Origin of the sequence: Mesobacterium pallidum, assembly GCF_019966535.1 — a bacterium.
GTDB classification, from domain to species: domain Bacteria; phylum Pseudomonadota; class Alphaproteobacteria; order Rhodobacterales; family Rhodobacteraceae; genus Mesobacterium; species Mesobacterium pallidum.
The window spans coordinates 54,582-112,252 of the sequence record NZ_JAIMID010000006.1 but is presented as its reverse complement, the minus strand read 5'-3'; the positions used below and the strand labels follow the sequence as shown (position 1 = coordinate 112,252).

The window sequence follows — 57,671 nt, the reverse complement described above, 5'->3', positions numbered from 1 at the left end:
ATGAACTTCCGTGGCAACTGGAAATTCCAATGGGGCAATGACGGCAAGGAAGGGAGCTACGTGTCCGGCCCGGGCGACATCATGTCGGTGCCGACATGGATCTTCCGCGGCTTCCAGAATGTCGGTGCAGATGACGGCTGGCTGTTCACCTGCCTTGGCGGGGACAACACCGGCGGCGTGATCTGGCATCCCGACATCATCAACGAGGCCGCCGATTACGGACTTTACATCAATTCGCAGAACATGCTGGTCGATACCAGCAAGGGCGACCCGAAGCCCGCACCGGACGACCTGATCACGCCGCTGGCCAAGGAAGACATGGCGCAGCTGCGGCGTTACACGCCCGAGCAGATGATGCAGCGCATCGTCACGGCAGAAGAGCGTGACTGGAAACCGGCGTTCCTGGACCAAAAGCTGGACGGCTGCGGCGCGCAGGTGGCGCCGGTCATCGGGGCGGGCATGACGCAGAACCGCGACCATCAGGCCAAGATCACAAATCCGCACGGCTTCTCTCTGGAATGGCTGCGGCTTGCGCCCGGGCAGCGGCTGTCGCGGTTCCGGCTGGGCGAAAAGATGGTGCTGATCTCGCATGGGGGCGAGACGCGCCTGTCCCTGAACGACGACGCCTCGACCACGGTTGCGCTGAAGGCATGGGACACGTTCTCGCTGCCGGCGGGCACCTGGTGCGAGATGCAGAACATGGGGGACGAGACCGTCGAGATGGTCGTGATCATCGCCGGGGATCACCGCAAGCGGCCCGAGTTCGCGCCCGAGGTGGTGCAGGCGGCGCAGGAGGGCGGCTTGGGCATCGATCCCAACGGCTATGTCGTCGCGGCGCACCTGATGCCGAAATACTCCTTCGCGTCGGCCTGAGACTATGCGCGAGAACACGCTTCGCAAGCTTTTCGCTCAGGGTGTGCCGGCCCTGAACTCGTGGCATTCGATCCCTTCGGCCTACCTGGTCGAAGGGGCGGCCCAGCAGGGCTTTGACAGCATGACCATAGACCTGCAGCACGGCATGATCGGTTTCGAGAATGCCGTCGCGATGCTGCAGGCGATCTCGATCGGCTCCGCTGTGCCGCTGGTGCGGGTGCCGGCCAACCACCCCGACCAGATCATGCGCATGCTGGATGCCGGCGCCTACGGGATCGTCTGCCCGATGATCTCGACGCTGGCCGATGCCGAGGCCTTTGCCAGCGCGTGCCGCTACCCGCCGGTAGGCACGCGCTCCTTTGGCCCGGCGCGCGGGCTTCTCTACGGCGGCGCGGATTACGTCGCCCATGCCAACAGCGAGATCCTGACGATTCCGATGATCGAAACGGCGGAAGCGATCGAGAATGTCTCGGATATCGTGGCGCTCGAGCAGATCGACATGCTCTATGTCGGCCCTAACGACCTGGCGTTGGCGCTCGGCGAAAAGCCGGGGGCCGAACGGCTGGAGACCTCGCGGACGACCGAGGCGATCAGGCATATCCGCGAGGTCTGCGCGGCGGCCGGAAAGCCCGTCGGCATCTTCTGCGGCGACACCGAGCTGAGCCGTCAGCGGATCGCCGAGGGGTTCGACCTCGTCACGCCCGGAAACGACTTCGGCATCGCCACCAAGGCCATGGCCAGCGCCCTGGCCGAGCTGCGCCCGTCCCGCGTGGCCGTCGCCGGCGGCACCGGCTACTGATGGAGCCCTGGCTGCTGGTGCCGGGCACGCTGTGCCAGCCACGCGTCTTCGGGCCGCTGCTGGCGCTGGTGGCGCGCAGGGGCCGGGCCTTGCCGGTGCTGTCCGAGACGATCCAATGGAAGCCGACGGCGGCGGCCACCGCCGCCAGCCTGGCCTTGCCCGATGGCCCGGTGTCGATCCTGTCCTTTTCCCTCGGGAACTTCGTGGCCATGGAGCTTGCGCTCTCGCTCGGGCCGCGGTGCCGGAACCTCGTGATGTGCGGCGCGACGGGCCGCGCGGACCGGCCCGGACAGGCACCCCTGCGCCGCAGGCAGCTGCGTGCGGCCGGGCGAACGGGGCGCGGCACCATGGTGCGGGAAGAGCTTTTGCCGCATTATTTCGGCACGGATGCAAAAGGCACGGAAAGCCTTGCGGCAGAGGTCCTGGCCATGGCCGATGAAACCTCGGCCGAGGCCTTTCGCGCACAGACGGACATTGCGATCACGCGCCCGGATTACCTGCCGTCCCTGCACAAGATCGCCGCGCGCACCCTGGTGCTTGCCGGGCAGGACGACCGCGCGACGCCGCCCGACCGGGCGCATGAGCTCGCGGCCCACCTGGTCGCATGCGAGGTCGCGGAAATCCATGGGGCGGGTCATTTTGCCCTGATCGAAGCCCCGGAGGCTTGCGCCGAGGCCCTGCATCAGTGGCTTGACCTGGCCGAAGACTGATCCTTTTTCCTGTGCCTGTGCCTGTGCCTGTGCCTGTGCCTGTGCCTGTGCCTGTGCCTGTGCCTGTGGCACGTTCGCAGGAGCGGGGACAGTCGGGGCAGGGTGACAGCGCAAAGCGGGGGCACGGGGAGGGTCAACCCTTTCAGGCAGCGCGGGTCAGGCCGGTCCGCCTTCCCGCAGGGCCAGAGAATAGTCGGTGGGCGTAACGCCAAAGCGCTTCTTGAAGCTGATGGCGAACGCGCGCGAGGATTCAAAGCCGCATTCCGACGCCACCTCCTGGATCGACAGGTTCGTGGCGGTCAACCTCATCCGCGCATGGTCAAGACGGCGCAGCCTGGCGTAGCTTCGCGGCGAATGGCCCGTGTATTTCTTGAAGAGCCGCTCCATCTGCCGGCGCGACATCGCATGCCGTTCGCAGATCGAGGCGATCGGGTCGAGCCAGTTCGCGCTGTCCTCGATGTCCTCGACCAGCGCAAGGAACCTTTCGTTGCGGACGCCCATGGCGAATGCCAGCGACGCCTTCTGCGCCTCGCCCGGGGGCCGCATGGCCGGATGCAGGCACATTTCCATGACCACCCGCGCCGCGACCGGGCCGTAGCGGTCATTGATGACGGCCAGCATCATGTCCGTCGCGGCCGTGCCCCCGGCGCAGGTCATGATGGCCCTGTCGATGGCGAACAGCTGGCGGGTCGAGCGCAGGCCGGGATAGCGCAGCTCGAACGCCTCGGTGTTCTCCCAGTGCAGGGTGAAGGCGTGGCCCCTGAGCAATCCCGCCTGGGCCAGGGTATAGGCGCCGGTGCAGATTCCGCCGACCACGTGCCCGTGCCGCCAGGCCCGTCGCACCATCGCCGTCACCGGGTCGGACAGCGAGGCCTCGGGTTCGGCGCCCGAGCAGACGATCACCCGGCCGTGGCGCGGCAGATCGACCGGCAGGTCCTCGGCGGCCATGCTCAGCCCGCAGGAAAAGGTCAGCGGCGCGCCGCCCGGGGTGACAAGCCGCCACCGTGCAATGCGGCGGCCCGCCAGTTGGTTGAGCACGCGCAGCGGCTCGACCGCCGAGGTGAAGGCCAGCATCGACGCGGAGCCGAGGCCGACGAAGGTGAAATCGACCGGCTCCACGTCAGCGCCCAGGGCGATCGTTGCGATCCCCCTGGGGGCCTGGTCCCGCGGGCCGGAGACCGATGTCAGCCGGTCTGGAGAATGATCTGTTTCCATACCGCCGTTTCGTCGATCAGGGAGAACTCGTTGCGGATGGCCGGGCCGCCATCGTCACCGAACGGGCCGTATTCCGCGTGGCTGATGCCCATCACGTAGACTTCGGCGCCGGTCGGCGTGCCGAAGCGTCCCCAGCCGCTGTGCTTGCCGTGCAGCGACCAGCGCACCGCCGCGCGGGGCGGCAGCAGCGGGTCGTCGCGGCCGATCACGTGCTCGATCCGGAACGTCGCGTCGGGGAAGCACGACCGCAGCCCCATCCAGAACTGGTCGACGGCCTCGCGGCCGCAGGTGTCCAGCCCGCCGGGATAATGGACGTTGCAGGCGCGGTCGTAATCGGTGCCGATCACCTGGAAATCGGCCGCCATGATCCGGCTGATCGTCTCGGCATAGCGCTGGCCCCATTCGTCCTGGTTGCCGGTGCCGGTATAGGGGCCCGCGACGTCGTTGGCCGGGGTCATCGGCTTGACGCATTTGTCCGGGCCGCCTTCGCGTTCGATCGCGGCGCGCACCCAGTCCACGACGTCAAAGCCCATCTGCTTGACGATGGCGCTCTGGTCGCGGACCAGCCATTCGTCGTAGACCGCGTCGGACCGGATCGCGCAGTCCGCCAGGATGCGGTAGCACAGCTTCTTGCCGGTGGGGGCCCCGTAGGCGCCCGGATGCGTGTGGGTCGCCGTGCAGATGAGTCGGTGCGATGACAGGAACGCCTCGGTGTCGTCGTTGGTGCGCTCGGGATCGTCGCACCAGATCACGTCCTCGCCAAAGAGCTGCCGGTCCGGGAACTCGGACAGGGTGCTCATGGTGGCGCCGATCACCTGGGTGTTGTCGGTCAACACGCTGGCCGGAGAGCGCACGATAAGGCCCGGAGCATAGCGGTGACGCAGGCTGCCGATCTCGCGATCTTCCCAGATTTCCTTTGTGATTCCGATGATGAAATGCGGGACATCCCGCCATTTCTCGTCAAATCCTCTCATTCTTCGTACCTCTCGATGCTTGTATTTCAGGCTGGATTTCAGTGCCTTGAACTCACCTTGCGGTTCGTCGCCAAAATTGTCAACAAAACTGTTGCTTTTTCTGTCGATGTCCCTAACGTCTGGATGGAGCGATGATGAACAGGTGGAAAACATGGCTGAAATCCAGTTGCGCAAGCTAAGCAAGCGCTGGGGCACCTTCCAGGCGGTGCAGGAATTCGACCTGACGATCAAGGATCGCGAATTCCTGGTCCTGCTGGGGCCGTCGGGATGCGGCAAGACCACGACGATGCGCATGATCGCGGGCCTGGAAAGCGTCACGGATGGCGACATCCTGATCGACGGCAAGCGGGTCAACGACCTCGAGCCCAAGGACCGGGACGTGGCGATGGTCTTCCAGTCCTATGCCCTCTACCCACATCTCGATGTCTACGAGAACATCCGTTTTCCGCTCAAGGTGCGCGGGTCCGATCCGAAGACCCACGATGCGAAGGTGAGCCGCGCCTCGGCGATGGTTGAACTCGACCCGTTCCTGCATCGCAAGCCGGCCGAGCTCTCGGGCGGTCAGCGGCAACGGGTGGCCCTTGCGCGGGCCGTCGTGCGCGAACCCAACGTGTTCCTGATGGACGAGCCGCTGTCGAACCTCGACGCCAAGCTGCGTGTCTCGACGCGGGCGCAGATCAAGAACCTGACCCATGAACTGGCCGTCACCACCATCTACGTCACGCATGACCAGATCGAGGCGATGACCCTCGCGGATCGCGTCGTCGTCATGAAGAAGGGCGTGGTCCAGCAGGTCGGCAGCCCGACCGAGATCTACGACACGCCCGCCAACACCTTTGTCGCGGGGTTCATCGGCACGCCCGCCATGAACCTGATCGACGGCGAGGTGCGGGGCGGGGTCTTCCTGGCGCCGCACACGGAAATCCCCGGCATCGACCTGCCCGACCAGCCCGTCACGCTCGGCTTTCGCGCGGAAGATGCCGCGGTGGTGGCGCCGTCCGGCGCGATCACGGCGCCGATCTACACGCTCGAGCTGCTGGGGGACGCGACGATGGTCTCTGTCCGGCTCGGGGATGCGCTGGTCTCCGTCAAGGCGGACAAGTCCTGGCGCGCCAAGATCGGCGCGCCCGTGTCCTTCGGCGTGCCCGCCGACAAGTGCCACTTCTTCGACATCGAGACGGGCACCCGGATCGGGGCGTGACCCCTGAACATCAAGCACCCTCAAGCGGTGAACCCTACCAACAAGGAGCAATGATCATGAAAACCACACTTCTCGCCGGGGCCGCAGGGCTTGCGCTGCTGGCAACCTCCGCGCTGGCCGACTGCGCCTTTGAAAACGACATCCCGCTGACCTCGCTGTCGCCGGCATTCCAGGCCTGGAAGTCCGTGACGGACGCGATGGCGGAATGCGGGAACTTCCAGGCCGAGCTGGACCAGGATTTCCGCACCAAGCAGCCGGTGGCCTTTGCCGCGAACCCGTCGCTTTATGCCATCGGCGGCATCTCGAACGGCACCATCACGCCGCTGCTGGCCGAGGGCACGATCCGTCCGCTCGACGACCTTGTCGAGAAATACGGCCAGCACCTGAAGCCGAACCAGCTGATCCGCATCGACGGCCAGATCATGGCCATCGCCATGATGCTCAACACGCAGGAAATGACCTTCCGCAAGGATATCCTGGACGAGCTCGGGCTGGCCGTGCCGACCACCTGGGACGAGGTGATGGAAACGGCAGAGGCGATCCGGGCCGAGGGCAAGGCCGAGTATCCGCTGGGCCAGATGACCATGGCGGGCTGGAACCTCGCGCTCGAGTTCATCAACATGTACGCCAGCTCGGGTCTGCCGTTCTATGGCGATGACAGCTCTCCGGCGATCAACAACGAGGTCGGCCTTGCGACGCTCGAGGCGATCAAGGCCTACACGGCCTACATGGACCCCGAGTACCTCGTGTCGGATTCCACCTATGTCCAGAAGCAGTTCCAGCAGGGCACGGTGGCCCTGTCGAACCTCTGGGCCAGCCGGGCCGGGGCGCTGGACAACGAGGCCGAAAGCCAGGTCGTCGGCCTGGTCGACACCGCGGCCGCGCCCTTTGCGCCCTTCGGCGACCGTCCGGCGGCGACCCTGTGGTGGGACGGCATGGTGATCGCCAAGAACATCTCGGACGAGGCCGCCGAGGCCGCGTTCCGGCTGATGATGGAGGGCATGGACACCGAGATGGTCACGGCCAACAACGACGACGCGATCTGGCTGATCGACGGCTACCAGCCGGGGCGCCTGGCCAAGGGCGCCATCGCCACCGCCACGACCGACCCGGCGCCGCTGATGTACCCGACCTCGCCCGAGATGGCGATGATGCACTCGGCCATCGGCAACGTGATCGCCGATTTCCTGACCGGGGCCCGCGATGCCCAGTCGACGCTTGACGCGATCGAGGCGGATTACATGACGGCCGCCAAGGAAGCGGGCCTGCTCCAGTAAGCCCACCGGAGAGGCGCGCCCTGGCGCGCCTCTCCCGATCGTGTCACCCGGGGCCGAGGACAACCCATGAAGTTCAAGACATTCGCCTTCTTCGTCACGCCCTCGCTGCTGATGATGCTGGTGTTCATCGCCTTCCCGCTCATCAGCGTGTTCGTGCAGAGTTTCTACCTGACGCAGCCGGCCTTCGAGACGGTGGAGGTCGAGACCTGTTCGCCCGGGTTCCTGGAACAGACCTGCGTGACCGAGATGAAGTCGCGCCCTGTGCTGGACGCCGACGGCAAGGTCGTCACGACGACCCGGTTCGTGGGCCTGCAAAGCTATGAACGGGTGCTGAAGCTCGACGAGACCTGGGCGGCCGTCACCTCGGCAAGCTGGCAGGCCCTGATGGCCATCGACTTTTGGAAGGCCCTGCGGTTCACGCTGACCTTCACGCTCATCACCTTGCCTTTCGTCGTGGGGCTTGGCCTCGCGGTGGCGCTGCTGATCGACTTCGCCGCGAAATCCATCAAGGGGCCGGTCATCTTCATCTCGCTGCTGCCCTACATCATCACGCCGGTCATCGGCGCGCTGTCGGTCAACTGGCTGTTCCGCGGTGACGGCATCCTGACCGCGGCGATGGAATGGATGTCCGGCCGCGACATCGCCATGTTCGCGCAGGGCTGGACCATCGAGCTGATGATGATGCTGTACCGCGTCTGGCACATCGCGCCCTTCGCCGGGATCATCTTCTACGCCGGGCTACAAAGCCTGAACAGCGACAGCCTGGAAAGCGCGATGATCGACGGCGCGAACCGCTGGCAGCGGCTGATTTACGTGGTTCTGCCGCATCTCAAGCCGCTGGTCATCTTCGTGACGATGATCCACCTGATGGATGCCTACCGGGTCTTCGAAGAGGTCGTCGGCTTTTCCAGCCAGGGGCATGTGATCAGCCTGCAATGGCTGACCTACGATCTTCTCACGCCGGATGACGCGGGCAACCGCGCGGTCAGCCGGGCCTCGGCCTCGGCAATGCTCACCATGATCGGAATCGCGCTGCTGCTCGTTCCGCTCGTCCGCAACACGTGGCGCGACCACAAGCGAGGTGCCTGACATGAGTGAAACGACGATGAGACGGCCGCTCTCGCTTCAGCTGGCCATGAGCAGCATGTTGTTCCTGTGGTGCGTGGTCGCGGCCTTCCCGATCTTCTGGGTCGCCGTGATGAGCTTCAAGTCGCCCATCGACGCCTTCGACCGCAATGCGCTGGCCGTTCTTCTTGGCCCGCGGACCATCGGCGACGGGCACGGGATCTCTCTCACCGGGCTGGTCCTGGGCCTGGCCGTGATCTGGGGCGCGATCCGCCTGGGCGCCCGAACGCTGCCGCGGCTGATACGCACGCGGGTGCCGCAGGCCATCCGCCCGGTCGGCTGGGGGCTTGGTGGCCTGGTCCTGGGCTTGGGCACGCTTGTCGTTTTCTTCGGATTGCTGCCTTGGCTGCTGGGCCTGCTGGACCCCGTGGCCGGCCCCCTGGGCCAGCCGGTCATCGGCCTGACCGCCGAACATTACCGGTCCGTCTGGGTGGACAGGGGTTTTGCGCTCAACTTCCAGAACTCGCTGGTCGTGACGCTGGGTGTCGTCATCGTGTCGCTGACCGTCGGGACGCTGGCGGGCTACGGGCTGGCGCGGTCGCGCACTTCGCTGGCCTTCTGGATCCTGATCGTCGCGCTCATCTTCCGCGCGTTGCCGCATTCGGTCCTGGTGGCGGGCTACCTGCCGGTCTTCGTGAACTCGGCCGAATGGCTTGCCCCGATCCTGGGCGACAACGCCCCGACGCTTTATGGCAAGCCCTTCGCGGTGATCGCCGTCCTGGTGGCGATCAACCAGCCCTTCACCATCTGGATGCTGAACTCGTTCTTCCAGAGCATCCCCGCCGAGCTGGACGAGGCCGCCCGCGTGGATGGCTGCACGCATCTGCAGGCGTTTCGCAAGGTCATCATGCCGGTCATGTGGCCGGGCGTCATCACCACCGGGCTGTTTTCCTTCCTGCTGGGCTACAACGACTTTCTCGTGACCTCCCTGCTGCTGGACGCCCAGAACCAGACCATGGTGCCGGCCATCGCGGGGATGTTCAGCCGCGAGACGACCATGACCGACCAGGTCGAGGCCGTCGCGGCCGCCGTCTCGATCACCGCACCTCTCCTGGTGCTGGTCATGATCTTCCAGCGGCAGATCGTCAGCGGCCTGACAGCCGGTGCGGTCAAGGGCTGACATCGCGGGGCACCCTTGCGCACAAGCCGCAAGACATGGCCCGGCCAGGCGGATGCCCGCCCCCGTCCGGCGCCGCGGTCACGGGGCGTCCGTGCCGTGTCGCGGCGGTGACAGCCTGCCCTCCGCGGGGGGCAGGCGGCCGTCAAAGGCCGGGCCCTGAGGTGGGGCGGGATGACCTGCGGGCAGCGGGCGGGACCAGTCGGTTCGGCCCATCTCCTGCCCGCTTCCGGGGCAATGCGTGGGTCTTCCTGCATAAAATGGTCAGAACGACCCGTCCGAGCTTAACATATTCCGCCAGGCCGTGTAGGCTCTTGCCAGGCGCCAAGGGACGGGCGCCCTAGGCTGATTTCTGACGGGGATATTTTCATGACGACATTCGTGCTTGAGGGCGGCTCCTGGGCCGTCGATGAATTCGGCACTGCCATCGACTGGCAATCCAGCACTCTCACCTTCGTCGTCAGTGACGATTTCCTTCTCACCTACACGGTAGAGGCTGGAACCGCGACCGATGACTGGCCTGAGGCCATCGCGCTGGCGCCCTCGCCGGGCGATCTATACGGGCTGGCGCTGGACGGCAGCGACCTTGGGTCCGGCTGGAGCCTGCGCGCCGTGCGCATGACCTTCCGCGAGACCAGCTTTACCGATTTCCTCGTCCTGACCTCGGCAACGGACGACCGCAGCCACGTCTTCCGCATCGGCGGCGACCAGCGCGCGGCGCTGACCTCGACGGGTGACCTGTCCAAGCTGGCGAACGTGACGTCGATCACCTCGATCCCGGATGGCCCGGTGGCGCCGCTGGTCGATATCGACCTGTCCACGCTACCCGAAAAGACCAAAACCCAGGACGATGTCATCGCGGGCACGACCGGGGCCGAGACGCTGAAGGGCGGGGCGGGCGACGACAGCATCCTTGGCCTTGACGGCGATGACCGGCTGGTGGGCGGCAATGGCGACGACACGCTGGACGGCGGGGCCGGGCAGGACACGCTGCGCGGCGAAGGCGGCGCCGACGTGCTGACCGATTTCGACGGGCCCGGCCTGCTGGTCGGCGGCGGCGGCAATGACGCGCTGCGCAGCGGCGACGGGGCGGACACGCTGAACGCGGGCGGCGGGCACGACACGGCCAATGCCGGGCTCGGGGCCGATTCCATCGACATGGGCGGCGGCAACGACCTGGTCGAGGGTACGGGCGAAGACACGGTGTCACTGGGCGCCGGCGACGACACCTACCTGCTGTTGGGCGGCTTTTCGGCACTGGCGGGCGACACGGTCAACGGTGACAGCGGGGCGGATTCCCTCGACGCCGGGCTGGCGCTGACCGGCGTCGATCTGAGCGGCGACGGCGGCGTGGACACGCTGATCGGCGGCGCTGCGGGCGACCTGCTGTCGGGCGGAGACGGCGCGGACAGCATCATCGCCGGGGATGGCGACGACACGGTCGATGGCGGCACGGGCCGCGACGACGTGGACCTGGGCGAGGGCGACAACCGTTTCGCGGACGGGACGGACAAGGGCGTGGGCGCCAGCGACACGATCGTCGCGGGGGGCGGCCACGACACGATCCTGTCGCGCAACGGCGACGATTCCATCGACGCGGGGGACGGCGACAACTCGATCACCTCGGGCACGGGGGCGGACTGGATCCTGACCGGCGCAGGCAATGACACCGTGGGCGCGGGCGGCGGCCATGACACGATCAATACCGGGCTCGGGGCGGATCAGGTCAATGCCGGTGGCGGCAGTGACCTGGTCGAGGGCACGGGCGAGGATGACGTCATCCTTGGTGCCGGCAACGACAGCTACCTGCTGCTGGGTGCCTTCGCGGCGCTGGCCGGCGACACGGTCAGTGGCGGCAGCGGGGCGGATTCCATCGACGCCGGCGTGGCGCTGACCGCGGTGGACTTGTCGGGCGGCACCGGCGCGGACACCCTGGTCGGCGGCGCCGCGGATGACCGTCTTGCCGGCGATGACGGGGCGGACAGCATCCTGGCCGGGGGCGGCAACGACACCGTCGACGGCGGCAAGGGCCGCGACCACGTGGACCTGGGCGAGGGCGACAACCGCTTCAGCGACGGGACGGACAAGGGCGTCGGCGCCAGCGACACGATCATCGCAGGCGCCGGCAACGACACGATCATCGCGCGCGCGGGTGACGACTGGATCGACGCCGGGGATGGCGACAACTCGGTCAACGGCAGCGCGGGCAACGACACGATCATGGTCGGCCATGGCCGCGACACCGTGGTCGGCGGCAGCGGCCGCGACGAGATCACCATCCTTGGCGGCACGGGGAACGAGGTCAACGCCGGTGGCGGCGCGGACACCCTCGTGGTCGTGGGCGGGACCAGCACCATCGCGCTGGGCAGCGGCGGAGACGTGGTCCGGCTGGCCTTTGCCTCCACCGCGACGGTCGAGACGCAGGTGCTGACCGATTTCACCGTCGGCGCCGATGCCATCGACCTTTCGCCGCTGGCCGCGATCACCGGCCAGTGGGACGGCATCGTCAATCCCTTCGGCACCTTCCTGCGGCTGGTGCAGGACGGCGCGGACACGCTGCTGCTGGCCGATTTCGACGGCGATGCCAGCTTCGGGACCACGCTGCTGCGGATCGAGGACCGCGCCGCGCAGCGCTTCTCGGCCGACAACTTCGGCGGCTTCGCCGTGCTGTCGCCGCCCGAGGCGGAGGACGATTACCTCAACGGCACCTACTATGACTGGAGCACGCGCAGCGGCCCGACCGGCAGCGAATTGGTCGTCAAGTCCGCCGCGGAGAGCGCGCCCGAGGCGCCGCTGCTGACCACCTTGGGCGACGATGGCACCTACCTTGTGGCCTGGCTGAACTACTGGGATCATTCGGGCCTGCGGGCCACCATCTATGACCGGGATGGCAAGCAAACCGTGCCGGAATTCACCATAGGCCCGATCACGTGGGACGGCGCGGACGTGGCGTCGCTTGCGGACGGGACCTTTGCCGTGGTCACGACGCGGTCCGGCTTCGGGATGGATGGTCTCTATCTCGAGATCTACGACACCAGCGGCCAGATTGTCCGGTTCGCGCCCGATCCCGACGCGCCCGGGGTCGAAACGACGCTGCTGCGCGTGGCGGATATCCCCAGTGGCAATGTCCAAAGCCCCAGCGTCACCCTTTTGGACAACGGCTTTGTCGTCGCCTGGAAGGAATATGACGATACCGCCGGCCATCGGGTGGCCAAGGCGCAGCAATTCACCAAAGACGCGGTGCTCAAGGGCGATATCCGCACGCTGAGCGATACGCCGGTCGGGGGGGATCTGAGCATCTCGGCCCTCGATACGGGCGGGTTCGCCGCCTTCTGGGAGCGCTGGGACGGGGACGGGCGCCAGATCGTGGGCCGGTTCATCAAGGCGCATGGCAATCCCCTGACCGACGAGTTCATCGTCAGCGATGTCGCGGATGGCGCCGCCTCCGAACTGGCAGTGACCACGCTGGCGGGTGGCAATATCCTTGTCGCCTGGGAAAGCGAGGAAACCCACAGCTACGTCGCCAACGGCCTGACGTACGGGTGGCACGGCACCGTGATCCGCGGCCGCGCCTATGCGCCGGACGGCACCCCCACCACGGACGTGCTGGCCCTGAGCAGCCTCGATTTCGAAAATGGCGGGACAACGCGCTGGGATCCGGCGATCGCCGCGCTGGATACCGGGGGCTACGTCGTCGCCTGGATGGCCGATGACGGCAAGATCGTGATGCGCCTGTTCGAAGCGGTGGGCACCTATGCGACGCCGGAAATCGTGGTGAACGAGACCGGCAGCTGGTCAAGTTCCAACACTGTGCAGGATCTGCAGATCACCGCGCTGAACGGCGGCCGCTTTGTCGTGGCCTGGGAAAACTCCGGCGGCCCCAATGCGGGGCTCACCCAGCGCCTGTTCCATGCTAGCGACGCACTGGGCACTGCGGTGCCGCTCAACATGGCGCTGACCAACGACCAGACGGTGCAGGACATCTTCTACACCCAGCTGATCGGCAACGATGTCGATCCCGATGGCGGCGCCGTGGAGATCGTCGCCGTCTCGGCCACCAGCGCCCTTGGCGCGACGGTCACGCTGAGCGAGTTCGGCACCAACGTGTTCTATGATCCCACCTCCTCGGCCGTCCTGGCCGCGCTGGCCAATGGCGCGACGCTCGAGGACAGTTTCACCTACACGATCGAGGATGCGGATGGCGGCCAGTCCAGCGCCACCGTGACCTTCAAGGTGGTCGGCGAAGGCAACGCGGCCCCGCTGGCGCAAGACGACATGCTCGAGCACATCTTCGCCAATGAATTCGCGGTCAGCGACCCGGCGCTCGAGACCACGCGCAACATGCGCACGGTCGACACGGCCGAGCTGGCGGGCGGCAACATCGCGACGCTGGTCTACAGCACCAGCCTTACCGGCTATGCCTCGCAGGTGCAGCTGCGCATCCTCGACGCGGACGGCGCCGAGGTGCTGGCCCCGACGCTGGTGCATGACACGACCGATGCCTTCTACTGGAACCCGGCGCTGGCCGCGCTGCCCAATGGCAACATGGTCGTGGCCTGGGAAGGCGACGACGACACGACCTCGGTCAGCAGCCGCGGCATCTTCGTGCGCATATTCGGGCCGGATGGCACCGTCCTGGGCTCCGAGATCCTTGCCGCGACCCCGATCAGCGGCAGCCAGACCAATCCCGATGTCATCGCCCTGGCTGGCGGCAACTTTGTCGTCAGCTGGCTGTCTGCCGACGATGCGGGCAACAGCCAGCTGTCGGCCGCGATCTTCACCTCGGGTGGCAGCTTGGTGCGCAACCATTCCGCCATCAGCTTCAGCAGCACCGACACGGTCTGGCCGGCCGAGATCGCGGCGCTGACCGGCGGCGGCTATGTCGCCGCCTACGTGTCGCGGGACGACACGAGCACCGAGATCACGGCCCGGGTCTACGACGCCATGGGTAATTTCGCGGTCTCCGAGATCCCGATCGCCAGCGGGCCCAACGTCGGCACCACGCTGCAGCAGGCCGACGTGGCGGCGCTGGCCGGTGGCGGTTTCATCGTGACCTGGACCGAGGACGACACGGCCTTCGATCCGGACGGCCTGGGCATCAAGGCGCGCATCTTCGATGCCGCCGGGGTCGAGACGGTGCCTGCCTTTGCCATCAACCAGCTGACGGGCAGCGCGCAGACCAACGCCTCGGTCGTGGGCCTTGCGGGCGGCGGCTTTGCCGTGGCCTGGGTGACCTATGGCAACGAGGGCGACGTCAGCGCCTCGGCCATCGCGGCACGGGTTTTTGCGGCGGACGGGACGGCGCTGGGCGACGAGGTCCTCGTCAACCAGACCACGGCCGGCTACCAGAGCACGCCGACGATCTCGGCCCTGGCCGATGGCGGTTTCATGGTCGGCTGGATCGACCGCGAGGACAACGTCTACCAAAGCGATGGCGGCATCGCCATGGCGCGCCGGTACCAGGCCGATGGCACGCCCTTCGAGGCGGGCTATACCGACGAGCTGACGCCGATCTCCATCGCGGCCGAGGACGTGCTGGGCAACGACAGCGACGCCGATGGCGAGGCGCTGAGCCTTGTCGCGGTCGAGGTGACCTCGGCCAGCGGGGCCACGGTCACGCTGGACGGCACCACGGTGATCTACGACCCCACCGGCTCGACCGTGATCGCCGCACTCGGGGCCGGAGAGCTGCTGACCGACAGCTTCACCTACACGGTGGCCGATGAAACCGGCGCCACGGCAACGGCCACGGTGTCGCTGGTGGTCGAGGGCGTGAACCAGGCGCCCGTTGGCGCGGATGACGACCTCAGCAGCGACGGCACGCCGCTGACCGACCAGCAGACCCCGGTCACCATCGAGACCGCCACCCTGCTGGCCAACGACAGCGACCCCGAGGGGCAGGTGCTGAGCCTGTTCTCGCTGGCGGCCACCTCGGCCGAGGGCGCGACGCTGTCGGTCGACGACGCGGGCAACGTGCAGTACGACCCGACCACCTCAACCGCGATCGCTGCGCTGGGCGTGGGCGAGACACTGGTGGACAGTTTCGCCTACACCGTCTCGGACGGGGCAGGCGAGGTCGATACCGCCACGGTCAGCCTGTCGGTGGAAAGCGCCAACCGCAATGCGCCCATTGCGGCCGACGACAGCTTTGCCGGCGTCGCCTATGCCGACAGCATCCTGACCAACGCCTACACGACCAGCAACCAGGACGGCGCCTCGGTCGTCGAGCTGGAAGGCGGCAACCTGCTGGTCGCCTGGCGCTCGCGCGAGGAAAGCGGCGGGTCCTTAACGGATGTGCGGGCGCAGATCGTGACGCCGGCCGGCGAGACGCTGGTCAGCGACCTGGTGCTGGCCGATGTCACGACCGGCAACCAGCAGGAGATCGACCTCGTCGCCCTTTCGGGCGGCGGCTTCATGGCCACCTGGTCCAGCCGGATCGACCCGTTCGACGCGACGGACATGGAAGTCAAGGCGCGGATCTTTGACGCCGCCGGAACGCCGACCAGCGGCGAGTTCCTTGTCAACGAGGAAACCACCGACCTGCAATACCTGTCGGGCGTGACCCAGCTGGCCAGCGGCGTGATCGCCGTGACCTGGATGACCGATTTCGTGACGGGGTTCTCCGAGGGGTCGAACATCAAGATGCGCCTCTTCAACCCGGACGGCACGGCGGTGACGGGTGAGCTGTTCGTCAACGACACCACCGATTACGTGCAGTCGCAGCCCGCGATCACCGCGCTCGACACGGGGCTGTTCGTCGTGACCTACAGCTCGAACGACGGGATCGACGACAGCTCGGGCTTTGGCATCCGCGCGCGGATGTTCCGGGATGACGGAACCGCCTTCACCACCAGCGACCCGGTCAACCAACAGATGGCGAACGGCCAGACCGACGCGGCCGTGGCCGCGCTGGACGGCGGCGGATTTGTCATCACCTGGGTGTCCGAGGACGGGGTGGACGACACCGATGCCTCGGGCATCAAGGCACGCATCTTCAGCCCGCTCGGGGTCGAAACGGTGTCCGAGTTCCTCGTCAACGGCGGCACGTCGGGCTATCAGCAGCGCCCCTCGGTGACCGTGCTGGAAAGCGGCAACCTGGTCTTTGCCTGGGAAAGCGTGAACCTCACGACTTATGCCTCGACCTCTTATGTGCGGGTCTTCGCGGCCGACGGCACGGCGCTGGGCGGGGACATCGCGCTGGATCCGCTGCAATCGCAGGGCCAGATCGCGCCCGACATCACGGCGCTCGCCTCGGGCGGGTTTGCCGTCAGCTGGGGCACCCGGAACAGCGACTTCACCTCGGACGTCTACACGCGGTTCTTCAACGCCGATGGCAGCGCGGCGGCGGCCGGCTACACCGACGAGGACACGGCGGTCACGCTGGACGGGGCAGCGCTGCTGGCCAATGACGTCGAGCCCGATGGCGACACGCTGGTGATCCTGTCGGTCGACGCGGTCTCGGCCCAGGGCGCGGCGGTGTCGCTGACGCCCGAGGGCGACGTGCTGTACGACCCGACCGGGTCGGCCGCGCTGCAGGCGTTGGCGAGTGGCGCGGTGGTGGACGACAGTTTCGTCTACACCGTGTCCGACGGGCTGGGCGGCTATGACACGGCAACGGTCACCATAGCCGTTGCGGGGCTGGACGAGCTGGGGCTCTGACGCAGGCGCCGCCCGCGCCAACCCTGTGGCGCACATGGACACGGCCCGATGCCGCGTGATCGCGCGGCGCCGGGCGCTGCCCCGCCCGGGGCAGCCGGGCTTTCCCTGACACGCCCTTGCCGCCGCCGAGCATGCCCAGAAGGTGCACCGCCAGCGCGATGCCATTGCCGCGATGCCCGCGTGATCCGCGTCCATGCCCGCGCGGGCCAGGCTGTCGGCGCAGAGATGCCGCGCATCGGCGAGGGAACGTCGCTTGGGATCTCCCTCGTGAAGCCGGACCGTGGCCCGGAAAACCAGCGCCATCCTCAAGGGATTTGCGCGCCTCTGCCCGGCCATTGGCGCGCGCGTTCGGGTTCAGAGGGGCCGCGGGCCTGCATCCGACACGTGCCGGTTGAAACTGCGCCGCGCGCGCAGATTGCGCTTGCCTGAAGGCCGCGCCTGTCCCCCATCATTTGCGGGGGCGCGGAATTGGCCCGCCCGCTGGAGACACCTGACATCACGACCTTCATCACCTCAGACATTATCGTCAACGGGACCGGAGTCACCCTGACCACCGGGCAGGACCTTTACCTGCTCGAAGGGGTGCGCATCCTCTCGGCCACCGCGACTGCCATCGCCGGCACGGCCAATGGCATGACCGCCACCATCGGCGGCGCGCTGCACGGCGACCTGTCCGCCATCGACATGGGCGTGATCGGCACCAGCTCCCCGCGGGTGGTGGTGCTGGAGACCGGCGTCGTCAGCGCCAGCAACGACGCCGCGGTCAACCTGGAGGGCAACTCGGCCAACCTCACCAACCTCGGCCACCCTCTCCAACCTCGGCATGATCACCTCCTTCGGGGCGGGCGTGTCGATGGCCTCCGTCGGGGCTTCGCTGACCAACTTCGGCACCATCCACAGCGTCAGCAACGACGGGGTGAAGTGGATCGGCAGCACCGGCGTGCTGATCAACCACGGCACCATCATGGCCAGCGCGAATTCGTTCAGCGCGAACGCGATCGAGGTCAACGTGGACCTGGCCGGGGTCCAGCCGCTGCAGGTGATCAACTACGGTATCCTGAGCGCGGTGCGCATCGCTTTCCAGGGGGACATCGACGACCCGAACCTGCTGCAGAACTACGGCACCATCGTCGGCAACGTGGTCGGCGGGGAAGACGCCGACACCGTGCGCAACGGCGGGTTCCTTGACGGCGACGTGAACCTCGACCTCGGCGACGACCTCTTCATCGGCCGGGGCGGAGAGGTCGACGGGATCGTGCGCGGGCAGGACGGCAATGACACGCTGAACGGCGGCGCTGGCGAGGACCAGTTCGAGGGCGGCGTGGGCGAAGACGTGCTGGCCGGACGCGCGGGCGATGACCTGCTGGATGGCGGCGACGGCGACGACAGCATCGCGGGCGGGGCGGGCGACGACCTGCTGATCGCGGGCGTCGGGCGCGACACGTTGCTGGGCGGCGACGGCGACGACACGCTGATCGCGGGCACCGGCGGCAGCGACGTGCTGAAGGGCGGGCGCGGCAACGACGTGATCGACGCCAGCGGCGCCAGCGCCAAGGACCAGATCATTGGAGGCGCGGGCAATGACACCATGACCGGCGGCGGCGGCATCGACACCTTCATCTTTGCGCGCGGTTTCGGCGACGACGTCATCACCGATTTCAAGAACGACATCGACCTGATCGACCTGTCGCAGCTCGGCATCGCCGATTATGCCAAGCTGATCGCCTCGGGCGCGGTCACGGGGGACGCCGCGCAGACGGTGATCGACCTGTCCTGGGTCGGCATCGAGGGCACGATCACGCTCGAGGGCTTCGACCGCGCGCTGATCTCGCTGGCCGATTTCATCATTTGACGGGCGCCGGCGCGGCGCGGGCTGCGCCGACCCGCGTCTCGCAACGGAGCGCATGCGCCTGCCGTCGGCGCAAGGCCCCGGGCCTTCGGGTCGGAAGCCATCGTTAATCATGGTTAATAAACTCCTGACCGGTTGATCCATACGCCTGTTCAGGGCATTTTCGCCGTGGGACGCGGCGGGAGATCATTCAGGTCAACGCCTTTGAAATTGTCGCCGGGCCGGCTTTGCGCCGGGCGGCGTCGTGGGGCGCTTTGGGGCGACCCCAGACAAGCAGGATTTTCTTCATGGCATTCGACGACGATATCGACGGCAACGACACCCAGTCCGCGGCCGCCTCGGTCAGCTATTTCAGCGCGCCGGGCGCGGCGCTGACACCGCCCAGCGACCTGGTGCAGGGCGGCGGTGACGACGACAGCCTGCCCGGCACCTCGGGCGACGACACGATCGAGGGCTTCGGCGGCAACGACACGCTCGACGGCCTGGGCGGCAACGACAGCCTGCTGGGCGGGTCCGGCGACGATTCCATGGACGGCGGGGACGGCAACGACACCTTTGCCGGCAACGACGGCGACGACACGATCAATGGCGGCACCGGCGACGACGTCCTGAACGGCAACAAGCTGGACGACAGCCTGTCGGGCGATGCCGGGTCGGACTCGATCTATGGCGGCGAGGGCAACGACACCGCCTATGGCGGCACCGAGGCCGACCTGATCGGCGGCTTCGACGGCGACGACCTGCTGTTTGGCGACGGTGACGTATCCTACATCAACGGCGACTCGGACGGCCCGGATGACGGCATCGACACCATTCTGGGCGAAGCCGGCAACGACACCATCATCGGCGGCGGCGGGGATGACTTGCTTTACGGCGGTGATGGCGACGATTCCATCATGGGCGGGTCGGGGCACGACCTGATCGAGGGCAACGACGGCATCGACCTGCTCGAGGGCATGGACGGCGACGACACGATCTATGGCGGCGTCGATGCGGACCACATGCATGGCGGGGCCGGGCAGGACAGCATCGTCGGCGGCGATGCCGAGGATTTCCTGTTCGGCGAGGACGGGGATGACACGCTCGAGGGGCAGGCCGACAACGACCGGCTCGAGGGCGGCGCGGGCGACGACCTGCTGCTGGGCGGGGAAGGCGACGACACCTTTGTCATGCTGGCTGGCAACGACACCCTCCGCGGTGGCGACTACGGCGACGTCTTCGGCTACGACCTGGTCGATTTCAGCGGCTCGACCTATGTCGGCATCTCGTTCGACCTTGGCAACGGCGGCCCGCAGGAGCTGCCCGTCAACGGCCCCGATCCGGATGCATTCGACACGGTCGAGGCCAGCGGGATCGAGGACGTGGTCGCCACCGATGGCGACGATTCGATCTACGGCAACGGCGAGAACAACATGCTCGACGGCCGCGGCGGCGCCGACCGGCTAGAAGGGCGCGGCGGCGATGACCGGCTCTTTGGCGAAGACGGCAACGACACGTTGCTGGGCGGCTGGGGCGACGACGAGCTGTACGGCGGGGCTGGCAACGACAGCCTGAACGGCGAAAGCGGCGACTGGAGCCGGCTCGAGGGCGGCGCGGGCGACGACACGCTGAACGGCTATTTCGGCACCTCCGACATCGCGGCCTTCACCGGCGCGCAGACGGGCGTGGTGGTCGACCTGACCGTCTCGGGTGCGCAGAACACCAACGAGGGTATCGACTACCTGGTCGGGATCGAGCACCTCTACGGCAGCGCCCACAACGACACGCTGAGCGGCGATGCCCTGGCCAACGAGCTCTTTGGCGACAATGGCGACGACCTGATCCTGGGCGGGGCCGGGGATGACACGATCACGGGCGACTGGAACGGGGCCGGGCAGGACACGCTGCGGGGCGGCTGGGGCGACGACCTGATCGACGGCGGCGCCGGCAACGACCTGCTCGAGGGCGGCATCGGCCAGAACACGCTGGACGGTGGGGCGGGCAACGACACGATCATCTCGACCGGCTCGTTCGATGTGATCCGCATGGGCCTTGGCGACGACGACATCGACCTCGGAGGCGTCACCAGCCTGGCGTCGGTGTTCTTCGACCAGGCCGGTCCGGGTGTCACCTTCGACATGTCGGACACGTCGCGCCAGGCGACCGGGCAGGGCGACAAGCTGTTCATCGGCCTGACAAGCGACACCGGCCGCGTCTACCTGACCGACAATGACGACAGCATGACCGGCACCGCCGGCAGCGACCAGCTTATCGGCTACGATGGCGACGACACGCTGGTCGGCAACGGCGGGCGCGACAATTTCAACGCCGGGCTCGGCGATGACGATATCCTCGGCGATGGCGAGGATTACATGTCCTTCCTGACCCGTGTGTCGCAGACCAACTACGTGGCCTGGGGCGGGGACCTGTCCATCGATCTCGCGCTCACCACGCGGCAGAACACCGGCCAGGGCAATGACCTGATCGTCGGGATCAAGGACCTTTATGCAGGCGCCGGGGATGACCTGCTGATGGGCGACGCCGCGGACAACCTGTTCCTCGGCTCCTGGGGCGATGACACGCTGCTGGGCCGCGATGGCGACGACACGCTGCTGGGCGAGGATGGCGCGAACAGCATCGATGGCGGGGCGGGCCATGACAGCCTGGGCGGCGGCGACAGCCGCGACACGCTGATCGGCGGCGATGGTAACGATACCCTGGGCGGCGGCAGCGGCGCCGACCTGATGGAGGGCGGCCAGGGCAACGATTATCTGAACGGCGGCTACGGAGCCGACACGCTGGACGGCGGCGACGGGAGCGACTGGATCGTCTTCAACGACATCTTCGGCCTGGCCGGCGCGGCCCATGTCGATCTCAACGTGACGACGGCACAGAACACCGGCTACGGCGAGGACGTGATCCGCGACATCGAGCACGTGACCACCGCCTCGGGCGACGACACGGTGATCGGCACGGATTTCGTCAACACCATCGACACCGGAGCGGGCGCGGACAGCGTCACCGCGAACGGCGGTGACGACAGCGTGGACAGCGGCGCAGGCGACGACATCGTCGATGCAGGCGCGGGCGACGACACGGTCTTTGCCCAGGACGGCGCGGATTCCGTGCAGGGCGGCGACGGCGCCGACTATATTGACGGCGGGATCGGCAACGACACGCTGACCGGCGGCCTTGGCGACGACACCATCGTCGGTGGGCCCTCGGGCTATTATGGCGATGATGGCGACGATCTTATCGACGCGGGCACTGGCGACGATCTGGTCAGCGGCGGCTACGGCAACGACACCATCGCGGGCGGCGCGGGCTTTGACACCTTCCTCGCCTACCATCCCGGCTGGCAGATCGGCGTGACCGTCGATCTGGCGCTGCAGGGCAGCGTGCAGGACACCGGCGAGGGGCTGGACCTGCTGACCGGGTTCGAGGCGATCGCGGCGGGCGACTCCGCCGACTGGCTTTACGGCGATGCGCAGGTCAACCTGGTGCATGGCGGCGGCGGGGCCGACCGGCTCTGGGGCCGGGACGGTGATGACACGCTGCGCGGCGGTGACGGCAACGACACGCTGAACGGCGGCGCGGGCGACGACACGCTCGAGGGCGGCGACGGGATCGACGTGGCCTCCTATGCCGACGCGGCCAGCGGGGTCGAGATCGACCTGGGCACCGGCGGCGCGACGGTCGAGGGCAGCGACACCTTCGATTCGATCGAAGGTCTGCTGGGCTCGGGTTACGACGACACGCTGCGCGCGGCGGCCGAGGGGTCGATCCTGATCGGCGGCGCGGGCCACGACACGCTGATCGGCGGGGCCGGCAACGATACGCTCGACGCGGACGACATGCCCGAGGGCCCGGCGGCCCCCGGCGACTATGCCGACGCGCTCTATGCCACCATGGGTGATGACGTCTACATCGGCGATGCCGAAGACTGGGTCTTCATGAACACGGCCAATGCATTTGTCGCGACGGCCGGCACCATCGACCTGACCGTTGACCTGAGCACGCCCTGGCAGCAGGCCACCGGCATGGGCAACGACCGCTTCATCGGCATCCACAACCTCGCCACCGGCAATGGCAACGACACGTTGACCGGCAGCGACGAGGATGACCGGCTGATCTCGGACGGCGGCAACAACGACATCCGCGGCGGGCTTGGCAACGACCTGATCGAGACCTCGGGCGGGGCCGACCTGCTGCGCGGCGAGGCGGGCGACGACACGATCAACGCGTCCGGCGGGGCCGACACGCTGGATGGCGGCTGGGGGGACGACAATCTTGACGGCGGCTGGGGCAACGACCTGATCGACGGCTCGGTCGGCCGCGACACGCTCCAGGGCGGGTCCGGCGACGACACGCTGACGGGCGGCGACGATGACGACGACCTGCGCGGCTGGACCGGGGCCGACAGCCTGGACGGCGGCGACGGCAACGACACCCTGGCGGGCGGCGACCACGGCGATGCGCTGCAGGGCGGCACGGGCGACGACCTGCTGCAAGGCGAAGCCGGGGCCGACCTGTTGCAGGGCTCGGCCGGCAATGACACGCTGGAAGGCGGCGCCGCGAACGACACGCTGCAGGGCGGCTGGGGCCACGACATGCTGCGCGACAGCGCCACGCCGTCGCTCGAGGCCGGGGCGGCCAGCGACGACCTGATGAAGGGCGGCGACGGGTTCGACCAGCTCTGGGGCGAGGCCGGAGACGACACGCTGCAGGGCGGCGCGGACGACGACACGCTGATCGGCGGCAGCGGCAACGATTCGCTCGTCGGCGGTGGCGGCATCGACATTGCGCATTTCTATACCCATGGCACCACGGCGATCACTGTGGACCTGCGGATCTCGGGTGTGCAATCCACCGGTGCGGGCCTGGACGTGCTTCAGGGCATCGAGAACGTGATGGCAGTCACCCAGACGGGCGAGACCTCGGTCCTTTACGGGGACGGCGCCGGGAACGAGCTGCTGGGCGCCGACGGGGACGATACGCTGTACGGCCTCTGGGGCGACGACACCCTGCACGGCGGCTCGGGCGCCAACCTGCTGGACGGCGCGGCCGGCGACGACATGATCTATGGCGGCAGCGATGCCGACACGATCCTTGGCGGTACCGGCGATGACAACGTGACGGCAGGGGGCGGCGACGACCTGGCCGACGGCGGCAATGGCCACGACCTGATCGATGGCGGGGCCGGCGACGACACCCTGATCGGCGGAGACGGCAAGGACACGCTGATCGGCGGCGACGGCTTCGACATCGTCAGCTTCCACGGCGGCGACGCGGTGAATGTCGACCTCTCGGCGGTCGGGCAGCAATGGACCGGGCAGGGCCAGGACCACCTGGTCGGCATCGAGGGGCTCGAGGGCGGCTGGAAGGACGACTGGCTGTCGGGCGACGCCGCGGCGAACCTGCTGATCGGCGGCGGAGGCGGCGACACGCTGATCGGCAACGCGGGCGACGACACGCTGCTGGGCGACAACGGTGCCGACGACATCCAGGGTGGCGATGGCGACGACTGGATCGACGGCGGCGGTGGTGGCGACACCATGGACGGCGGCGCCGGCGAGGACACGCTGGCCTTTACCGACGTGACGTCCGACATCTCGGTCGACCTGCGCAAGACCTCGGGCCAGGGCACCGGCAGCGGCTATGACTGGGTCACGGGGATCGAGCACGTGGACGGCTCGGGCATGGTCGGCCACGCGCTCTCGGTGATCGGCGACAGCAGGCAGAACGCCCTGACCGGCACCGCCCAGGCCGACAGCCTGGCCGGCATGTGGAACGACGACACGCTGATCGGCGGCGCCGGGGACGACACGCTCGACGGCGGCGTCGGCGATGACCTGATCGACGGCGGGACCGGCGACGACAGCATCGACGGCGGCGACGGAACTGACATCGTGGTCTATTCCGGCGACTTCGCCGATTTCGCGATCACCGAGGGCCCGGTCATGACGGTGACCGACCTGGTCGGCGATCTCGGCACGGATACGCTGACCGGCGTCGAGATGTTGCGCTTTGACAATGTCGACGTGGCCTATGCGGGGGGCGTCGCCGCCCCGGCGATCACCTTCAACAATGGCGTCCAAACGGGCGGTTCGGGCTATGCCGAAGGCGATTTCGTCTTCGACTGGTTTGTCGGCTTCGGCGGCGTCCAGCGCCCGTTCCAGGACCTCGACAGCGACGGAGAGGCCGATTTCGGGCTGAACGCCACCCATGCGGAAAATGTCTGGCTCGACCTCGAGCGGGCCGACGGGGACAGTTTCGCCTTCGTGAACTTCGATCTCGTGGTCGAGGACCCGGCGGTGGGCGACGCCTGGCTGAGCCTGTCGGCGACGACCTATTCCGGCGGGCCCTACTTCTCGCTTCAGGCCGACTATGCCAACGGCGGCGACGGGACATGGGACCTGCGATACCAGGAGGTCCAGGACGGTCCCCAGACCTATCTCCAGGGGATCAGCAAGTCCGAGATGCTGTCGTATTTCGAGCAGATCGATTCGCTCTACGTCGGGATACAGAACGGCTACACTGGCGCCGACGAGTATCCTGCGATCGACTTCGGCGTGGACAACCTGTTCCTCGTCTGATCCGGCGCGCCAATGCACAAAGGGCGGCCCATCGGGGCCGCCCTTTTTCGTTGCGCGGATCGGAGCCTCAGCCCAGTCCCGACCAGAACCCTTCGTGGACCACCGCGCTTTCCTCGGACAGCAGCGGGCCGACCACCTCGACCGGGCGTTGCCCCGCGCCGAAGATGACCGTGCAGGGCAGGTCCATGGTCAGGTTCTCGGGGTCGGGGCCGATCAGGTCCTTCAGGGCCTTTTCGCTCATCCCGTGCACCACGCGGCCGACGCCGGTCCAGTAGACTGAGCCTGCGCACATCGCGCAGGGCTCGGCGCTGGTGTACATCGTGCAGCCGCGCAGGAACTCGACGTCGTATTTCAGCGAGGCGGCGGTCATCAGGTTGCGCTCGGCATGGCCCGTCCGGTCGCCCCTGGTGCCGCAGGTGTTCATCTCTTCCAGCAGGATCTCGCCGTCGGGGCCGGCCAGCAGCGCGCCGAAGGGGTGGTCACCGCGGGCGCGGCTTTCCTCGGCCAGCGTGATCGACCGGCGCAGCAGCGCAAGGTCCTGTTCGGGGGTGATGGGCATGGGCGCCTCCGTTCTGTTGATCCCGGGCACCCTGCGGCGGCACGAAGCGATTGCCAAACGGATACCTCCGGGCCGGGCGGGTGGCGCAAGATGCGGCGAGAGACCCGGCAACCCGCGAGGATTCTGCCCAAAAACCGGGCATCGCCTGGCCGCCGGCGCCGGGAATGCGCGAATCCCGGTGACTCCGTCGCGGCCTTGCGGCCGGATGACCGCGAGTAGAAGCGGTAGGGCACTTGGCCCTGACATTGCTCACCTGACAACGCGACGTGCGCCGGGCATTTCCCGGCCAGTGTGAGGTGAGACGTGACGGACCCGCTGCTCGATCAGCATCGAAGACAACAGGGAAAAGGGATGTGCCAAATGCGCATGTTTGACGTGAAATCGCTGTGCGTGGCCGCTGCCGCGCTGATGACGGCCGGCTCGGCCTCGGCGCTCGACAAGGTGACCTACCAGCTGGACTGGCTGCCGGGCGGCGACAAGTCGCCGATCTATGTCTGCATCCACGAAGGCATCTGCGAGGCCGCCGGCCTCGAGGTGAGCATCGAGCAGGGCCGCGGGTCGTCCGAGGCGATCACCAAGATCGCCACCGGCACCTCGGACATCGGCAGCGCCGGGATCGAGGCGCTGATGGCCGCCCGCGCGACGGAAAGCGTGCCCGTGACCGCCGTGATGAACATCTTCAACACCGGCCCGCACGCCTTCTACACAACGGCCGACACCGGCATCACCTCGATCACCGACGTCAAGGGCAAGAACATCGCGACCTCGCCCTTCACCTCGTCCAACGTCTTCCTGCCGCTGGTGCTGGCCGAAAACGGCATGTCCGAGGCGGATATCGAGCTGACCAAGGCCGACCCGGGCGCGCTGGGCCCGCTGCTGATGACCGGCCAGGCCGATGCGATCATCGCCTGGCTGACGGACGTGTCGCGCTATACCGGCCAGGCCACCGAGGCCGGCAAGGAAATCGTGATCCTGCCCTGGGCCGATGCCGGGCTCGAGCTTTACTCGGCCTCGCTGGTCGCCTCGGACACCTTCCTGGCCGAGCGTCCGGATGTCGCCAAGCGGTTCCTCAAGGCCTTCCAGGACTCGCTGGTCTTTGCCAACGAGAACCCCGACAAGGCCGCCGACGCCGTCGCCGCGCTGGTCCCCGAGCTCAAGGCCGAGGACGTCAAGGGCAGCTGGCTCGACGCGTCGAAGCTGGCGTTCAACGACGTGACCGAGACCTATGGCCTTGGCGCCTTTGACGCCGACCGCCTGGCCGCGACCTGGACCCGCGTAGCGGCGTCGCAGGGCCTCGACGAGGCGTCGCTCGACCCCGAGTCGATCGTCGACCGGTCCTTCATGCCGGCGGCCGAGTAAGCCGATGGCGCTGGCAGAGCACGCGATCACCTTCACCGGCGTCGGTCAGACCTTCCTGACCGACAGCGGCCCGCTCACGGCGCTTCGGGGCGTGGACCTGGACATCGCGCAGCATGAATTCGTGGCGGTGCTGGGGCCTTCGGGCTGCGGCAAGTCCACGCTGCTGCGGCTGACCTCGGGCCTCATGCGCCCGACCGAGGGTCAGGTCGAGGTGTTCAGCACCCCCGTCACGCAGCCGCGCGACGACATCGGGATCGTGTTCCAGCAGGCGACCCTGCTGCCCTGGGCCAGCGTCGAGGATAACGTCGTCTTCCCGGCCCGCCACATGCGCGGCCGGGTGGACGCCAAGGACCGGGCCCGCGCCCGCGAGATCATCGCGACCGTGGGTCTCGAGGGTTTCGAAAAGCGCCTGCCCGGAGAGCTGTCGGGCGGGATGCAGCAGCGCGTCGGCATCGCCCGCGCGCTGTTCCTGAACCCCGACATCCTGCTGATGGACGAGCCCTTCTCGGCGCTCGACGCGCTCACCCGCGACGCCATGGGGTTCGAGCTCCTGCGCCTCTGGCAGGCCAGCCCCAAGACGGTGCTCTTCATCACCCATTCCATCCCCGAGGCGGTGCTGCTGGCCGACCGCGTGGTGGTCATGTCGGAACGCCCCGGCCGGGTGATCGCCGACATGCCGGTGCCGCTGGGCCGTCCGCGCGGCGAGGACAGCCTGCGCAGCCCCGAGATGCAGGATTACATGGCCCACCTGCGGGGCCTGCTGATCAAGAAAGAGGTGGCCTGATGAGTGCCAAGGCCGATGTCGCCCCCGCCACAAAGACGGTGGAGGCGCCCCAGTCCCCGCCCGTGCCGCTGAGCGAAAGGCTGATCCGCACACCGGCGCTTCTGCCGCTGCTGACCTTCGCCGCGATCCTGCTGATCTGGGAACTGGGCACGCGGCTTTTCGCGGTGCCAAGTTACGTGCTGCCCGCGCCGACGCGCATCCTTGGCGGTTTCGACGCGGTGGAGCCGGCCCGCTGGGCGCAGCACGTCTGGGCGACCCTGCGCGTGGCGCTCCTGGGCTACGCCGTGTCGATCCTGGTCTCGCTGCCAATCGCCGTGGGCCTCGCCAAGTCTCGGCTGCTGAGCCGCGCGCTCTACCCCCTGCTGGTCGTCATCCAGTCCGTCCCCGTGGTCGCCGTCGCGCCGATCATCATCGTGGTGCTGGGCACGGATGACGCCCCGCGCGTGGTCATCACCTTCATGATTTCCTTCTTTCCGCTGGTAGTGTCGATGACCACCGGCCTGATGGCCACGCCGCCGGAACTGATCGAGCTGTCGCGCTCCCTGCGCGCGCCGCAATGGCGCGAGATCACCCAGATCCGGCTGCCCTATGCCACGCCCTACATCTTTTCCGGCCTCAAGATCTCCATCACCCTCGCCGTCATCGGCGCCGTGGTGGCCGAATTCGTCGCGGCCGAGAAGGGGCTGGGCTATTTCATCCAGTTCTCCACCTCGATGTTCCGGCTGCCGCAGGCCTGGGCGGGGCTGGTCGTTCTGGTGGCGATGTCGCTGATCCTGTTCCAGGCGGTGAGCCTCTTGCAAAAGCTCTTCTTCCCCTGGTCGCTGCCCAAGAGCTCCCGATGACCCTGATCGCCAATATCTCCCACGGGCTGGCCGGCGACGCCTCCGGCAGCCGCGTCACCGGCGCCATCCGGATCGAGAAGGGCGTGATCGCCGAGGTCGGCGACTTGGTCGCGAAGCCCGGCGAAGAGGTCACCGACGCCGCCGGCTGCGTGGTCACGCCGGGTCTGGTCAACGCCCATCACCACCTGTTCCAGTCCGTCCTGAAGGGCCTCGCGATCAACGAACCGCTCGACCCCTGGCTGATGCAGGTGCCCTACACCTGGTGGCCGCTGCTGGACGAGGACGCCCTGCGCATCTCGGCCCGGATCGGGCTGGTCGAGCTGGCGCTGACCGGGGCGACGACCGTGTGCGACCACCATTACGTCTTTTCGGACCGCTACGACTACGACCCGGCCGAGGTGCTGTTCGACGAAGCTGCAAAGTTGGGCCTGCGTTTCGTCCTCGCGCGCGGAGGCATGACCAAGGGCCGCGTCTTTGACGACCCGACCGTGCCGCCGTCCCCCTGCGAGACGCTCGACGGCTTCCTTGGCGGGGTCGAGGCGGCGGCGAACCGCTGGCACGATCCGTCCGATTTCGCCATGACCCGCGTGGCCTGCGCTCCGACAACCCCCACGTTCAACCTCGACCCCGGAGAGCTGTCGGAGGTCGCCCAGTCCGCCCGGTCGCAGGGGCTGCGGCTGCATTCGCACCTGAGCGAGAACATGGCTTACGTCGATTTCACCCTCGCCAAGTACGGCGAGCGGCCGGTCCCCTGGCTCGACCGCCACGGCTGGCTGGGCGAGGACGTCTGGTTCGCGCATTTGGTCGAGGCGGACGCGGCGGAGGTCGCGCTGCTGCACGAGACCGGCACCGGCATGGCCCATTGCCCGCAGGCGAACGCGCGGCTCGGCTCGGGCGTGGCGCCCGCCGATGCGCTGCAGGCGCTGGGCGGCAAGGTCGGGCTGGCGGTCGACGGGGCAGGGGCCAACGAAGCCGCCGACATGGGCGCCGCGATGTATGCGGCCTTTTCGCTGCACCGCGCGACCAAGGGCGTCGGCGCCACGCGCGCCGAGACGGTGCTGCACTGGGCGACGCAGGGCGCGGCCTCGGTCCTCGGCTACGACAAGCTCGGTGTGATCGCGCCGGGCATGGCGGCCGACCTCGTGGTCTACGACATCTCGGCCCCCCGGAACCTCGGCCTGCACGATCCGGCGCTGGCGCCGGTGGTGACCGGGGCGGCGGTGGTCAGGCATTCCTTTGTCGCCGGCAAGCCGGTGGTGCGGGACGGCAAGTTGCCGGGCTGCGATCTTGGCCAACTGGCCGAGGATGCAGCGCGGGTCGTCGCCAAGCTGAAAGCCAAGCGCGCAGCGGTGGAGGCGAGCCATGCCCCGGCGTGAGTTCGGAATGCTTCCCGTCCGGCGCCTTGGCGCCGGACCGCGCCCGACCCGCCCCCCAGGGCGGGCGCGACTGCGCCCACCCCCGGGTCGGGCGCGGTCCTCTGATCGGGCCAGTCAATAAGAATACCCAACCGGAGTATAAGCAGGCAGCGGCAGACCCGCAGGTCATTGCTCCATCACCCTGACCAAGGAGACGGAAACATGAGCACTGCACCCTACGACCTCGAAGAGCTGAACAAGGAGGCCGGCTTCGGCGGCTACGGCGAGGATGTCGAACGCGACATCCCCCAGATCGACATGTCGGATTTCTTTGCCCGCAAGCCCGAGATCACCGAGGCGCTGTGGAAAGCCGCCACCGAGATCGGGTTCTTCCAGCTGACCAACCACGGCATCCCGCAGGAGCTGATCGACGACGCCTTCGCGCTGTCGGAAAAGTTCTTCGCCCTGCCGCAGGAGGTCAAGGCCAAGTACCCGCTGATGCCCGGCACCAACTCGGGCTGGGAATACATGGCGCAGGTGCGGCCCTCGACCGGGACGGCGGACCGCAAGGAAAGCTACCAGATCACCCTGCCGCGGATGAAGAAGCTCTGGCCGACGGGCGACGAAGTGCGTCACTTCAAGGCGACCATGCTGGCCTTCGAGCGGCACAACTGGGCCGTCGCCATGCGGGTGCTGGACTGTTTCGCCGACAAGCTTGGCTTTCCGGCCGATTTCTTTACCCAGGGCCACGACCCCGAGACCGACCAGTACCAGTCGACCCTGCGCCTGCTGCATTACCTGGGGATGGAGGATGCCCAGCCCGAGGATTTCAAGTTCTGGCGGGCGGGCGCGCATACCGATTTCGACTGCCTGACGCTGCTGCACCAGCACGCGGGCCAGGGCGGGCTGCAGCTGTGTCCCGGCAAGGATGAAAAGGGCCGCGCCACGCAATGGACAGACGTGCCCCCGCTGGGCGGCGTCATCACCTGCAACATCGGCGACATGCTGATGCGCTGGTCGGACGACAAGCTCTTGTCGAACCTGCACCGGGTGCGGATGCCGAAACCGGGCGAAAGCCTCGGGCCGCGCTATTCCATCGCCTATTTCGCCCAGGCCAACATGGACACGCTGCTGGCCGGCCCCGAGGGCAAGTACGAGCCCATGACCGGCCACGACTACATCCAGATGCGCCTTGGCGCCAATTTCGGAAAGAAGTGACATGGCCAGCCTGCCGATCATCGACATCTCGGGGCTTGCCTCTTCGAACCCCATGGACCGGGCGATTGTGGGGGAACAGCTGGGCTCGGCCTGCCTGGCGCACGGGTTCTTCTACTGCACCGGCCATGGCGTGCCCGAGGGGCTGATCCGCGCGGTGATCGACGAGACGCGGGCGCTTTTCGACCTGGCCCCCGAGGCCAAGGACGCAGTGGACAAGGCGCAAAGCCCGGCCAATCGCGGCTATGAATACCTCGGCGGCCAGACCCTGCAACCGGGCGCTTTGCCCGACCGCAAGGAAGGCTATTACATCGGCGAGGAGCTGCCCGAGCGCGACCCGCGCTTCGGGCGGTTCAACCAGGGGGCCAACCAGTGGCCCTCTGACCTGCCGGGGTTCCGGCCGACCATGATAGCCTACCAGGCGGCGCTGGGAGCCGTGGGCGCCACGCTGATGCGCGGCATGGCCCTGTCGCTTGGGCTGGCCGAGGATGCCTTCAAGGCGTTCACCGAGCAGCCACTGACCACCCTGCGCCTGCTGCACTACCCGCCCGCGCGGGCGGAGGTGCCGGACGAGATGGGCGCCGGGGCCCATACCGATTTCGGCGGGCTGACGATCCTGCTGCAGGACAACGTGGGCGGCTTGCAGGTCAAGGACCCGGACGGCGGCTGGATCGATGCGCCGCCCATTCCCGGCGCCTATGTCGTCAACCTGGGTGACATGATCGCGCGCTGGACCAACGACCGCTACCGGTCGACCCTGCACCGGGTGATCAACCGCTCGGGGCGGGAACGCTACTCGGTCCCGTTCTTCTACACCGGCAATCCGGATTATGAGGTGACCTGTGTGCCGACCTGTCTCTATTCCGACGAGGTGCCGAAGTACCCGCCCATCCGGGTCGAGGATCACCTGAAGGCGATGTACGCCAAGACCTATGTGGCCGGGCCAGCGCCCACCTGACGCGTCGCGCGCTTGGCGGAGGGCGGACCGGGGCTCTGCCCCGGACCCCGGAGTTTATGGGCAAGATGAAAAGGGATCGGGCGCGCTGCACCGTGGCGGGTGTCTGTCATTGGCGTCCGGGTGAGGCGCCAGCCCCTCACGCTCCCCGGGATATTTCGGGAAAGGTGAAGGGGACGCTGTGGCGCCGGCCTTTCATCTTTCGCCAAATATGCCCGCCGGAGGCATCCTGTGCTTGGCTGCATCGTGCACTGCCTGCCGTCGCGCGGCGCACGCCTGCTTTCACTTTTCCGCAAATACTCTCGCCGAAGGCAAGCGCGCGGGCGCAGGCCGCGCGGTTTCGGGCCGGGTGGGTCAGTCGCCGTCGAGGTCGAGGAACTGGCCGGCGTGGAACACCAGCGGGGCGCCGGGCCGGCTGACCACGCGGCGCACGCGGCCGACGATGATGGCGTGATCGCCGCCCTCGTACTCGGCCTCCTTGTCGCAGTCGAAGCGCGCGATGCAGCCCGCCAGATGCGGCACGCCAGTCTCGCCCGCGACCCAGTTGAGCCCGGTGAAATCATGGCCCTGTTTCGAGAAATGGCGCGCGATGGCCTCTTGTTCGGCACCGATCACGTGGACCGAGAAATGCCGCGCGGCGCAGAAGGCGCCGAATCGGCGCGAGCTGCGCGCCGGTGACCACAGCACGAGGGGCGGGTCGAGCGAGAGCGAGGAGAAGCTGTTGGCGGTGATTCCGAGCGGGCCCATGTCGCTGGTGCAGGTCACGACCGTGACGCCGGTCGCAAAGCGCCCCAGTGCCTGCCGGAAATCTGTCAGTGTTTCGTGCCCTGGGACGAAATCGATCGCCGCGGGGTGATCCTGGGCCATGGCTGCTCCTGTTCTCGCCTCGCGGATACCATGCCCGATCCTGCGCGCTGCTGCCATGCGCGATTGGGCTTGCACAGGCAATTTCTCATGGGCGCACAGCAAACGCGTCCGGGTTGCAGGGCGCGCGGCATGTCCCGCGTTCCAGTCGTGTCCCGGCCCGGTCGAACCGTCTGTTTCCCGGGCGATCCGCGGGACACCTATGGCAAAAATGACTCGCTCTTCGGTAAATTCCCCGCGGAATCCAAGGGGGTTTTGAAAATTGGACTAGCGGATAACCGCCTGAAACGGTAAATATCGGCATAACTTAAAACCGGTGACCGCGCAGAATGAGTCACCTTGAGGTAGAGTGGTGTAATTATGAAGACGATTGATTTCGTCGTTCGCAGTGCCGTGGGCGCTGTGGAACGTGGGTCCATCCCTGCAGAAGAGGCCATCGCAACCGTCGCGGTCGGAGCCGGGCAGGATGTTTCTCTCAACCTCAGGCAATCCGACCTGCGCGGCTACACGCGTGTCGGCCAGGATCTGCAGGTCAGCCTGGCAGATGGCCGGGTCATCGTGCTGCAGGGTTACTTTGCCGATGGCGCCGCGAACCGGCTGTTCCTCAGCACCGAGGGTGCGCTGAACGAGGTGACCTTTGTCGAGGGCTCTGGCGGCGTTCTCTTCGCCGATTACGGCCCGACCGCGGAATGGGGCAAGTGGAGCCCCGATGACGCGCTGATCTTCGTCGAGGGCCATGACCTGGCCGATGCCGCGGTGATCACCCCGGCCGAGGATGACCAGGTCTCGATGCTGGGCGCGGGCCTGCTGGGCGGCACCAGCCTGTTTGGCCTGGCCGGCCCGGCGCTGGCCGGCGGCGCGCTGCTGGCGGCCACGGGCGGCGGTGGCAGTGGCGGCAGCGGCGGCAGCAGCACCTCGGGCTCGGCCGAGACGAAGGCCCCGCCGACGGTGGACGAGCCCGAGACGACGATCCTGCAGGGCGGCCGCGACGAGACCCCCGGCGCCACGATCACCGGCACGGGCGAGCCCGGCGCGACGGTCACCGTCGAGGTCGGCGGCTGGACCCGTGACACCACGGTGAACGACGACGGCAGCTGGGGCGTGACCTTCACCGATCCCGATTACCCCGATGACGGCGTCTACGAGTCGATCGTCACCGTGACCGACCCGGATGGCGAGGTCTCGGTGCTGGATGGGCCGACCGTCGACATCGACTTCACCCCCCCCGAGGTCACCGTGGAATACGGCACCGTCTCGACCGGCGACCTGGTGAACGCCGACGGGCATCCCACCGGCTGCACCATCGGCGGCACCTCGGAGCCGGGCGCGCTGCTGACCATCTCGGCGGGCGAGGCGACCCATACGGTCGTCGTCAGCCCCGATGGCAGCTGGAGCGTGACCTTCACCCCCGTGGAGCTGCCCGGCGGCGAATACGACGAGGGCGTGACCATCACCGCCACCGACGTGCGCGGCAACAGCGCGATCACAACGGATGCGATCCGCATCGACACCGTGCCGCACCCGATCACCATCGACGAAAGCACCATCGAGGTCGATGGCGTGGTCAATGCGGACGAACATTCCGACGGCGTGACCATCACCGGCACCTCTTCGGTGGGCGCAGTTGTCACCGTGACCGCCTATGGCACCTCGCTCGAGGCTGTGACCGGGCCCGATGGCAGCTGGTCCGTGACCTTCGAGCCTTCGGTCTTCGCCACGGGCGAATATGACGCGACCATTACCGCCAGCACCGTGGACGGGGCGGGCAACGGGTCGTCCACCACCGGCACGATCCGCATCGACACCGAGGGCTATGTCACCATCCAGACCGGCGTGATCGAGGGCGACGATGTGGTCAACGAGGGCGAGCGCGTCGATGACGTGCCGGTCAGCGGCACGACCGAGCCCGGCTCGACCGTCATCGTGACCGTGCAGGGCACGAGTGTGACCGCCACCGTGGACGGCAGCGGCAGCTGGACCGCCGTGATCCCGGCAACCACCATCGCCACCGGCGAATACACCACCACCATCGAAGTGACGGCGACCGACAGCGCCGGCAACACCTCGACCACCACGCGCGAAATCACCATCGACACGCAGACGAGCGTGACCATCGACAGCGGCCTTGCGGGCGATGACCTGGTGAACGCGCTCGAGGCGGGCGTCGGTTTCCCGATCACCGGCACGGCCGAGCCGGGTGCTTCGCTGAACGTCACCTTCGAGGGCAGCAGCTACACCACCGTTTCGGGGCCGGATGGCACTTGGATGGTCAGCGTGCCCAGCGTGGACATCCACGCCGGCACCTATGATGCCACGATCTCGGTCACCTCGACCGACCTGGCGGGCAACAGCGCCTCGACCTCCACAACCCTCGCCGTGGACACCGAAAACGCGGTCAGCTTCGACCCCGTGCCGGTGGAAACCGACGACGTGGTCAACGCGGCCGAGCGCTCCGATGGCGTGACCCTGACCGGCACGACCGAGGCAGGATCGTCGGTCGTCGTCACGATCAATGGCAAGGACTATACCACCACCGTCACCGGCACCGCCTGGACGGTCACCATCCCTGCCGTGGATATCCCCGAAGGCGTGGCCACGCTGACCGCGACGGCCACCGCGACGGACGGGTCTGGCAATGCCTCGACCGCGACGCGCAGCTTTGCGGTGGATACCGAGACCTCCGTAACGCTCGACACCGGGCTGGCGGGCGGCGACGACCTTGTCAACGCCGTGGACCAGGCCGCCGGCTTTGCCATCACCGGCAGCGCCGAGCCGGGGTCCGCGCTGGTCGTGACCTTCCAGGGCCAGACCTACACGACCACCGCGACCGGTTCGGGCACCTGGTCGGTGACCGTACCCTCGAGCGACATTCCCACGGGTACCTACGGTGCGCCGATCACCGTGTCCGCGACCGATGTCGCGGGCAACACGGCCAGCACCTCGGGCAGCGTCTCGGTGGACACTGAGGGCAGCGTCAGCTTCTCGCCCGTCCCGGTCGAGACCGATGGCATCGTCAACGCGGTGGAACGCGCCGATGGCGTCACGCTGACCGGCGCGACCGAGCCGGGATCGACCGTGGTGGTCGAGCTGGCCGGGTCGTCCCGCGTCGCCACCATGGACGGGTCGGGCAACTGGTCCGTGACCTTCCTCGCCGCCGAGCTGCCGCAGGGCGAAACCCAGGTGACCGCGACGGCGAACGCCACCGATGCGGCCGGCAACGCCTCTTCGGCCGAACTGGTGATCGACATCGACACGCTGGTGCGCGACTTTGCCATCACCACCACGACGGGCGGCGCCGATGGCGTGCTCAACGCGGTGGAACAGGCCGCCGGCCTCAGCTTTGGCGGCACGGTCGAGCCGGGCTCGACCCTCGTGGTGCAGCTTGGCATGGTGCAGCGCATCGCCACTGTGGATGCGGCGGGCAACTGGTCCGCGACCTTTGCCGCGACCGACATCCCCAAGGGCGAATACACCGCGACCCTGACGGCCACGGCGACCGACCCGGCGGGCAACACGTCCACGCTGACCCAGGCCGTTGTGATCGACACCGACGCCGGCAAGCTGGCGATCGACACGGCCCCGATCGAAACCGACGACATCGTCAATGCGGTCGAACAGTCGGACGGCGTGACCATCACCGGCACCTCGGATGCGGGCGCGCTGGTGACCGTGAGCCTTGGCGCCGCGACCCAGACCGTCGTCACCGGGCCGGATGGCCGCTGGTCGGCGACCTATGCCGCCGCCGAGATCCCCGAGGGCACCTACGAGGCCGAGATCACCGCCACCCGCACCGATGCGGCCGGCAACGTGATCGACGCGACGGATAGCGTTTCGGTCGACACCGAGGTGGTGAACTTTGCCCTCGGTGCCGATCCGGCGGAGTTCGCCGACGCGCTGAACCACGACGAGCTGGCCGATGGCTTCACCCTGACCGGCACGACCGAGCCGGGCGCGACCCTGACGGTCACCATCGGCACCGCGACCCGCATCGCATCCGTGGATGCGGCTGGCAACTGGAGCGTCGATTTCGCCGGCAGCGACCTGCCGCAGGGCGAATACGAGGTGACGGCCGTCATCGACACCACCGACCGGGCAGGCAACACCGCGCGGCTGGAGAGCACCTTCGCCGTCGACACGCTGGTGAACGAGCTGACCGCCGACGCGCCCCCCGCCGTCATGAATGCGGCGGCCGTGGCCGGCGGGCTCGAGCTGACGGGCACGGTCGAGGCCGGATCGACCATCACGGTCGCCTTCGAGGGCCTCGCCCATGCCGCGCAGGTGGACGCGGCGGGCAACTGGTCGGTGCTGATCCCCGCCTCGGCCATCCCGCAGGGCGAGTATGACGCCGACATCATGGTCTATGCCACGGACGCCGCCGGCAACACCGACCAGATCGCGCTGGCCGACGCCATCCGCATCGACACCGAGGCCCCCGATGGCCCCATCGTCGAGGCGGTGAACTTCGACCGCTCGGGCGACATCCGCGACATCTCGGTCGAGATGGCCGAGGACGCGCTGGCCGTCGGCCATGTGCAGCCGGACGGGTCGATCAGCGACCTGACCCCGGGCCTGACGCTGACCGACATCGGCGTGATCGGCGAGACCATCGTGAACTTCGGCCAGACCGTGCCGGACGGCTCGCACCTGGTGGTCAGCCACACGGATGCGGCCGGCAACAGCTCGGGCACCTACCTTGTCGTGAACGAAAGCGGCACGGCCGAGGTGTCGGTCGGCAACCCGGCGCTGGGGGCGCACGAGATCGAGGCGATCGACCTGTCGTTCGCCGAGAACAGCCACCTGACCATCACCGAGGCGCAGCTGGTCGCGCTGTCCTCGCATTCGGACCAGGTCAAGGTCTACGGCGGGCGCGACGACAGCATCACCATCCAGGGTGCGGTGCTGACCGGCACGGCCAGCGAAGGCGGGCACGATTTCAACGTCTACGAGCTGGGCGCAGGCACCCTGCTGGTCGAGGACGAGATCGCGGCCCAGACCGGCGCGGTGATCTGACCCAGGTCGGAGGACCCGAACAAGGGGCCCGGGCGGGCGCAAGATCCGCCGGGCCGCGAGACGGCAGGCAACAACCGCAGAAAAAACGCGGGGGCGGGGCATGATGCGAGCAGCAGGTTTGATTTTCGGCGTGATGGTCACGACGGCGCTGTCGGGCTGCATGGGCAGCGACGACGGCGGCGTCGTGTCGATGTTCCGCCCGGCCGAGGACAGCACGCGGGTCGGCCCCTTTGGTGCGCGCGAGAGACAGGGCGAAGAAGGCTCGACCCTGATCCTCGACCTGCAGGCGCGCCGGTCGGTTCTGCCCGAGGGCGGGAGTTATGACCGTGTCGCGGCGGCGGTGCTGGCGACCAATGCCCGTGCGGCCGAGGCCGAGCTGCGCAGCGCCCGCCTGCGCGCCGAGGCGGCGGACAAGAACTGGCTACCGAGCATCGGGCCGAACATCTCATTGACATCGCTGGGGGATTTCGTCGCCCAGCTGCTGATCGAGCAGGTGGTCTTTGACAACGGCCGCAAGCGGGCCGAGCGCGAATTCGCCGCTGCCGACGTGGAAGTCGCGGCGGTGACCCTGTCGGAGGATACCAACGCCCGGGTCTATGACGCCCTGTCGCTGTACCTCAAGGCCGAGGAGGGGCGCGCGCGGGCCCAGCTGGCCGAGGCGGCGATCACCGACATGACCCGGTTCGAATGGGTCCTGAATGAGCGGGTCAAGGGCGGCGTGTCGAACATGTCGGACCTCAACGTGGTGCGCCACAAGCTGGCCGAGATGCGGTCGCTTCGCGATGCCGCGCGCGAAAGCACCGCGCAGGCGCTGGCCGAGCTCAACGCCATGTCGGTCGAACCGCTGGACGGCCTGTCGGGCCTCGACCGGGTGGATCTGGCGGCGGCCGAGCCGCTGGCCGTGCTGCGCGCCGAGGCGGAAAAGACCCGCGCCGTGGCCGAGGCGAAGATGGCCCGCGCCGGGCAATTGCCGGGCGTGTCGGCCAATGCGACCGTCGGCGGCGGCGATCCGCGGGCGAGCCTCAACACCTCCGGCCGCGTCGGGTTCGGGACCGCCGCCAGCCTGCGCGCGGTCGAGGCGCAGGTGGAGGGCGCCGAGCGCAAGGTCGTGCAGGCGCGCGAGACGGCGACGCGCTCCTTGCGCGGGCAGGAACAGCAGCTCAAGGGCCTCGAGCGGCAGGCGGCCGAGGCCGAGGGGCTGTCGCGCGCGGCCAAGACCAACCTCGACCTCTTCCAGGCGCAGTTCGAGGGCGGGCAGCGCCAGGTGATGGAGGTGGTCGGCGTCTACGAGACCTTCGCGGCCCAGCAGCAGGAGCAGGCCCGGCTGGCCTATGACGCGGCGCGGCTGCGCCTGCGCATGGCCCGCGACCTGGGCCTGCTGGCGAACGGGAGCGAGGTATGAGCAAGCCGGTCAAGGTCACGCTGAAGGGGCGGGGCGGGGGGTCATCCGGCCCGCGCGGTCCGGTCTCTCGCGCGCCCGGCAAGGGCAAGACCATCGCGCTGGTCGGCAAGGCGCAGCCCACGCGGATGCGCCGGGCCATCGACCTCGGAGCCGTCGCGCCACCCGCGCCGCCGCCCGAACCCGAGGCACAGCCCGAGGCCACCCCCCGCGTGATCCACCGGGCCGAGATCGCGCCCGTTCCCGATGTGCCCGAGCCCCCGAAACCGACCCCGTCCGCCCGGCTGACCGCCCGCGCGGACCTTTTGCGTATCTACACCGGGCTGCTGGGCGTCGAGACCAGCCAGTCCGACCTTGTCGACACGCTGGCGAAAGCCCCCGGCGACGGCTCGGCGCGGGCCGAGGCGCAGCGGCTGTCGCAGGCTCTCAAGGCCGCCGGGCTGCGCGCCCGGGTCCTGCCGGCCGGAAAGCTGGAGGCGGCCAGTTGGCCCGCGCTGGCGCTGATGCAGGGCGGCCAGATCGTGCTGGTGCTGGGCCAGTCCGGTGACACGCTGACCATCTACGATCCGACCACGGCCGAACGCCGGGCCGAGGTCGCGCTTGACGAGTTCGCCGGCGTCTTCACCGGCACGCTGATCAGGGCCGAGGCGCAGGTCGCGGGCCTCAGCCGCACGCACCTCGGCACAGGGGCCGAGCCGCATTGGTTCTGGGGTCAGTTCAGCCGCTTCCATCGGCAATTCGCCGAGATCGCGCTGGGGTCCTTCGTCGGCAACCTGCTGGCGGTTTCGGTCGCGCTGTTCTCGCTGCAGGTCTACGACCGGGTGATCCCGCACCAATCCGAGGCCACGCTGTGGGTGCTGGCCGCCGGCGCCGCGCTGGCGCTGCTCATGGAAGGGCTGATCAAGATGGCCCGCGCCCGTCTGATGGACGGCGCCGGGCGGCAGATCGAGATGGGGGTGCAGGACCTGCTGATGGCGCGCCTGCTGGGCATGCGGTCGGACCTGCCGGGACGCTCGCCCTCGCAGCTCTTTTCGTCGGTGCGCGAATTCGGCTCGGTGCGCGAGTTTTTCACCGCCTCGACCGTGGGCACGCTGGCCGACATCCCATTCCTATTTGTTTTCCTCTTCCTCGTGGCGTCCATCGGCGGGCCCATCGTCTGGGTCCTGCTGTCCGGCGGCATCCTGATGGTCGTGCCGGGGTTCTTTCTGCAAAAGCGGATGATCCGCCTGACTCAGGAAATGCAGGGCGCCACGGCCCGGTCCTCGCGGATGCTGCAGGAGGTTCTGTTTGAGCTCGATACCGTGAAATCGGTCCGGGCCGAGGACCGCTACCGCCGCCTCTGGTCCGAGCTGTCGGCCCTGTCGGCGCTGAAATCCTCCGAGCAGCGGCGCCTGGCCTCGGCGCTCACGTTCTGGAGCCAGGCGGTGCAGCAGGGCACCTACGTCTGCGCCGTGATCGCCGGGACGTACCTGGTCTTTGCCGGGCAATTCACCGTGGGGTCGATCATTGCCGTTGGCATCCTGACCAGCCGCACCCTGTCGCCGCTCACGCAGCTCGCCGGGACCATGGCGCGCTGGGGCAACGTCAAGGCGGCGCTGGACGGGCTCGACGCCATCGCCGCGGCCCCGCAGGACGCCGCGCCCGGCCGCAGCTACCTGCGGCGCGAGACCCTGCGTGGCGATTTCGAGCTGCGCGAGGTGCGTTTTGCCTACGAGGACGGCGCGGCCCCGGTGCTGGACGTGCCCGGGCTGTCGATCCGCGCGGGGCAATGCGTGGCCGTGCTGGGCGCCAACGGGTCGGGCAAGTCGACGCTGCTGAAACTGCTGACCGGGCTTTACGCGCCGACCGCGGGCCGCATCCTGATCGACGGCACCGAGATGGCGCAGGTCGAACCGCGCGATCTGCGGCGCGGCATCGGCTACCTTGGCCAGGACGTGCGGCTGTTCGCCGGGACGCTGCGCGAGAACCTGAACATCACGCTGCTGGAACGCGACGACGACCGGCTGTTCGACGCGCTGGACTTCGCCGGCCTCGGACCCTTCGTCAAGGGGCATCCCAAGGGGCTCGACCTCGAGATCCGCGATGGCGGCGTCGGCCTGTCCATCGGCCAGCGCCAGTCGATCGGCTGGGCGCGGCTGTGGCTGCAGGACCCCGGGATCTGCCTGCTGGATGAACCGACGGCGGCGCTGGACCAGACGCTCGAGGCGACGTTGGTGTCGCGGCTGGCGACATGGCTGGACGGCCGCACCGCCGTGATCGCCACGCACCGGATGCCGATCCTGCAACTGACCTCGCGCACGCTGATCCTGCAGAACGGCCGGCTGACTGTGGACGGGCCGCGCGACGAGGTGCTGGCCCACCTGACCGAACGGGCCTCGGCATGAGCGCGGCCTCCCAGACCGACCTCGACCGCGAGTTGCACGCGCAGATGCGCGGCCCCTCGGTGATGATCTGGCTCTGCGCTGGCGCGCTTCTGGTCTTTCTCGGCTGGGCGTCGCTGGCCTGGCTGGATGAGATCGTGCGGGCCGAGGGCGAGATCATCTCCTCCTCGCGGCCGCAGATCATCCAGAACCTCGAAGGCGGCATCCTGGCCGAGCTCTCGGTCGCCGAAGGCGACGTGGTCGAACGCGGCGCGGTGCTGGCCCGGCTGCAAAGCACCAAGTTCCAGGCCAGCGTCGATGACTTGTCCGACCAGATCGCCACGCTCGAGGTGCGGCGCCTGCGGCTCGAGGCCGAGATGGCCGGCGCCTACGAATTCGACGTGCCGGCGGCACTGGCCGAACAGGTGCCCGAGATGGTCGCCTCGGAACGGGCGCTCCTGCGCGCGCGGCAGGTCGATTTCGCGGCCCGCCAGCAGGGCGCGCAGCGGGTGCTGGACCAGGCGGAGTCCGAATTGTCGCTGCTCGAGGATCTGCTGGCCAAGAAGGTCGTCGCGCTGATCGAGGTGACGCGGGCGCGCAAGGCCCAGGCCGATGCGCGCACCAAGCTGGACGAGGTGATGACGACGACGGAACTCGACCGTGCGGGCAGCTATTCCGACACGCTGAAAGAGCTGGCAACGCTGCGCCAGAACCTGCGCGCCAGCCGGGACCAGCTGGACCGGACGGTGCTGGTGAGCCCGATGCGCGGCGTGGTCAACACCCTATCGGTCACCACCATCGGTGGCGTCGTGCGGCCGGGCGAAGAGATCCTGCAGATCACGCCCCTGGACGAGGAGCTGTTTGTCGAGGCGCGCGTCAAGCCCGAGAACATCGCCGGCATCCGGCCGGGGCAGGCGGCGACGATCAAGCTGTCGGCCTATGATTACACGATCTACGGATCGCTCAAGGGGCGGGTCGAGGTCGTGTCGGCCGACACGTTCAAGGACGAACGCCGCGGGGCCGAGGGCGAGAGCCATTACAAGGTGACCCTGCGGGTGGACCGCACGGACCTGGGCGAGCGGCAGGCGACGATACAGGTGCGGCCCGGGATGCAGGCGAGCGTCGAGCTGCACACGGGCGAGAAGACCGTGCTCCAGTACCTGCTGAAACCGCTCTACAAATCGCGCGAGGCGCTGCACGAACGGTAAGCGTTCGGGCGGTGCATATGTCCGTTGGCGGATGGCGGGGGAACTCCCAGCCGGCCCGGCGATGCGGGGGTCGGTTTGCGTTTGACGCGGCGGGCCGTTTGATGCGCCGCATGGTGGTGTGAAACCCCACTCTACCCGTGGGCCTGGGGGGCGGTGTCGGTTGGATCGGTTGGTTGGTGGGGTGAAACCCCACCCTACACGTGGGCCGGGGGGCGGTGTCGGTTGGATCGGTTGGTTGGTGGGGTGAAACCCCACCCTACATCCTGCCGGGTCCGTCCCGCCGTAGGGTGGGGTTTCACCCCACCATGACCCTTCAACAACCATGGATACGGGCCGGGGGATCACCCTGCTAAGGCCCTCCGCCGCCACGGGCGGATGCCGCGTGTCATGCCATCCTGGCCGCGATCGCGCGGCCGGCGGCCACGGCCGAGGACCAGGCCCATTGGAAATTGTACCCGCCCAGCCAGCCGGTGACGTCCATCGCCTCGCCGATCACGTAGAGGCCGGACAGGGCCTTTGCCTCCATCGTTTTCGAGTTTAGCCCGGCAGTGTCGATGCCGCCTAGCGTGACCTCGGCCGTGCGGTAGCCTTCGGAGCCCGAGGGCGTCAGCTCCCACCCGTGCAGCGTGTCGCAGAGCGTGCGCAGCGCGGCGTCGGACTGGTCGGCGAGGTTGCCTTGCAACGCGAGCGCCTGGCCGAGGTGGTCGGCCAGCTTGGCCGGGACCATCGCGCCCAGCTCGCTGACCAGCTTGCGGCGTCCGGCCTGCTGGCGCTGATCGCGCAGCGCCGCAAAGAGATCGCGGCCGGGGGCGAGATCGAGGCGGATCGCGTCGCCCTCTCGCCAGAAGCTGGAGATCTGCAGGATCGCGGGGCCGGAAAGGCCGCGATGGGTGAAGAGCAGCGCCTCGTCGAAGGTCGTGCCGTTCGCGGTGGCGCCGACGGGCAGCGACAGGCCCGAGAGCGGGGCAAAGCGGCCATCGGTGAAGGTCAGCGGGACGAGGGCGGGGCGCGTCTCGGTCACGCTGAGACCGAACTGGCGGGCGATGTCGTAGGCCATGCCCGTGGCGCCCATCTTGGGGATCGACTTGCCGCCCGTCGCCAGCACGAGATTGCACGCCGTGACGCGGGTTTCGCGGCCGTCTCTTTCGAGCCTGGCCACGAAGCCCTCGGGGCCGCGCGTGAGATCGGTGAGGCGCGTCTGCAGCCACAGCTCGGCCCCGGTGCGGGTCATCTCGGTGCGCAGCATCTCGACGATCTGCGTGGCCTTGCCGTCGCAGAAAAGCTGCCCCAGCGTCTTTTCGTGCCAGGCGATGCCGTAGCGCTGCACGAGGTCCAAAAAGTCCCATTGCGTGTAGCGGCTGAGCGCCGACTTGGCGAAATGCGGGTTGGCCGACAGGAAGTTGTCCGGCCCCGCGTGCATGTTGGTGAAATTGCAGCGGCCGCCGCCCGAGATGCGGATTTTCTCGCCCGGCGCCTTGGCGTGGTCGATGACCAATGTCCGGGTCGTCGTCGCGCCTGATGGCGCGTCTCGGGACGGTTTTTCCACAGCAAACGCCCCGCCGCAGGCGGCGGCGCACATCATGCCGGCGGCCCCGGCGCCAAGGATCAAGGTATCGACCTGCATGGCCGTCCCATGGGCCAGCCGGTTGCCTTTTGCAAGGGTGCAACAGACCGCATTATTTCTGGCAACCGGGTGCAAAAGCGTCTAGACTCCACGCCAGAGCCCCAAAAGGGGCCGGGCAGTGACACGAGCGCAGGCAGGCTCATGACAGAGATGGTCTATGGCACCGTCCCCGTGCGGGACGGCGAACCGATTCTTCCGAAGTGGTGGCGGACGATCGACAAGTGGTCGATGTCCTGCATCCTGCTCCTCTTCGGGGTGGGGCTGCTCTTGGGCCTCGCGGCCTCGCCGCCGCTGGCCGAGCGCAACGGCTTTCCGCATTTCCACTATGTGCAGCGGCAGATGGTGTTCGGCGGGGCGGCCATGGTGGCCATGATCCTGACCTCGATGATGTCGCCGCAACTGGTGCGACGTCTTGCGATCCTCGGCTTCATCGCGACCTTCATCGCACTTTGCGGGCTGCCGTTCTTCGGCACCGATTTCGGCAAGGGCGCGACGCGGTGGTATTCGCTGGGCTTTGCAGCGGTTCAGCCCAGCGAGTTCCTGAAGCCCGGTTTCGTCGTGGCCGCCGCCTGGATGCTGGCCGCCGCGCAGGAAGTGGGCGGGCCGCCGGGGCGGCTCTGGTCCTTCATCATGGCGATCAGCATCGTGCTGATCCTGGCCATGCAGCCCGACTTCGGCCAGGCGGCGCTGGTGCTGTTCGGCTGGGGCGTGATGTATTTCGTCGCCGGGGCGCCGATGTTGCTGCTGGTCGGCATGGCAGGCATGGTCACGCTGGGCGGTATCATGGCCTACAACAACTCGGAACACTTCGCGCGCCGGATCGACGGGTTCCTGAGCCCGGACGTGGACCCGCGCACGCAGCTGGGGTACGCCACCAACGCGATCCGCGAGGGCGGCTTTTTCGGCGTCGGCGTGGGCGAGGGCGAGGTGAAATGGTCGCTGCCCGACGCCCATACCGACTTCATCATCGCCGTTGCGGCCGAGGAATACGGGCTGGTGCTCGTCCTCTGCATCATCGTGCTCTATTCCATCGTCGTGGTGCGCAGCTTTTCGCGCCTGATGAAGGAGCGCGACCCCTTCATCCGCCTCGCAGGGACCGGCCTTGCCGCCATGTTCGGCGTGCAGGCGATGATCAACATGGGCGTCGCGGTGCGGCTGCTGCCCGCCAAGGGTATGACGCTGCCTTTCGTCAGCTATGGCGGTTCGTCCGTCATCGCCAGCGGGATCGCCGTGGGCATGCTGCTGGCCTTCACGCGGAGCCGGCCGCAGGGTGACATCGGGGACATCCTGCGGGGCCACCGATGAGCCAGCCGCTGATCGTCATCGCCGCGGGTGGCACGGGCGGGCACATGTTCCCGGCCCAGGCCCTGGCCGAGGCGCTGCTGCGCCGCGGCTGGCGGGTCAAGCTGTCGACCGATGCGCGCGGCGCGCGCTACACCGGCGGCTTCCCCCACACGGTGGAGATCGAGCAGATTTCCTCGGCCACCTTCGCGCGGGGCGGCCTAGCGGCCAAGGCGGCGGTGCCGTTCCGGATCGCGGGGGGCGTCGCCTCGGCCGTGTCGCGGATGATGCGGGACAAGCCCCACGTGGTGGTGGGCTTCGGCGGCTACCCGTCGATCCCGGCGCTGGCAGCGGCGCGCATCCTGCGCCTGCCACGGATGATCCATGAACAGAACGGCGTGCTGGGGCGGGTGAACCAGATCTTTTCGACCCGCGTTCACACCGTCGCCTGCGGCACCTGGCCGACGGCGCTGCCGGACGGGGTCGAGGGTGTCTTTACCGGCAACCCGGTGCGCGGCGCGGTGCTGGAAAAGGCCGGATCGCCCTATATCGTGCCCGGCGATTACCCGATGTCGGTGCTGGTCATCGGCGGCAGCCAAGGCGCGCGGATCCTGTCGGACGTGGTCCCGCCTGCCATCGCCGCCCTGCCGATGGACATGCTGCGCCGCCTGCGCATCAGCCACCAGGCGCGGGGCGAGGACGAGGCACGGGTCACCGATTACTACGCCGGGAACGGCATCAACGCCGAGGTGCAGCCCTTTTTCACCGACATCCCCCGCCGCATGTCCGAGGCGCAGCTGGTCATCAGCCGCTCGGGCGCCTCGTCGGTCGCGGATATCGCCACCATCGGCCGCCCCTCTGTGCTGATCCCCTTCGCCGCTGCCGCCGGCGATCACCAGACCGCCAATGCGCGCGGGCTGACCGATGCCGGCGCCTCGGTGCTGATCCCGGAAAAGCTGCTGGACATCGAGGCGCTGAGCCAGCATATCGCCGCGGTTCTCTCGGACCCGGAGGCGGCCTTGCAGATGTCCCGAGCCGCCCTTGGCTGCTCGGTACCCGACGCCACCGAGCGGCTCGTGTCGCTTGTCGAAACCCTCTCGGGAAGGAGCGAAGAATGAAGGACCTTGCAGGGGAAGGACCCGCCATGAACGCCGCCACCAAGCTGCCCGGGGACGTGGGCCCCATCCATTTCGTCGGCATCGGCGGCATCGGCATGTCGGGGATCGCCGAGGTGCTGCTGGAGCATGGCTACGTGGTGCAGGGGTCCGACCTGAAACCGTCCAAGATCACCCAGCGGCTCGAGGCGCTGGGCGCCACCGTGTTCATCGGCCAGAAAGCCGAGAACCTCGCGGGCGCGCAGGTCATCGTGATCTCGTCCGCGATCAAGGCGGGCAACCCGGAGCTGGACGCGGCCCGCGCCCAGGGCCTGCCGGTCGTCCGCCGGGCCGAGATGCTGGCGGAACTCATGCGGCTGAAATCCAACGTCGCCGTCGCGGGCACGCACGGCAAGACGACGACGACCACGATGGTCGCGACGCTGCTCGACGCGGGCAAGTTCGACCCGACCGTGGTCAACGGCGGGATCATCCACGCCTATGGCTCGAACGCCCGCCTCGGGCGCGGCGAATGGATGGTGGTCGAGGCCGACGAAAGCGATGGCACTTTCAACCGCTTGCCGGCGACCATCGCCATCGTGACCAACATTGACCCCGAGCACATGGAGCACTGGGGCTCGATCGAGAACCTGCGGCAGGGGTTTTACGATTTCGTGTCGAACATTCCCTTCTACGGGTTGGCGGTCTGCTGCACGGACCATCCCGAGGTGCAGTCGCTGGTCGGCCGGGTGACCGACCGCCGGGTGACCACCTACGGGTTCAACGCCCAGGCCGATGTGCGCGCGGTGGGGCTGCGCTACGAAAAGGGCGTGGCGCATTTCGACATCCTCTTCCAGGCCGAGGATCTGCGGATCGAGGGCTGCACCCTACCGATGCCGGGCGATCACAACGTCAGCAACGCGCTGGCGGCAGCGGCCGTGGCGCGGCATCTGGGCATGAGCGGGGACGAGATCCGCGGGGCCCTCGCGGCGTTCGGCGGCGTCAACCGGCGCTTCACGAAGGTGGGCGAAGTCAACGGCGTGACGATCATCGACGATTACGGCCACCACCCGGTTGAGATCGCAGCCGTGCTGAAGGCCGCGCGCCAGGCCTCGGAGGGCCGGGTCATCGCCGTGCACCAGCCGCACCGCTATTCGCGGCTCTCGAGCCTCTTTGACGATTTCTGCGCCTGTTTCAACGAGGCGGACGTGGTCGCCATCGCCGAGGTCTTTGCCGCCGGCGAAGAGCCGATCCCCGGCGCTTCGCGCGATGACCTCGTGGCCGGGCTGATCCGCCATGGCCATCGCCATGCCCGCGCCCTGCATGACGAGGATGACCTCGAGCGGCTGGTGCGCGAACAGACCCAACCGGGCGACATGGTGGTCTGCCTTGGGGCCGGCACGATCTCGGCCTGGGCGAACAACCTGCCCGAGAGGCTGGGAAAGTGACCCGACCGGGGGACAAGGGGGGCCAGCCCCCCGTCGCCTGTGGCGACTCCCCCCGGAGTTTAATTGGCAAGATGAAGAGGGATCGGGGCGTGGCCCCGGTCGGGCGGCATGGCTGAGGCGCTGAAACGGCGGATCGGGCCCGGGTTGCTCATGGCCTACGGGGTCGGGGTGATCGTCGGGGCGGGGATATACGTGCTGGTCGGTGCGGTTGCGGGCGCGGCGGGCGTCTGGGCGCCGCTGTCCTTCCTGCTGGCCGGGCTGATCGCGGCGCCGACCGCGCTCAGCTATGCCGAGCTGTCGGTGCGTTACCCCGAGGCGGCGGGCGAGGCGGCCTATGTCGAGGGCGGGCTGGGGTCGCGCTGGCTGGCCGTGGTCGTGGGGCTTGGCATCGTGCTGGCCGGGACGATTTCCGCCGCCGCCGTGCTGCGCGGCGGGGTGGGGTACCTGACCGGCGTCGTGGCGATCGATCCGACCTGGGCCATTGCCGGGATCGGCGCGGCGCTGGTGGCGGTGTCGATCGTGGGGGTGCTCGAGAGCCTCGCGCTCGCCGCGCTCTTCACGCTGGTGGAGCTTGCGGGGCTGGGCCTTGTGGTCTGGGCGGCCAGCGGGGCGGAGCCGGTGGCCGGGTACCTCGCCGCGCCGCAGATCCACTGGGCCGGGGTGGGGGCAGGGGCCGTGCTGGCCTTTTTCGCCTTCATCGGCTTCGAGGACATCGTGAACATGGCCGAAGAGGTGCGCGACCCCGGCCGGACCCTGCCGCTGGCAATCCTGGGCGCGCTGGGCATCGCCACGCTGATCTACGGGCTGGTGAGCTGGTCCGCCGTGCGCGCCCTGCCGGCCGATGTGCTGACCGGGTCAGAGCAGCCGCTGGCCCTGGTCTGGCAGCAGACCCGGGGCGGGGATGCGCGGGTGCTGTCGATGATCGCCGTGGTGGCCGCGCTGAACGGGGTGCTGGCGCAGATCGTCATGGCGGCGCGGGTGCTGTTCGGGATGCGGACCCGCTGGGCGCTGCTGGCGCCGCTGGGCCATGTCTCGGCCCGGTTCGGCACGCCCGTGGCCGCGACGCTGCTGGTGGGCGCCGCCGTGATCGCGACCGCCACGGCGCTGCCGGTGGCGACGCTGGCCGAGAGCACCTCGGCCGTGCTGCTGGCGGTCTTCGTGCTGGTGAACGCAGCCCTGATCGGTCTCAAGCGGCGCGGCCCCTCGCCGGGATTTTCGGTTCCGATGATCGTGCCTGTTGCGGGGCTGGGCATTGCTGCCGTAACCTTCGGATTGACGTTGAAAGGACTGACGTGATGAGCACGCCCCTGCTTCTGGCCTGTCTCTGGGTGGTGGTCGCCACCGCCACCGCCTGGTTGCCGATGCGCCGGCAGTACATTCCCGGGATCACGTTGCTGATCACCGCGCCGATCCTGCTGGTCTATATCGGCCTGGTCCATGGCTGGTGGATCGGGGCCATCTGCCTGCTGGCGGTGCTGTCGGTGATGCGCAACCCGCTGCGCTACCTGATCGCGCGGGCGCGGGGCGAGCGGCCGGAGATCCCGGAATGAGCCTGTCGCTGACCCTTGCCGCGCTTTGGGCGGCGGCCGCCAACATCCTGGCCATGTTGCCGTCCAAGGACCACCACTGGCGCCGCGCCTACGTGCTGATCGCCACCGGCATTCCGATCGTCGGCTATGTCACCTGGCAGCATGGCCCCTGGATCGGCCTGCTTCTGCTGGCCGCCGGGATGAGCGTGCTGCGCTGGCCGGTCTACTACCTGGCCATGTGGATCAAGCGGCGCTTTGGCCTGGCCGAGCGCAACGGGCAGAGCGGGTGATTGCCAACCGGCCGCGCCCCGGCGCGATGCCTCTTTACCCTGGCACCCGCATTGGGCAGTAACCGCGCATGAGTGATCTTCCGACACCCCGTGGGCGCCTGACGCCCGACCGCCCCCTGGCCGACCTGACCTGGCTGCGCGTGGGCGGGCCTGCGCAATGGCTGTTTCAGCCGGCCGACCTGGACGATTTGCAGAGCTTTCTGGCCGCGCTCGACCCGTCCGTGCCCGTCTTCCCGATGGGCGTCGGGTCGAACCTGATCGTGCGCGATGGCGGGCTGCGGGCCGTGGTGATCCGGCTGGGGCGCGGCTTCAACAGCGTCGAGATCGCGGGCACCCGCGTTACCGCGGGCGCCGCCATGCTGGACGCCCAAGTGGCCAAGAAGGCGGCCGAGGCGGGGGTCGACCTGACCTTCCTGCGCACCATCCCCGGCGCGATCGGCGGGGCGGTTCGGATGAACGCGGGCTGCTACGGGTCTTACGTGGCCGATCACCTCGTCTCCGCCCGCGCGGTCACGCGGCAGGGCGCGGTCATCACGCTGACGCCCGAGGACCTGAACTTCCGCTACCGCCAGTCGGACCTGCCCGAGGGCGCGGTGCTGGTCGACGCGACCTTCGAGGGTGAGCCGGGCGATCCCGCCGCCCTCGCCGCGCGGATGGAGGAGCAGCTGGCCAAGCGCGACGCCACCCAGCCGACCAAGGACCGCACGGCGGGCAGCACCTTCCGCAACCCGGCGGGCTTCAGCTCGACCGGCCGGGCCGATGACGTGCATGATCTGAAGGCCTGGAAGGTGATCGACGATGCCGGCATGCGCGGCGCCAAGGTGGGCGGCGCGCAGATGAGCGAGATGCATTCCAACTTCATGATCAATACCGGGCAGGCATCCGCCCATGATCTCGAAGCCTTGGGCGAAGAGGTGCGAAAAAGGGTTTTCCTCAGCTCTGGAATAGAGTTACACTGGGAAATCATGAGGGTCGGCGAACCGGCCCCAGAGCAGGACGCGGTGACCGACGGCATTTTGGCAGCGCAATCCCAGCGGACTGGATAAGACAAGGGTCATCCCAACGCGGATGACCGCAATACACGGGCGAAAAACGCCCGGAACTTGAGGCGGATGGGTCATGTCGAGCAGGACAGGCCCCAAGGTTGCGGTGTTGATGGGCGGTCCCTCGGCAGAGAGGGACGTGTCGCTGTCCACGGGGCGTGAATGCGCGGCCGCACTACGGGGCGAAGGGTACGAGGTAGTCGAGGTCGATGCAGGGCCCGACCTGCCGGCGCGCCTTGGAGACATCAAACCGGACGTGGTGTTCAACGCCCTGCATGGTCGCTGGGGCGAAGATGGCTGCGTGCAGGGCCTGCTGGAATGGCTGAAGATCCCCTACACGCATTCCGGCGTGCTGGCCTCGGCCCTTGCCATGGACAAGCAGCGCAGCAAGGAGATCCTCGCCCGCGCCGGGCTGCCAGTGGTCGAAAGCCACCTGGTGCCCCGCGAAGAGGCCGCCGCGCGTCACGTCATGACCCCGCCCTACGTGGTCAAGCCGAACAACGAAGGATCCTCGGTCGGCGTCTACCTGGTGACCGAGGACAACAACGGCCCGGCACCGCTGGGGCCCGAGATGCCCGACGTGGTGATGGTCGAGGCCTATGCGCCCGGGCGCGAGCTTACGACCACCGTGATGGGCGACCGGCCGCTGGGGGTGACCGATATCCTGACCACCGGCTGGTACGATTACGACGCCAAGTACAAGCCCGGCGGGTCGCGCCATGTCTGCCCCGCCGACATCCCGAGCGAGATCTACGACGCCTGCCTCGACATGGCCCGCCGCGCCCATGACGCGCTGGGCTGCCGGGGCGCCAGCCGCACCGATTTCCGCTGGGACGAGGCGAAGGGGCTCGATGGCCTCATCATTCTCGAGGTCAACACCCAGCCCGGCATGACGCCCACTTCGCTGTCGCCCGAACAGGCGCAGGCGGCGGGCATGACATTCGGCGCATTCTGTCGCTGGCTGGTGGAGGATGCCTCATGCAATCGATGACCCGTCCCGATCCCGCGCCGTCGCGGCTGCGCTACCGGCTGCACCGGCTGATGCTGACCCCGGCCTTCCGGCTGGGGCTGCGCGTCGGCGTGCCCTTTGCCATCGCGCTGACGGCCGGCACGATCTGGTTCGCCGACGAGGGCCGGCGCGATGCCTTTGTCGGCGGCATCAACGACCTGCAGGCGGCGGTCAAGGAACGGCCCGAGTTCATGGTCAACCTGATGGCCATCGACGGTGCCTCGGAAGAGGTGGCCGAGGACATCCGCGAGATCGTGCCGCTGGACTTTCCCATGTCGTCCTTCGACCTGGACCTCGACGAGGTGCGGCGCACCGTCGCCGGGCTCGACCCCGTGGCGCGGGCGCAGGTGCGCATCCGCCCCGGTGGCGTCTTGCAGATCGACGTGACCGAACGGGTGCCGGCGATCCTGTGGCGCACCGCCGACGGGGTCGAGATGCTGGACAAGACCGGCGCGCCGGTGCGGCTGCTGGCCTCGCGGCTCGACCGGCCCGACCTGCCGCTGATCGCGGGCGAGGGGGCGGGCGCCGACGTGCCCGCCGCGCTCGAGCTGATCGCCGCCGCCGCGCCGCTCAGCACCCGGTTGCGCGGGCTCGTGCGCATGGGCGACCGGCGCTGGGACGTGGTGCTGGACCGCGGCCAGCGCATCCTTCTGCCAGAGACCGACCCGGTCATGGCGCTCGAGCGCGTGATCGCGCTGCATTCGGCCCAGGACCTTCTGGACCGAGACGTTTCCGTCGTGGACATGCGCAATGCCGCGCGCCCGACGCTTCGCATGACAGATGCGGCCGTGCAGGAATTGTGGCGCGTCCGCCAGATCGAACCCGGAGACCACTGAGGATGATCGAACTCTACGAATCCCAACGGGCCATGCGCCAGATGCGCAAGGCGGCGATGCAGCGGGGCGTGATCGCCATCCTCGACGTGGGCACGTCCAAGATCGCCTGCCTCGTGCTGCGCTTCGACGGCGAGGCGCAGCATGGCGACGACGGCGTGGGCTCGCTGGCGGGGCAATCGGGGTTCCGTGTCATCGGCGCCGCGACCACCCGGTCGCGCGGGGTCCGCTTTGGCGAGATCGACATCATGGCCGAGACGGAACGCGCGATCCGCACCGCGTTGCAGGCCGCGCAGAAGATGGCCAACATCCGCGTCGACCACGTGATCGCCTGCTTTGCGGGGGCCGAGCCGCGCAGCTATGGCCTGGCCGGGCAGATCGAGGTCGAAGAGGCCCAGGTCAGCGAACAGGACGTGGCGCGCGTGCTGTCGTCCTGCGACGTGCCCGACCTTGGCGAGGGGCGCGAGGTGCTGCATGCGCAGCCTGTGAACTTCGCGCTCGACCACCGCACCGGGCTCAATGACCCGCGCGGGCAAATCGGCAACCAGCTGGCCTGCGACATGCACATGCTGACCGTGCAAGGTGCCGCGATCCGTAACCTGGCCCATGCCGTGCGCCGCTGCGACCTGGAACTCGCCGGGATCGCCAGCTCGGCCTACGTGTCCGGCATCTCGAGCCTTGTCGAGGACGAGCAGGAGCTGGGCTCGGCCTGCATCGACCTTGGCGGCGGGGCGACCGGCATCTCGATCTTCATGAAAAAGCACATGATCTACGCCGACAGCGTCAAGATCGGCGGAGACCACGTGACGGGCGACATCTCGATGGGCCTGCAGGTGCCGACCAACATGGCCGAGCGGATCAAGACCTTCTACGGCGGCGTCGTCGCCACCGGCATGGACGACCGCGAGATGATCGACATCGGGGGCGAGACCGGCGATTGGGAACACGACCGCCGGCAGGTCAGCCGGGCCGAGCTGATCGGCATCATGCGCCCGCGGGTCGAGGAGATCCTCGAGGAAGTCCGCGCGCGTCTGGATGCGGCCGGGTTCGAACACCTGCCAAGCCAGCAGATCGTGCTGACCGGCGGCGGCAGCCAGATCCCCGGCCTTGACGGGCTGGCGAGCCGCATCCTGGGCAGCCAGGTGCGCCTGGGCCGTCCGCTGCGCGTCCATGGCCTGCCACAGGCGGCCACCGGGCCGGGCTTTGCCAGCGCCGTGGGCCTGTGCCTTTTCGCGGCGCATCCGCAGGACGAATGGTGGGATTTCGAGATCCCCGTCGAACGCTACCCCGCCCGCAGCCTGCGGCGCGCGGTCAAGTGGTTCCGCGACAACTGGTAGGTGCGGGCCTGGAAACAACAAGATCAGGTTTGGTCACCAATTTAGGGGGTGACGGGACCCGGCGAGTTTAATACAAGGTTAACAGACGTCCCGGAGAGGGCGCGAAGAGGGCGGGCAGAGCCTTCGCACATCGTTGACCCAAGATTTGCGCGGCCCCCTCGCGGGGCCGGGGTGCTGTTGTTTGTGTGTCATTCAGCCAAATCAACCACATCTGGTCACGTCGGCAACATCCCGCCAAGCCACTGGGCGGGATGCCTATATTTCGTGGCGTTTCAGCGTTTTTTGCGTGACGTTTCCGACACAGTTGGATAAGTATTCCAATGACAGGCAGAAAAATGGCCGGAACGCGGCCTCGATCAACGACAGGCGGATAGGACCAATGACCCTCAATCTCTCGATGCCCGGCCAGGAAGAGCTCAAGCCCCGTATCACCGTGTTCGGCGTTGGTGGGGCTGGTGGCAACGCGGTCAACAACATGATCGACAAGCAGCTGGACGGCGTGGACTTCGTGGTGGCGAACACCGACGCGCAGGCGCTGCAGCAGTCGAACGCGGAAAACCGCATCCAGCTGGGCGTGAAGGTCACCGAAGGTCTGGGCGCCGGCGCCAAGGCCAGCATCGGGGCCGCCGCCGCCGAAGAGAGCATCGAGCAGATCGTCGATCACCTGGCCGGCGCGCACATGTGCTTTATCACCGCCGGGATGGGCGGTGGCACGGGCACCGGCGCCGCGCCGATCATCGCGCAGGCCGCGCGCGAGCTGGGCGTGCTGACCGTCGGCGTCGTGACCAAGCCGTTCCAGTTCGAGGGCGGCAAGCGGATGAAGCAGGCCGAGGACGGCGTCGAGGCCCTGCAGAAGATGGTCGACACGCTGATCATCATCCCCAACCAGAACCTGTTCCGCCTCGCCAACGAAAAGACGACCTTCACCGAGGCGTTCTCGATGGCCGACGACGTGCTGTATCAGGGCGTCAAGGGCGTGACCGACCTGATGGTCCGCCCGGGCCTCATCAACCTCGACTTTGCCGACGTCCGCGCCGTGATGGACGAAATGGGCAAGGCCATGATGGGCACCGGCGAGGCCGAGGGCGAAGACCGCGCCATCCAGGCCGCCGAGAAGGCGATCGCCAACCCGCTGCTCGACGAGATCTCGCTGCGCGGCGCCAAGGGCGTGCTGATCAACATCACCGGCGGGCATGACCTGACCCTGTTCGAGCTGGACGAAGCCGCCAACCGCATCCGCGAGGAAGTGGACGCGGACGCCAACATCATCGTCGGCTCCACGCTGGACGAAAGCATGGGCGGCGCGATGCGCGTGTCGGTCGTCGCCACCGGCATCGACGCCTCGGACACCGTGCATGACGTGCCAGTCCCGCGCCGCAAGCTGTCCGAGCCGCTCAAGCAGCCGTCCGAGATCGAAGCCGTGGAAGAAGCGCCGAAGCCCGCGCCCAAGCCGGCCCCGGCCCAGGTCGCCGCGCGCCACGAAGAGCCGTCGCTGTTTGCCGATCTCGACACCCAGCGTGCCGCGGCCGAAGAGCAGATGGAATCCATCTTCGACGACGAGGGCAGCGACGGTCTGCCCGCCCCGGCCTACAAGCCGCAGGTCGCGGCCTTCCAGCCGCGCGACGACGATTTCGAGGCCGAGGCGCATGAGCCCGAGGCCTATGTCGCTCCGCAGCCCGCCCCGGCCGGCACCCCGTCTTCCGAGGCGCTGGCCCGTCTGCAGGCCGCCGTGCGCCACAACAAGGGCGTCGATGCCGCACGTCAGGCGCCGCGCGCCGAAGAGCGTCCCGCAGCAAAGCCGGCCGCGGCCGAGGGTGAACGCCCGCGCTTTGGCATCAACTCGCTGATCAACCGCATGACCGGCCATGCCGAGGGCAACCAGCCCCAGGCCCAGCAACCGCGCCAGCAGCCCCGCGTGCAGGGTGGCCAGGCGGCCGCGCCGGCGCCCCAGCGGGCCCAGGCCGTGGACCCCGACCAGGAGCGGATCGAGATCCCCGCCTTCCTGCGCCGCCAGGCCAACTGACGCCACGGCACTTGTCCACAAGATCACGGGCCGCCCCTTGGGGCGGCCCTTTTTTGTTGCAATGTCGTGATCATCGGCCCCTTATCGCGCCCGTGTGATGTCGGCCGGCGGGTTGAATTACGACGTCGAAACAACAGGTTACGACAGCGTCTTCAGGTCGTCGGCAGGCCACCGCTCACCGCGTGTTTCCATGTTTCAGAGCGTCGCAAAGAGTGAATTGAGCCACGGCCCCCCAGTGATTAACTACCCTGCAACAAGGGGCGATCTGCCTCTGACAATTGGACGTTCGAGGTCAATCGTGCAGAAGACGCTCAAATCGGTGGTTCGTTTCGACGGGGTCGGCCTGCATGGCGGACAGCCCGTGACGATGACCGTGCATCCGGCTCCGGCCGGCAGCGGCGTGCGGTTCCGCCGGACCGACATCCGCCTTGGCAACGCCGTGGTGCCCGCGCGCTGGGACCTCGTCGACGATGCACGCCTGTGCACCCGCGTGGTGAACGAGGCCGGCGTCTCGGTCTCGACCATCGAACACGTGATGGCCGCCCTGGCCGGGCTCGGCATCCACAACGCCCGCATCGACATCGACGGCCCCGAGGTCCCGATCCTCGATGGCTCCTCCGCCCCCTTCGTGCAGGCCTTCCTCGAGGCAGGCACCCGCCAGCTTGCCGCCGCCGTCACGGTGATCGAGATCCTCGCCCCGGTGCGGTTCGACCAAGGCGACGCCTGGGCGAGCCTCTCGCCCGCACCGCGCAGCGAGATGGCGTTCCACATCGATTTCGCCGACCAGGTGATCGGCCGTCAGGACAAGGCGCTGGTGCTGAACAACGGCACCTTCGTGCGCGAGCTCTGCGACAGCCGCACCTTCTGCCGCCAAGC

Annotated in this window: 38 protein-coding genes (2 of these 38 cut by a window edge); 32 read left to right on the top strand and 6 right to left on the bottom strand. The window is 68.2% G+C overall.

All coding sequences use genetic code 11. The annotated features are described in order from the left end of the window. The 3 genes in view from MF270_RS10695 to MF270_RS10685 are tightly spaced (at most 4 nt apart) and all read left to right on the top strand, a layout consistent with a single transcriptional unit that may run on beyond the window. Nucleotides 1-873 carry the 3' portion of a cupin domain-containing protein gene (locus MF270_RS10695; protein ID WP_238365875.1) on the top strand. The gene continues 267 nt to the left of window position 1, outside the view, so the window shows 873 of its 1,140 coding nt (coding positions 268-1,140); the start codon falls outside the window, past its left edge; it ends in the stop codon at nt 871-873. A 4-nt stretch (nt 874-877) separates the two neighbouring features. Then, on the top strand, nt 878-1,672 hold the full coding sequence (locus MF270_RS10690) for an HpcH/HpaI aldolase family protein (protein WP_238365874.1): 795 nt from the start codon (nt 878-880) through the stop codon (nt 1,670-1,672). Continuing rightward, complete coding sequence (locus MF270_RS10685) at nt 1,672-2,382, top strand: alpha/beta fold hydrolase (RefSeq protein ID WP_238365873.1); 711 nt, start codon at nt 1,672-1,674, stop codon at nt 2,380-2,382. Before MF270_RS10690 ends, MF270_RS10685 begins: the two co-directional genes overlap by 1 nt. A gap of 156 nt (nt 2,383-2,538) precedes the next feature. Here the strand turns inward: MF270_RS10685 and MF270_RS10680 are convergent, their stop codons facing one another. Together MF270_RS10680 and MF270_RS10675 are read right to left on the bottom strand one after the other, a co-directional pair. Next, a complete protein-coding gene (locus MF270_RS10680; RefSeq protein WP_238365872.1) occupies nt 2,539-3,597 on the bottom strand; it encodes a GlxA family transcriptional regulator in 1,059 nt (352 codons plus the stop codon). After that, nucleotides 3,567-4,571, bottom strand: coding sequence for a nuclear transport factor 2 family protein (locus MF270_RS10675; protein WP_238365871.1), 1,005 nt, complete (start codon nt 4,569-4,571; stop codon nt 3,567-3,569). The genes MF270_RS10680 and MF270_RS10675 overlap by 31 nt, the downstream gene beginning before the upstream one ends. A 151-nt stretch (nt 4,572-4,722) precedes the next feature. Between MF270_RS10675 and MF270_RS10670 the strand changes: the two genes are divergently transcribed. The 5 genes from MF270_RS10670 to MF270_RS10650 all read left to right on the top strand — a co-directional run bounded on the left by MF270_RS10670 (nt 4,723) and on the right by MF270_RS10650 (nt 16,950). Next, complete coding sequence (locus MF270_RS10670; RefSeq protein ID WP_238365870.1) at nt 4,723-5,772, top strand: ABC transporter ATP-binding protein; 1,050 nt, start codon at nt 4,723-4,725, stop codon at nt 5,770-5,772. A gap of 56 nt (nt 5,773-5,828) precedes the next feature. Further along, nucleotides 5,829-7,049 carry an ABC transporter substrate-binding protein gene (locus MF270_RS10665; RefSeq protein ID WP_238365869.1) on the top strand — a complete coding sequence of 407 codons (1,221 nt, stop codon included), beginning with the start codon at nt 5,829-5,831 and terminating at the stop codon, nt 7,047-7,049. A 66-nt stretch (nt 7,050-7,115) separates the two neighbouring features. Continuing rightward, nucleotides 7,116-8,138: a carbohydrate ABC transporter permease gene (locus tag MF270_RS10660; RefSeq protein WP_238365868.1), complete on the top strand. Its 1,023-nt coding sequence runs from the start codon at nt 7,116-7,118 to the stop codon at nt 8,136-8,138. Between the two features lies 1 nt (nt 8,139). Next, the gene (locus MF270_RS10655; protein ID WP_238365867.1) at nt 8,140-9,294 is read left to right on the top strand and encodes a carbohydrate ABC transporter permease; all 1,155 of its coding nucleotides are present in this window, start codon (nt 8,140-8,142) and stop codon (nt 9,292-9,294) included. A 366-nt stretch (nt 9,295-9,660) separates the two neighbouring features. Then, nucleotides 9,661-16,950, top strand: a complete 7,290-nt coding sequence (locus MF270_RS10650; RefSeq protein WP_238365866.1) for an Ig-like domain-containing protein — start codon at nt 9,661-9,663, stop codon at nt 16,948-16,950. Between the two features lie 566 nt (nt 16,951-17,516). Here MF270_RS10650 and MF270_RS10645 read toward each other — a convergent pair. After that, the gene (locus MF270_RS10645) at nt 17,517-17,702 is read right to left on the bottom strand and encodes a hypothetical protein (protein ID WP_238365865.1); all 186 of its coding nucleotides are present in this window, start codon (nt 17,700-17,702) and stop codon (nt 17,517-17,519) included. A 71-nt stretch (nt 17,703-17,773) separates the two neighbouring features. Here MF270_RS10645 and MF270_RS10640 point away from each other — a divergent pair, with 71 nt between their 5' ends. Both MF270_RS10640 and MF270_RS10635 read left to right on the top strand, forming a co-directional pair. After that, complete coding sequence (locus tag MF270_RS10640; RefSeq protein ID WP_238365864.1) at nt 17,774-18,802, top strand: calcium-binding protein; 1,029 nt, start codon at nt 17,774-17,776, stop codon at nt 18,800-18,802. Nucleotides 18,803-19,086: 284 nt separating this feature from the next. Further along, complete coding sequence (locus tag MF270_RS10635) at nt 19,087-25,374, top strand: calcium-binding protein (RefSeq protein WP_238365863.1); 6,288 nt, start codon at nt 19,087-19,089, stop codon at nt 25,372-25,374. Nucleotides 25,375-25,441: 67 nt separating this feature from the next. Here MF270_RS10635 and MF270_RS10630 read toward each other — a convergent pair whose 3' ends face one another. Further along, nucleotides 25,442-25,933, bottom strand: coding sequence for a nucleoside deaminase (locus MF270_RS10630; protein WP_238365862.1), 492 nt, complete (start codon nt 25,931-25,933; stop codon nt 25,442-25,444). Between the two features lie 360 nt (nt 25,934-26,293). Here MF270_RS10630 and MF270_RS10625 point away from each other — a divergent pair, with 360 nt between their 5' ends. The 6 genes from MF270_RS10625 to MF270_RS10600 all read left to right on the top strand — a co-directional run bounded on the left by MF270_RS10625 (nt 26,294) and on the right by MF270_RS10600 (nt 32,446). After that, entirely contained in the window at nt 26,294-27,292 is a 999-nt protein-coding gene (locus MF270_RS10625) for an ABC transporter substrate-binding protein (RefSeq protein WP_238365861.1), read from the top strand. Between the two features lie 4 nt (nt 27,293-27,296). Beyond that, on the top strand, nt 27,297-28,076 hold the full coding sequence (locus tag MF270_RS10620) for an ABC transporter ATP-binding protein (RefSeq protein WP_238365860.1): 780 nt from the start codon (nt 27,297-27,299) through the stop codon (nt 28,074-28,076). Next, nucleotides 28,076-28,918, top strand: a complete 843-nt coding sequence (locus tag MF270_RS10615; protein ID WP_238365859.1) for an ABC transporter permease — start codon at nt 28,076-28,078, stop codon at nt 28,916-28,918. Before MF270_RS10620 ends, MF270_RS10615 begins: the two co-directional genes overlap by 1 nt. Then, a complete protein-coding gene (locus tag MF270_RS10610; protein WP_238365858.1) occupies nt 28,915-30,294 on the top strand; it encodes an amidohydrolase family protein in 1,380 nt (459 codons plus the stop codon). Before MF270_RS10615 ends, MF270_RS10610 begins: the two co-directional genes overlap by 4 nt. Before the next feature lie 201 nt (nt 30,295-30,495). Next, entirely contained in the window at nt 30,496-31,491 is a 996-nt protein-coding gene (locus MF270_RS10605) for an isopenicillin N synthase family dioxygenase (RefSeq protein ID WP_238365857.1), read from the top strand. 1 nt (nt 31,492) lies between these two features. Beyond that, on the top strand, nt 31,493-32,446 hold the full coding sequence (locus MF270_RS10600) for an isopenicillin N synthase family dioxygenase (protein ID WP_238365856.1): 954 nt from the start codon (nt 31,493-31,495) through the stop codon (nt 32,444-32,446). A 351-nt stretch (nt 32,447-32,797) separates the two neighbouring features. On the opposite strand, the gene MF270_RS10595 is transcribed toward MF270_RS10600, so the two are convergent. After that, the gene (locus MF270_RS10595) at nt 32,798-33,310 is read right to left on the bottom strand and encodes a flavin reductase family protein (RefSeq protein ID WP_238365855.1); all 513 of its coding nucleotides are present in this window, start codon (nt 33,308-33,310) and stop codon (nt 32,798-32,800) included. A gap of 357 nt (nt 33,311-33,667) precedes the next feature. Here MF270_RS10595 and MF270_RS10590 point away from each other — a divergent pair, with 357 nt between their 5' ends. The 4 genes from MF270_RS10590 to MF270_RS10575 all read left to right on the top strand — a co-directional run bounded on the left by MF270_RS10590 (nt 33,668) and on the right by MF270_RS10575 (nt 43,284). Beyond that, nucleotides 33,668-38,317: an Ig-like domain-containing protein gene (locus MF270_RS10590; protein WP_238365854.1), complete on the top strand. Its 4,650-nt coding sequence runs from the start codon at nt 33,668-33,670 to the stop codon at nt 38,315-38,317. Between the two features lie 100 nt (nt 38,318-38,417). Further along, nucleotides 38,418-39,719, top strand: a complete 1,302-nt coding sequence (locus MF270_RS10585; RefSeq protein WP_238365853.1) for a TolC family protein — start codon at nt 38,418-38,420, stop codon at nt 39,717-39,719. Beyond that, on the top strand, nt 39,716-42,100 hold the full coding sequence (locus MF270_RS10580; RefSeq protein ID WP_238365852.1) for an ATP-binding cassette domain-containing protein: 2,385 nt from the start codon (nt 39,716-39,718) through the stop codon (nt 42,098-42,100). Before MF270_RS10585 ends, MF270_RS10580 begins: the two co-directional genes overlap by 4 nt. Then, nucleotides 42,097-43,284 carry a beta-barrel domain-containing protein gene (locus MF270_RS10575; protein ID WP_238365851.1) on the top strand — a complete coding sequence of 396 codons (1,188 nt, stop codon included), beginning with the start codon at nt 42,097-42,099 and terminating at the stop codon, nt 43,282-43,284. The genes MF270_RS10580 and MF270_RS10575 overlap by 4 nt, the downstream gene beginning before the upstream one ends. Before the next feature lie 385 nt (nt 43,285-43,669). Here MF270_RS10575 and MF270_RS10570 read toward each other — a convergent pair whose 3' ends face one another. Beyond that, on the bottom strand, nt 43,670-44,908 hold the full coding sequence (locus tag MF270_RS10570; RefSeq protein ID WP_238365850.1) for a BaiN/RdsA family NAD(P)/FAD-dependent oxidoreductase: 1,239 nt from the start codon (nt 44,906-44,908) through the stop codon (nt 43,670-43,672). Nucleotides 44,909-45,049: 141 nt separating this feature from the next. Here MF270_RS10570 and ftsW point away from each other — a divergent pair, with 141 nt between their 5' ends. From ftsW to lpxC, 12 genes are all read left to right on the top strand, one after another. Beyond that, the gene (gene ftsW / locus MF270_RS10565; RefSeq protein ID WP_238365849.1) at nt 45,050-46,213 is read left to right on the top strand and encodes a putative lipid II flippase FtsW; all 1,164 of its coding nucleotides are present in this window, start codon (nt 45,050-45,052) and stop codon (nt 46,211-46,213) included. Then, nucleotides 46,210-47,307 carry a UDP-N-acetylglucosamine--N-acetylmuramyl-(pentapeptide) pyrophosphoryl-undecaprenol N-acetylglucosamine transferase gene (locus tag MF270_RS10560; protein ID WP_238365848.1) on the top strand — a complete coding sequence of 366 codons (1,098 nt, stop codon included), beginning with the start codon at nt 46,210-46,212 and terminating at the stop codon, nt 47,305-47,307. The genes ftsW and MF270_RS10560 overlap by 4 nt, the downstream gene beginning before the upstream one ends. A 26-nt stretch (nt 47,308-47,333) precedes the next feature. Then, nucleotides 47,334-48,731: a UDP-N-acetylmuramate--L-alanine ligase gene (gene murC / locus MF270_RS10555; RefSeq protein ID WP_238366039.1), complete on the top strand. Its 1,398-nt coding sequence runs from the start codon at nt 47,334-47,336 to the stop codon at nt 48,729-48,731. 108 nt (nt 48,732-48,839) lie between these two features. Beyond that, nucleotides 48,840-50,027: an APC family permease gene (locus tag MF270_RS10550; RefSeq protein ID WP_238365847.1), complete on the top strand. Its 1,188-nt coding sequence runs from the start codon at nt 48,840-48,842 to the stop codon at nt 50,025-50,027. Next, nucleotides 50,027-50,281, top strand: coding sequence for a DUF2484 family protein (locus MF270_RS10545; protein ID WP_238365846.1), 255 nt, complete (start codon nt 50,027-50,029; stop codon nt 50,279-50,281). The genes MF270_RS10550 and MF270_RS10545 overlap by 1 nt, the downstream gene beginning before the upstream one ends. Further along, nucleotides 50,278-50,550, top strand: coding sequence for a DUF2484 family protein (locus MF270_RS10540; RefSeq protein ID WP_238365845.1), 273 nt, complete (start codon nt 50,278-50,280; stop codon nt 50,548-50,550). Before MF270_RS10545 ends, MF270_RS10540 begins: the two co-directional genes overlap by 4 nt. A 68-nt stretch (nt 50,551-50,618) precedes the next feature. Next, nucleotides 50,619-51,596: a UDP-N-acetylmuramate dehydrogenase gene (gene murB, locus MF270_RS10535; RefSeq protein ID WP_238365844.1), complete on the top strand. Its 978-nt coding sequence runs from the start codon at nt 50,619-50,621 to the stop codon at nt 51,594-51,596. A 73-nt stretch (nt 51,597-51,669) separates the two neighbouring features. Then, nucleotides 51,670-52,584, top strand: coding sequence for a D-alanine--D-alanine ligase (locus MF270_RS10530; RefSeq protein ID WP_238365843.1), 915 nt, complete (start codon nt 51,670-51,672; stop codon nt 52,582-52,584). Further along, nucleotides 52,572-53,438, top strand: coding sequence for a cell division protein FtsQ/DivIB (locus tag MF270_RS10525; RefSeq protein ID WP_238365842.1), 867 nt, complete (start codon nt 52,572-52,574; stop codon nt 53,436-53,438). Before MF270_RS10530 ends, MF270_RS10525 begins: the two co-directional genes overlap by 13 nt. 2 nt (nt 53,439-53,440) lie before the next feature. Next, nucleotides 53,441-54,772 carry a cell division protein FtsA gene (gene ftsA, locus MF270_RS10520; RefSeq protein WP_238365841.1) on the top strand — a complete coding sequence of 444 codons (1,332 nt, stop codon included), beginning with the start codon at nt 53,441-53,443 and terminating at the stop codon, nt 54,770-54,772. 379 nt (nt 54,773-55,151) lie between these two features. Further along, on the top strand, nt 55,152-56,795 hold the full coding sequence (gene ftsZ, locus MF270_RS10515) for a cell division protein FtsZ (RefSeq protein WP_238365840.1): 1,644 nt from the start codon (nt 55,152-55,154) through the stop codon (nt 56,793-56,795). A gap of 298 nt (nt 56,796-57,093) precedes the next feature. Next, nucleotides 57,094-57,671: the 5' portion of a UDP-3-O-acyl-N-acetylglucosamine deacetylase gene (lpxC, locus tag MF270_RS10510; RefSeq protein WP_238365839.1), read on the top strand. The gene runs 343 nt beyond the window's last position; 578 of the gene's 921 nt are visible here — the first part of the coding sequence; its start codon is at nt 57,094-57,096; its stop codon lies beyond the right edge, outside the window.

Bases quoted from the DNA above. Each gene is read 5' to 3' on its own strand.
- MF270_RS10690 (WP_238365874.1), top strand. From the start codon at position 878: ATGCGCGAGAACACGCTTCGCAAGCTTTTCGCTCAGGGTGTGCCGGCC.
- MF270_RS10685 (WP_238365873.1), top strand. From the start codon at position 1,672: ATGGAGCCCTGGCTGCTGGTGCCGGGCACGCTGTGCCAGCCACGCGTC.
- MF270_RS10680 (WP_238365872.1), bottom strand. From the start codon at position 3,597: ATGGAAACAGATCATTCTCCAGACCGGCTGACATCGGTCTCCGGCCCG.
- MF270_RS10675 (WP_238365871.1), bottom strand. From the start codon at position 4,571: ATGAGAGGATTTGACGAGAAATGGCGGGATGTCCCGCATTTCATCATC.
- MF270_RS10670 (WP_238365870.1), top strand. From the start codon at position 4,723: ATGGCTGAAATCCAGTTGCGCAAGCTAAGCAAGCGCTGGGGCACCTTC.
- MF270_RS10665 (WP_238365869.1), top strand. From the start codon at position 5,829: ATGAAAACCACACTTCTCGCCGGGGCCGCAGGGCTTGCGCTGCTGGCA.
- MF270_RS10660 (WP_238365868.1), top strand. From the start codon at position 7,116: ATGAAGTTCAAGACATTCGCCTTCTTCGTCACGCCCTCGCTGCTGATG.
- MF270_RS10655 (WP_238365867.1), top strand. From the start codon at position 8,140: ATGAGTGAAACGACGATGAGACGGCCGCTCTCGCTTCAGCTGGCCATG.
- MF270_RS10650 (WP_238365866.1), top strand. From the start codon at position 9,661: ATGACGACATTCGTGCTTGAGGGCGGCTCCTGGGCCGTCGATGAATTC.
- MF270_RS10640 (WP_238365864.1), top strand. From the start codon at position 17,774: ATGATCACCTCCTTCGGGGCGGGCGTGTCGATGGCCTCCGTCGGGGCT.
- MF270_RS10635 (WP_238365863.1), top strand. From the start codon at position 19,087: ATGGCATTCGACGACGATATCGACGGCAACGACACCCAGTCCGCGGCC.
- MF270_RS10630 (WP_238365862.1), bottom strand. From the start codon at position 25,933: ATGCCCATCACCCCCGAACAGGACCTTGCGCTGCTGCGCCGGTCGATC.
- MF270_RS10625 (WP_238365861.1), top strand. From the start codon at position 26,294: ATGCGCATGTTTGACGTGAAATCGCTGTGCGTGGCCGCTGCCGCGCTG.
- MF270_RS10620 (WP_238365860.1), top strand. From the start codon at position 27,297: ATGGCGCTGGCAGAGCACGCGATCACCTTCACCGGCGTCGGTCAGACC.
- MF270_RS10615 (WP_238365859.1), top strand. From the start codon at position 28,076: ATGAGTGCCAAGGCCGATGTCGCCCCCGCCACAAAGACGGTGGAGGCG.
- MF270_RS10610 (WP_238365858.1), top strand. From the start codon at position 28,915: ATGACCCTGATCGCCAATATCTCCCACGGGCTGGCCGGCGACGCCTCC.
- MF270_RS10605 (WP_238365857.1), top strand. From the start codon at position 30,496: ATGAGCACTGCACCCTACGACCTCGAAGAGCTGAACAAGGAGGCCGGC.
- MF270_RS10600 (WP_238365856.1), top strand. From the start codon at position 31,493: ATGGCCAGCCTGCCGATCATCGACATCTCGGGGCTTGCCTCTTCGAAC.
- MF270_RS10595 (WP_238365855.1), bottom strand. From the start codon at position 33,310: ATGGCCCAGGATCACCCCGCGGCGATCGATTTCGTCCCAGGGCACGAA.
- MF270_RS10590 (WP_238365854.1), top strand. From the start codon at position 33,668: ATGAAGACGATTGATTTCGTCGTTCGCAGTGCCGTGGGCGCTGTGGAA.
- MF270_RS10585 (WP_238365853.1), top strand. From the start codon at position 38,418: ATGATGCGAGCAGCAGGTTTGATTTTCGGCGTGATGGTCACGACGGCG.
- MF270_RS10580 (WP_238365852.1), top strand. From the start codon at position 39,716: ATGAGCAAGCCGGTCAAGGTCACGCTGAAGGGGCGGGGCGGGGGGTCA.
- MF270_RS10575 (WP_238365851.1), top strand. From the start codon at position 42,097: ATGAGCGCGGCCTCCCAGACCGACCTCGACCGCGAGTTGCACGCGCAG.
- MF270_RS10570 (WP_238365850.1), bottom strand. From the start codon at position 44,908: ATGCAGGTCGATACCTTGATCCTTGGCGCCGGGGCCGCCGGCATGATG.
- ftsW (WP_238365849.1), top strand. From the start codon at position 45,050: ATGACAGAGATGGTCTATGGCACCGTCCCCGTGCGGGACGGCGAACCG.
- MF270_RS10560 (WP_238365848.1), top strand. From the start codon at position 46,210: ATGAGCCAGCCGCTGATCGTCATCGCCGCGGGTGGCACGGGCGGGCAC.
- murC (WP_238366039.1), top strand. From the start codon at position 47,334: ATGAACGCCGCCACCAAGCTGCCCGGGGACGTGGGCCCCATCCATTTC.
- MF270_RS10550 (WP_238365847.1), top strand. From the start codon at position 48,840: ATGGCTGAGGCGCTGAAACGGCGGATCGGGCCCGGGTTGCTCATGGCC.
- MF270_RS10545 (WP_238365846.1), top strand. From the start codon at position 50,027: ATGAGCACGCCCCTGCTTCTGGCCTGTCTCTGGGTGGTGGTCGCCACC.
- MF270_RS10540 (WP_238365845.1), top strand. From the start codon at position 50,278: ATGAGCCTGTCGCTGACCCTTGCCGCGCTTTGGGCGGCGGCCGCCAAC.
- murB (WP_238365844.1), top strand. From the start codon at position 50,619: ATGAGTGATCTTCCGACACCCCGTGGGCGCCTGACGCCCGACCGCCCC.
- MF270_RS10530 (WP_238365843.1), top strand. From the start codon at position 51,670: ATGTCGAGCAGGACAGGCCCCAAGGTTGCGGTGTTGATGGGCGGTCCC.
- MF270_RS10525 (WP_238365842.1), top strand. From the start codon at position 52,572: ATGCAATCGATGACCCGTCCCGATCCCGCGCCGTCGCGGCTGCGCTAC.
- ftsA (WP_238365841.1), top strand. From the start codon at position 53,441: ATGATCGAACTCTACGAATCCCAACGGGCCATGCGCCAGATGCGCAAG.
- ftsZ (WP_238365840.1), top strand. From the start codon at position 55,152: ATGACCCTCAATCTCTCGATGCCCGGCCAGGAAGAGCTCAAGCCCCGT.